Source organism: Nitrospira sp., assembly GCA_016788885.1.
GTDB lineage: Bacteria > Nitrospirota > Nitrospiria > Nitrospirales > Nitrospiraceae > Nitrospira_A.
The window spans coordinates 1-57,671 of sequence record JAEURX010000038.1 but is presented as its reverse complement, the minus strand read 5'-3'; the positions used below and the strand labels follow the sequence as shown (position 1 = coordinate 57,671).

The 57,671-nt window shown below is 57.3% G+C and carries 46 protein-coding genes and 1 tRNA gene; 40 read left to right on the top strand and 7 right to left on the bottom strand.

Annotated elements, in window-relative coordinates; translation table 11 throughout:
* Positions 1-167 precede the first annotated feature (167 nt).
* Positions 168-1,424, bottom strand: a complete 1,257-nt coding sequence (locus tag JNL86_10300; protein ID MBL8043293.1) for an adenosylhomocysteinase — start codon at positions 1,422-1,424, stop codon at positions 168-170.
* Between the two features lie 102 nt (positions 1,425-1,526).
* Positions 1,527-2,675, bottom strand: coding sequence for a methionine adenosyltransferase (locus tag JNL86_10295; protein MBL8043292.1), 1,149 nt, complete (start codon positions 2,673-2,675; stop codon positions 1,527-1,529).
* Between the two features lie 397 nt (positions 2,676-3,072).
* Between JNL86_10295 and JNL86_10290 the strand changes: the two genes are divergently transcribed.
* The 6 genes from JNL86_10290 to JNL86_10265 all read left to right on the top strand — a co-directional run bounded on the left by JNL86_10290 (position 3,073) and on the right by JNL86_10265 (position 8,773).
* Positions 3,073-4,509 (top strand): cytochrome c biogenesis protein ResB, encoded by a 1,437-nt coding sequence (locus JNL86_10290; protein ID MBL8043291.1) that lies wholly within the window; start codon positions 3,073-3,075, stop codon positions 4,507-4,509.
* Positions 4,510-4,588: 79 nt separating this feature from the next.
* Positions 4,589-5,503, top strand: a complete 915-nt coding sequence (ccsB, locus tag JNL86_10285) for a c-type cytochrome biogenesis protein CcsB (protein ID MBL8043290.1) — start codon at positions 4,589-4,591, stop codon at positions 5,501-5,503.
* A gap of 3 nt (positions 5,504-5,506) precedes the next feature.
* Positions 5,507-6,133 (top strand): TlpA family protein disulfide reductase, encoded by a 627-nt coding sequence (locus JNL86_10280; GenBank protein ID MBL8043289.1) that lies wholly within the window; start codon positions 5,507-5,509, stop codon positions 6,131-6,133.
* 32 nt (positions 6,134-6,165) lie between these two features.
* A complete protein-coding gene (locus JNL86_10275) occupies positions 6,166-6,711 on the top strand; it encodes a TlpA family protein disulfide reductase (protein MBL8043288.1) in 546 nt (181 codons plus the stop codon).
* Positions 6,704-7,450 carry a sulfite exporter TauE/SafE family protein gene (locus JNL86_10270; protein MBL8043287.1) on the top strand — a complete coding sequence of 249 codons (747 nt, stop codon included), beginning with the start codon at positions 6,704-6,706 and terminating at the stop codon, positions 7,448-7,450. Before JNL86_10275 ends, JNL86_10270 begins: the two co-directional genes overlap by 8 nt.
* 114 nt (positions 7,451-7,564) lie before the next feature.
* Complete coding sequence (locus JNL86_10265; GenBank protein MBL8043286.1) at positions 7,565-8,773, top strand: NAD(P)/FAD-dependent oxidoreductase; 1,209 nt, start codon at positions 7,565-7,567, stop codon at positions 8,771-8,773.
* Positions 8,774-8,796: 23 nt separating this feature from the next.
* Here the strand turns inward: JNL86_10265 and bamD are convergent, their stop codons facing one another.
* Positions 8,797-9,717: an outer membrane protein assembly factor BamD gene (gene bamD / locus JNL86_10260; GenBank protein ID MBL8043285.1), complete on the bottom strand. Its 921-nt coding sequence runs from the start codon at positions 9,715-9,717 to the stop codon at positions 8,797-8,799.
* A 216-nt stretch (positions 9,718-9,933) separates the two neighbouring features.
* Here bamD and JNL86_10255 point away from each other — a divergent pair, with 216 nt between their 5' ends.
* From JNL86_10255 to JNL86_10245, 3 genes are all read left to right on the top strand, one after another.
* Positions 9,934-10,926 (top strand): ketoacyl-ACP synthase III, encoded by a 993-nt coding sequence (locus JNL86_10255; protein MBL8043284.1) that lies wholly within the window; start codon positions 9,934-9,936, stop codon positions 10,924-10,926.
* A 225-nt stretch (positions 10,927-11,151) separates the two neighbouring features.
* Positions 11,152-11,769, top strand: coding sequence for a DUF47 domain-containing protein (locus JNL86_10250; protein ID MBL8043283.1), 618 nt, complete (start codon positions 11,152-11,154; stop codon positions 11,767-11,769).
* 61 nt (positions 11,770-11,830) lie between these two features.
* Positions 11,831-12,823: an inorganic phosphate transporter gene (locus JNL86_10245; protein MBL8043282.1), complete on the top strand. Its 993-nt coding sequence runs from the start codon at positions 11,831-11,833 to the stop codon at positions 12,821-12,823.
* Here JNL86_10245 and JNL86_10240 read toward each other — a convergent pair.
* The gene (locus tag JNL86_10240) at positions 12,789-14,645 is read right to left on the bottom strand and encodes a HAMP domain-containing protein (protein ID MBL8043281.1); all 1,857 of its coding nucleotides are present in this window, start codon (positions 14,643-14,645) and stop codon (positions 12,789-12,791) included. The two genes, JNL86_10245 and JNL86_10240, sit on opposite strands and share 35 nt — an antisense overlap.
* Entirely contained in the window at positions 14,642-15,358 is a 717-nt protein-coding gene (locus tag JNL86_10235) for a response regulator transcription factor (protein ID MBL8043280.1), read from the bottom strand. Before JNL86_10235 ends, JNL86_10240 begins: the two co-directional genes overlap by 4 nt.
* Positions 15,359-15,530: 172 nt before the next feature.
* On the opposite strand from JNL86_10235, the gene ispH reads away from it, so the two are divergent.
* The 14 genes from ispH (at position 15,531) to JNL86_10165 (ending at position 34,551) form a co-directional block, all read left to right on the top strand.
* Positions 15,531-16,493 (top strand): 4-hydroxy-3-methylbut-2-enyl diphosphate reductase, encoded by a 963-nt coding sequence (gene ispH / locus JNL86_10230; protein ID MBL8043279.1) that lies wholly within the window; start codon positions 15,531-15,533, stop codon positions 16,491-16,493.
* Between the two features lie 190 nt (positions 16,494-16,683).
* Complete coding sequence (gene smc / locus JNL86_10225; protein ID MBL8043278.1) at positions 16,684-20,364, top strand: chromosome segregation protein SMC; 3,681 nt, start codon at positions 16,684-16,686, stop codon at positions 20,362-20,364.
* A 222-nt stretch (positions 20,365-20,586) separates the two neighbouring features.
* On the top strand, positions 20,587-22,761 hold the full coding sequence (shc, locus tag JNL86_10220) for a squalene--hopene cyclase (protein ID MBL8043277.1): 2,175 nt from the start codon (positions 20,587-20,589) through the stop codon (positions 22,759-22,761).
* A 54-nt stretch (positions 22,762-22,815) separates the two neighbouring features.
* The gene (locus tag JNL86_10215) at positions 22,816-23,571 is read left to right on the top strand and encodes a hypothetical protein (protein MBL8043276.1); all 756 of its coding nucleotides are present in this window, start codon (positions 22,816-22,818) and stop codon (positions 23,569-23,571) included.
* A 48-nt stretch (positions 23,572-23,619) separates the two neighbouring features.
* Entirely contained in the window at positions 23,620-24,387 is a 768-nt protein-coding gene (locus tag JNL86_10210) for an ABC transporter permease (GenBank protein ID MBL8043275.1), read from the top strand.
* 36 nt (positions 24,388-24,423) lie between these two features.
* The gene (locus JNL86_10205) at positions 24,424-25,188 is read left to right on the top strand and encodes an ABC transporter ATP-binding protein (protein MBL8043274.1); all 765 of its coding nucleotides are present in this window, start codon (positions 24,424-24,426) and stop codon (positions 25,186-25,188) included.
* Between the two features lie 69 nt (positions 25,189-25,257).
* The gene (mlaD, locus tag JNL86_10200) at positions 25,258-25,701 is read left to right on the top strand and encodes an outer membrane lipid asymmetry maintenance protein MlaD (GenBank protein ID MBL8043273.1); all 444 of its coding nucleotides are present in this window, start codon (positions 25,258-25,260) and stop codon (positions 25,699-25,701) included.
* 86 nt (positions 25,702-25,787) lie between these two features.
* Positions 25,788-26,402 carry an ABC transporter substrate-binding protein gene (locus JNL86_10195; GenBank protein ID MBL8043272.1) on the top strand — a complete coding sequence of 205 codons (615 nt, stop codon included), beginning with the start codon at positions 25,788-25,790 and terminating at the stop codon, positions 26,400-26,402.
* 33 nt (positions 26,403-26,435) lie between these two features.
* Entirely contained in the window at positions 26,436-27,641 is a 1,206-nt protein-coding gene (locus tag JNL86_10190) for a BamA/TamA family outer membrane protein (GenBank protein ID MBL8043271.1), read from the top strand.
* Positions 27,642-27,655: 14 nt separating this feature from the next.
* Positions 27,656-28,678, top strand: a complete 1,023-nt coding sequence (locus tag JNL86_10185) for a DUF3187 family protein (protein ID MBL8043270.1) — start codon at positions 27,656-27,658, stop codon at positions 28,676-28,678.
* A gap of 182 nt (positions 28,679-28,860) precedes the next feature.
* Entirely contained in the window at positions 28,861-30,804 is a 1,944-nt protein-coding gene (locus JNL86_10180) for a 1-deoxy-D-xylulose-5-phosphate synthase (GenBank protein ID MBL8043269.1), read from the top strand.
* Between the two features lie 51 nt (positions 30,805-30,855).
* Positions 30,856-32,055, top strand: coding sequence for a flavodoxin-dependent (E)-4-hydroxy-3-methylbut-2-enyl-diphosphate synthase (gene ispG, locus JNL86_10175; protein ID MBL8043268.1), 1,200 nt, complete (start codon positions 30,856-30,858; stop codon positions 32,053-32,055).
* Between the two features lie 101 nt (positions 32,056-32,156).
* Positions 32,157-32,232, top strand: a tRNA-Cys gene (locus tag JNL86_10170).
* A gap of 573 nt (positions 32,233-32,805) precedes the next feature.
* Positions 32,806-34,551: a cation:proton antiporter gene (locus JNL86_10165; GenBank protein MBL8043267.1), complete on the top strand. Its 1,746-nt coding sequence runs from the start codon at positions 32,806-32,808 to the stop codon at positions 34,549-34,551.
* Between the two features lie 170 nt (positions 34,552-34,721).
* On the opposite strand, the gene JNL86_10160 is transcribed toward JNL86_10165, so the two are convergent.
* Positions 34,722-35,345 (bottom strand): outer membrane beta-barrel protein, encoded by a 624-nt coding sequence (locus JNL86_10160; protein MBL8043266.1) that lies wholly within the window; start codon positions 35,343-35,345, stop codon positions 34,722-34,724.
* A gap of 172 nt (positions 35,346-35,517) precedes the next feature.
* A complete protein-coding gene (locus tag JNL86_10155; GenBank protein ID MBL8043265.1) occupies positions 35,518-37,779 on the bottom strand; it encodes a hypothetical protein in 2,262 nt (753 codons plus the stop codon).
* 190 nt (positions 37,780-37,969) lie between these two features.
* On the opposite strand from JNL86_10155, the gene JNL86_10150 reads away from it, so the two are divergent.
* The 17 genes from JNL86_10150 to JNL86_10070 all read left to right on the top strand — a co-directional run.
* Positions 37,970-39,289 (top strand): hypothetical protein, encoded by a 1,320-nt coding sequence (locus JNL86_10150; GenBank protein ID MBL8043264.1) that lies wholly within the window; start codon positions 37,970-37,972, stop codon positions 39,287-39,289.
* Between the two features lie 327 nt (positions 39,290-39,616).
* Entirely contained in the window at positions 39,617-40,663 is a 1,047-nt protein-coding gene (locus JNL86_10145; protein MBL8043263.1) for a glycosyltransferase family 9 protein, read from the top strand.
* Between the two features lie 4 nt (positions 40,664-40,667).
* Entirely contained in the window at positions 40,668-41,981 is a 1,314-nt protein-coding gene (locus tag JNL86_10140; GenBank protein ID MBL8043262.1) for a hypothetical protein, read from the top strand.
* A 72-nt stretch (positions 41,982-42,053) separates the two neighbouring features.
* Entirely contained in the window at positions 42,054-43,094 is a 1,041-nt protein-coding gene (locus JNL86_10135; protein ID MBL8043261.1) for a glycosyltransferase family 2 protein, read from the top strand.
* Between the two features lie 146 nt (positions 43,095-43,240).
* On the top strand, positions 43,241-43,849 hold the full coding sequence (locus JNL86_10130) for a class I SAM-dependent methyltransferase (protein MBL8043260.1): 609 nt from the start codon (positions 43,241-43,243) through the stop codon (positions 43,847-43,849).
* Positions 43,842-45,002 (top strand): DegT/DnrJ/EryC1/StrS family aminotransferase, encoded by a 1,161-nt coding sequence (locus tag JNL86_10125; protein ID MBL8043259.1) that lies wholly within the window; start codon positions 43,842-43,844, stop codon positions 45,000-45,002. The genes JNL86_10130 and JNL86_10125 overlap by 8 nt, the downstream gene beginning before the upstream one ends.
* Positions 44,999-45,586, top strand: coding sequence for a sugar transferase (locus JNL86_10120; GenBank protein ID MBL8043258.1), 588 nt, complete (start codon positions 44,999-45,001; stop codon positions 45,584-45,586). Before JNL86_10125 ends, JNL86_10120 begins: the two co-directional genes overlap by 4 nt.
* Before the next feature lie 83 nt (positions 45,587-45,669).
* Positions 45,670-47,304, top strand: coding sequence for a hypothetical protein (locus JNL86_10115; protein MBL8043257.1), 1,635 nt, complete (start codon positions 45,670-45,672; stop codon positions 47,302-47,304).
* 161 nt (positions 47,305-47,465) lie between these two features.
* Entirely contained in the window at positions 47,466-50,012 is a 2,547-nt protein-coding gene (locus tag JNL86_10110) for an SLBB domain-containing protein (GenBank protein MBL8043256.1), read from the top strand.
* Between the two features lie 96 nt (positions 50,013-50,108).
* Complete coding sequence (locus JNL86_10105; GenBank protein MBL8043255.1) at positions 50,109-51,254, top strand: hypothetical protein; 1,146 nt, start codon at positions 50,109-50,111, stop codon at positions 51,252-51,254.
* A gap of 108 nt (positions 51,255-51,362) precedes the next feature.
* Positions 51,363-52,379 carry an adenosyl-hopene transferase HpnH gene (gene hpnH / locus JNL86_10100; GenBank protein ID MBL8043254.1) on the top strand — a complete coding sequence of 339 codons (1,017 nt, stop codon included), beginning with the start codon at positions 51,363-51,365 and terminating at the stop codon, positions 52,377-52,379.
* A gap of 107 nt (positions 52,380-52,486) precedes the next feature.
* Positions 52,487-52,876 (top strand): hypothetical protein, encoded by a 390-nt coding sequence (locus JNL86_10095; GenBank protein ID MBL8043253.1) that lies wholly within the window; start codon positions 52,487-52,489, stop codon positions 52,874-52,876.
* A 282-nt stretch (positions 52,877-53,158) separates the two neighbouring features.
* The gene (locus JNL86_10090) at positions 53,159-53,692 is read left to right on the top strand and encodes a hypothetical protein (protein MBL8043252.1); all 534 of its coding nucleotides are present in this window, start codon (positions 53,159-53,161) and stop codon (positions 53,690-53,692) included.
* Positions 53,693-53,903: 211 nt separating this feature from the next.
* On the top strand, positions 53,904-54,410 hold the full coding sequence (locus JNL86_10085; protein ID MBL8043251.1) for a c-type cytochrome: 507 nt from the start codon (positions 53,904-53,906) through the stop codon (positions 54,408-54,410).
* 67 nt (positions 54,411-54,477) lie between these two features.
* Positions 54,478-56,181 (top strand): cytochrome ubiquinol oxidase subunit I, encoded by a 1,704-nt coding sequence (locus tag JNL86_10080; protein ID MBL8043250.1) that lies wholly within the window; start codon positions 54,478-54,480, stop codon positions 56,179-56,181.
* Between the two features lie 40 nt (positions 56,182-56,221).
* Entirely contained in the window at positions 56,222-57,028 is an 807-nt protein-coding gene (locus JNL86_10075; GenBank protein ID MBL8043249.1) for a c-type cytochrome, read from the top strand.
* A gap of 2 nt (positions 57,029-57,030) precedes the next feature.
* On the top strand, positions 57,031-57,671 hold a 641-nt coding region (locus tag JNL86_10070), incomplete at its 3' end, for a hypothetical protein (protein ID MBL8043248.1).

The window sequence follows — 57,671 nt, the reverse complement described above, 5'->3', positions numbered from 1 at the left end:
TGTCTCCTCCTCAAAGTAATACTGCCCACAAAGGGATGGCTGCGGTTGATGCGCTGAAGCAGTGGCTGCGGGGAAACAGGCGATTGGTATTGCGGGTAATGAATGGAGCTGCGGGAAGAGGTCGGCCGGAGCCTCGCAGTTCGAGGCTCCGGCTTAGGTGTAGCGCGCTAGGTTCCCATTTCCCAAGAGGCCAGATATTTCACCTGCTCTTTGGTGAGTTTGTCGATCGACATGCCCATGCCCGCCAGTTTGAGACGAGCGATTTCCTTGTCGATATCGGCAGGGACAGGGTACACCTTCTTCTCGAGTTTTTTGTAATTCTTGACGATAAATTCCGCTCCCAGTGCTTGATTTGCAAAGCTCATGTCCATGACGCTGGAAGGATGGCCTTCCGCCGTCGCGAGATTGACCAGCCGACCTTCGCCGAGCAGGCTCACGCGCCGACCATTCTTCAGCGTGTACTGGTCTACACCGGTCCGCACCGCAAGCTTTTTCTTGCTGAGCTTTTCCAGTGCCGGTATGTCCAACTCAACATTGAAGTGACCGCTGTTGCAGACGATCGCGCCGTCTTTCATGGCTGCAAAGTGTTCGCCACGGATCACGTGAATGTTGCCGGTGACGGTGACGAAGAAGTCGCCGATTGCAGCAGCCTGTTCCATGGGCATGACGCGGTAGCCGTCCATGACGGCTTCCAGCCCCTTCATGGGATCCACTTCGGTGACGACGACATCGGCCCCCATGCCCTTTGCGCGCATGGCGATTCCACGGCCACACCATCCGTAGCCGACGACGACGACTGTGGAGCCGCAGACCAGGCGATTCGTGGCGCGTACGATACCGTCTAGGGTGCTTTGACCCGTGCCGTACCGATTGTCGAACATATGCTTGGTATCGGCGTCATTGACGGAGATGACCGGGAATTTGAGGACCTTCTTTTCGGCCATGCTGCGGAGTCGAATCACGCCGGTGGTGGTTTCCTCTGTGCCGCCGATCACGTTCTTGAGCAGATCTTTGCGCTTGGAATGGAGGTGCGAGACCACATCGGCCCCGTCATCCATGGATACTTGCGGCTTGTGGCCGATCGCGGATTCGATGTGGCGATAGTAGGTCTGGTTGTCTTCACCTTTGATCGCAAAGGTGGGAATGCCGTCATGGCGAACCAGCGCGGCGGCGACGTCATCCTGTGTGCTCAGGGGATTCGACGCGCAGAGTCGTACATCTGCGCCTCCGGCCTTCAGCGTCTTCATGAGATTGGCGGTTTCGGTGGTGACGTGGAGGCAGGCGGTGACGCGAATGCCTTTCAGTGGACGTTCACGCTCGAATCGTTTGCGAATCAGCCGCAGTACCGGCATCGTGGCTTCGGCCCATTCAATCTTGAGTTTGCCCTGATCAGCTAAGCCCATGTCTTTCACATCGTAATCCACTGGTTCCTCCTCCTGTGTCGTGTCTGATGGGTGTTTTCGATTGCAGAAAAAAGGGGCGGGCTTGTGCCCCGCCCCCTTGGCTGTGACAGGTGTGACAGGACTCTAGAGGCCTGCATCCTTCCGCAAGGCTTTTGCCTTGTCGGTCTTTTCCCACGTGAATTCCGGCTCGTTACGGCCGAAGTGTCCGTAGGCGGCCGTCTTTCTGAAGATTGGACGGCGAAGCTTGAGATGGTCGATGATCCCGCGCGGGGTCAGTGGGAAATGCTTTCGAACCAACTTGTCCAAATTTTCGGGAGCGACGTTTTCCGTGTCCTTGGTATCGACCAGCACGGAGACGGGGTCGGCAACTCCGATCGCATAGGCCAGCTGAACTTCGCACTTTGATGCTAGTCCTGCGGCAACGATGTTCTTGGCGATGTAGCGGGCCATATAGGAAGCCGAGCGGTCCACCTTTGATGGATCTTTCCCTGAGAACGCGCCACCGCCATGGCTGCCGTGGCCGCCGTAAGTGTCGACGATAATCTTGCGGCCGGTCAGCCCCGTATCGCCCATCGGACCGCCGACCACGAAGCGTCCGGTGGGATTGATGTGATGTTTCACGCTGGTTGGGTCATAGAGGCCTTTCGGCATGACCGGGCGAATCACATGCTCCATCAAATCCTTCTCAATCTGCTTATTGGTTACCTCAGGGCTATGCTGGGTGGACACCACAATGGTATCCACGCGGAACGGTTTGCCGTCCTTGTATTCAACCGTGACTTGGGATTTCCCGTCGGGGCGAACCCACTTCAGAATCTTCTTCTTCCGCACTTCCGCCAGGCGCTTGGTGAGCCGATGCGCCAGCACGATCGGCATCGGCATGAGCTCCGTCGTTTCGTTGGTCGCGTAACCGAACATAAGCCCCTGGTCTCCTGCGCCGCCGGAATCCACTCCCATGGCGATATCGCCGGATTGCTGGTGGATGGAGGTCAGGACAGAGCAAGTATTGGAGTCGAAGCCCCATGAGGCATCGGTATAGCCGACATCCTTGATCACATCACGGATGATATCGGGGATCTCGACGTAGGCTTTGGTGGAAATTTCGCCGGCCACGAAGGCGATACCAGTCGTCAGGATCGTCTCGCAGGCGACCCGGGAAAGCTTGTCTTGAGCAATAATGGCATCAAGGATTCCATCGGAAATTTGATCGGCGATCTTGTCCGGGTGTCCTTCCGTGACCGATTCAGACGTAAACAAATAGTTATGTCTCATTGTTCCCCCTGGAAGTGAAGTGATTCGAGGATGCGGCGGTTAGAATTCGGTGGCACGCCGAACGAAGGTGGAAGATTCGGCACCTACACTGATATGGCAACTCCGCAAAAAACTAAAGCAATAGTAGCTGACCGGATGATTTTTGTCTACCGTTCTTAATGGATTAGGTGCGGTGCTGCTCCGTCCGCGCGGCTTGCTTGACAGCCCTTCGAGACGACTTGTAAGATGGCTTACTTTTCGCGCATTTGGAACCTTTTCACTATAGACGCTCTGCCCCGGCACTTCCAACCTCGTGGTACCGGCCTGCATTGGCCGCAGAATCCCACACGCAGCTCGTCATTAGGTATGATGATGGTCTGCATGACGGCCAGGTCGAAGCAACGAGGCGTGTTGATTCATGAACGATAAATCTGATGCAGCATCCGATGTGAGCGCAACCCGTCCTTCCACTTCCGGCCTGGGATGGGAAGAGTTTTCACGCGAGGTCGTCGACTTTTTCGCCTCTATTAAGTTGGCGATGTTCTTATTCATTGTCCTCGCCATGACCGCCACCATCGGGACTGTGATTCAGCAGGGTGAGCGTCCGGAAACCTATGTGCAGGAGTATGGGGAAGAGGCCTACCGCTGGTTTCTTCGCCTCGGGTTCACCGATGTGTATCACACCTGGTGGTTCACCGGACTGCTCGGACTGCTCTGCGTCAATTCACTCACCTGTTTCTATAAACGGTTTCCCAGTGTGTGGCGCTCGATGCGTCAGGACAAGGTCAGTGTCTCATTGTCCTTTATCCAGGGGATGAAGCAACAGACGACCCTCGCGCTCAATCAGCCCAAAGAAACCGTTGCCGAAGGCCTTGTGAGGCTCTTTGCGGAAAAAGGCTACAGAGTGCTTGCGAAGAGTGAGCCTGGGGAAGTCACCGTCTATGCGACCAAAGGCATCATGGGCCGAGTCGGTGCGCACGTAGCCCATTTGAGCGCGACGGTGATCGTGTTGGGTGGCCTGCTCGGGAGCTACTATGGATTCCAAGAGTTCGGGGTGTGCTTAGAGGGGCAGACGTATCACATCCCGCGAGGCAACTTTGATCTCCGTGTCGATAAGTTCTGGATCGACTACCATGAAAACGGTTCGGTGAAGTCCTACAACAGTACCTTGACGGTCATCGATCAGGGGACGCCGACGATGACGAAGACCATTACCGTCAATGATCCGCTGGTGTACAAGGGCATCTGGTTTTACCAGTCCAGTTATGGGGATGCCTGGGATCAGATCGAGGCCGCTCGCATCAATATTAAGGACAAGGCGAACGATAAAATCCTAGCGACGGTCGACCTGGAGTGGAACAAAGAAAAAGCCGTCGATGGGCTGCCCCTCAAGATGAAGATGACGGATTTCGTGGCCGATTTTGCGTTCAACTCGACGGAGAAAAAAGTCTTCTCCAAGACGGCCGAACACGCCAATCCCGCGATCCGGTTGGCGGTGGATGAGCGCAGTGCCGTGCAATCCACACCGTGGGTGTTTTATCATTATCCGGATCTCTTTGAGATCAAAGACTCCGCGTATCAGTTTGAATTCATCGGGTATCAGCCCAAGAAGTTCACCGGGTTGCAGATTGCCAGGAATCCCGGCATCAACATGGTCTGGATTGGGTGTACGATGTTGGTGGTAGGTATGACGCTGTCGTCGCTGATCTACCATCGGCGGCTGTGGGCGAAGATTATTCCTGGCGAGTTCGGGGTGACGCTTCACCTGGGGGGCACGACGCATAAGAGCCAAATTGATTTTCAAAAAGAGTTCAAGAAACTGACGGACAAGATTCAAGCTAAGACCTCATCCTGATGACCGATGCGGCACCGCTCGAATGAGCCCTCCTTTGGAGGCGTGCTGCACACGACGATATGAGAGACGGAGGCCTGTTATGATGCGATCGTTGTTTCTCTTCGATATGACCTTCTGGCTGTACCTGGCCGCACTGGGCCTCTATGTGGCGTATCTCTTCGCGAAACGCCCCGCCATGCAGATGGCTCCGGCAGGACATCCCATCGACAATCTTGAAGACCGTGATGGTGCCTGGGCTACTCAATTAGGGCAGGTGGCCACGTTGGTCACGGTGTTCGGATGGGTGCTGAATACGCTGGCGTTGACCACCAGGGCGTTCGAGCGAATGGAGCATTCCGGCACATTTGCTCCGTGGTCGAATCAGTTCGAGGCGATGGCCTATGTCTCCTGGGCCATCATTCTGGGATATGTCCTCCTGGAGATTCGGTACAGGATCAAGGCGGTCGGGGCTTTCGTGGTGGGTATTGGGTTCATCGCCATGGGGGCGGCGTCGCTCTTGCCCTACCGGTACCAGACGGCAGAGCCGCTCGTCCCGGCGTTAAACAGCTATTGGATCTATATCCATGTCTCCGTCACCTTGACCAGCTATGCTGCGTTCGCCATGGCTGGTGGACTGGGTCTGATGTACCTGTTCAAGGAGCGAGCGGTGAATCGGGGACTGCAGTCCAGATTCTACGCGGCCTTTCCCGATCTCGAAACCATCGATGAGCTTGGATATAAGGCGATCATGCTCGGGTTTCCGCTGCTGGCGTTCGGGATCATCCTGGGAGCGATGTGGGCGAACTATGCCTGGGGTGGTTACTGGAGTTGGGATCCGAAGGAAACCTGGTCGCTGATCGTGTGGCTGATCTACGGGGCCTATATTCATGCCCGTATGACGCGAGGGTGGGAAGGGCACAAGGCCGCCATCTATGCGATCTTCGGATTCCTGATGGTGATTTTCTGTTTCTGGGGAGTGAATTTCTTGCTCTCCGGTCTCCATGCGTATGCGTAGACCATGACTGACCAAGCCAATCAGACGTCAGCCGGCACTGTGGGGCGAAGCGGCCCCGGTCGAATGCTCGTCGTGCTTGTTGCCGCGACCATCCTGGGCGTGATGTTTCTGGTCGTGTGGCTGCAGAGTTCGAAGTACGAACCACTCGTCGTCGGCAAGCAGGCGCCGGACTTTCAACTCCCCGACTTGAACGAGAAGCAGTTGCGGCTGTCCGACTACCGGGGCAAGGTGGTCTTCTTGAATTTCTGGGCGACCTGGTGCAAGCCCTGTCGCGAAGAAATGCCCTCCATGGAAGTGCTGTACAAGAACTTTGAAAAAGACGGATTGGTGATCCTTGCCGTCAGCATCGATCGAGTGACGACGAAGAAGGAGATCCCGCCCTTTGTCAAAGGTCTGAATCTCACGTTCCCCGTGCTGGTCGATTCTTGGGGGCAGACGGACAAACGCTACAAGTTAATGGGCGTTCCCGAGACGTACATTATCGATCAGCAAGGTGTGTTGCGTGAAAAAGTGATCGGGCCTCGGGATTGGACGCGTCTGGATAATCTCAAGGTGCTCACGCAACTGTTAAAGCCTGCCGAAAAGGCGGCAGCCGTGCCTGCTGCTCCTCAGCTGGCACCGGCGTCGTAAGTGTGATGATACATCGCTGGTCTGTATTCTCCATGATCGGTGTGGGGTTAGTGATCGGCGGAGCCATCCTTGCCGATGCTCGTGACGCGTCGGCTCCTGCAAGCTTGTCTCCCATTCCGGTGGCCAACCGTGCTCCTCAGGTTGATGAGGAGGCGCCGAATTTTCTGCTCAAGGATTCCCAGGGATTTAATGTCACCCTCGATCAGTTTCGCGGCAAAGTCGTCCTCCTGAACTTTTGGGCGACCTGGTGCGGCCCTTGTAAAATTGAGATGCCGGCGATGGAGCGATTGTATCGATCGTTCAGCCGCAAGGAATTCGAGATCCTGGCCGTGTCAACCGATGCCCAGGGGACGGTGGTCACTCGTCCGTTTCAGCAAGAGGTTGGGTTTACCTTTCCTGTGTTGCACGATGCCGATTTCAGGATCGGCCTGCAGTATGGTGCGCGCCAGTTGCCCATGACGTTTCTCATTGATCGCAAAGGTATCATCCGCAACCGGATACCCGGTGCCCGAGACTGGAGCGCGCCGGCAGGAAAGCGGTTGGTCGAAGCCCTGTTGCAGGAGCCTTCGCATGAGTGACTCGGTGCAGTCGATCTCACTCGTGGCTGCATTTTCTGCAGGCTTGTTGTCGTTCGTGTCCCCCTGCGTGTTGCCTCTCGTGCCATCGTACATTTCCTACATTACCGGGTTGTCCATTGAGCAGTTGACTGACGTGTCGGAACGAAGCCGATTTCGCAAGGCCATCGTCCTCAATTCTCTGCTCTTCATCGCGGGGTTTTCGGCTGTGTTTGTAGCCTTCGGGGCTTCGGCCAGCCTGTTGGGGCAGGCATTGATCACTTACCAGGAGCATCTACGACGATTCGGGGGAATCGTGGTGATCGTATTTGGTCTCTATCTGCTGGGAGTGTTGAATCTCAATTTCCTGAAAATGGAGCATCGGTATCAGTTTCGAAATCGGCCGGCCGGTTTCCTGGGGTCGTTCCTGATCGGGGTTGCATTTGCGGCGGGATGGACCCCTTGTGTGGGCCCTGTGTTGGGAACCATTCTCCTCTATGCCAGTACGACGGAATCGATGTTCAGCGGGATCATCCTGCTCACCTGTTATTCGCTGGGGTTGGCGCTGCCGTTGTTTCTCACTGCGTTGGGCGTCGATCGATTTCTCAGCTACTTTAAGGAAGTGCGCGCCTATCTCTGGGGCGTTTCAACCGTCAGCGGGGTGTTGCTGATCGTCGTGGGCGTGATGATCTATGCCAATTCGCTGACGATGATCACGAGCTTTCTCGAGCGATACGGGATCGGCTGGTATCTCGGGCAGTAGCGCGGATTGCTGGTTTTCCCCGTCTGTCTCTCTCCGAATATTCCCGCCGCATCATGGACGTCTCTTTGGTCAGGCAAGGCTGGCGGGGAAGCGCTCTCAATCGGTAGACCGTACATGGCTGCTGCGCAAGCTCGCACAACCTATGATGTGGTGATCGTCGGGATGGGGCCCGCCGGATCGACCGCCGCGGCGGCTCTGAGCCGTGGCGGGCTGGCCGTGCTCGGCTTGGACAAGGACTCCCACCCCCGTTACAAGGTCTGCGGTGGCGGCCTGTCGGCGCGAATCGAACCGCTGTTGGACCCTGGATTTCGGTCCGTCATCGAGCAGACCATCACGGGTGTGCAGTTCGTTCACCGAGGTCGGGATCCACTGGTCATTCACTCGTCCGAGCCCATCGCCTACATGGTGATGCGGGATCGGTTCGATCACTACCTGGTACAACAGGCGGTTCAAGCGGGAGCCGACATCCGCACCGGTGACGGTGTGGAGCGGCTCACGCAGGATGCGGATGGTGTGGACGTGACCACAGGGCGGGGTCGATTTCGCGCGCAGGTGATCATCGGTGCCGATGGTGCCAATAGCCTCGTGGCGCGGCAATTGTTTCCACACCGTTCTCATTATCGAGCGCCTGCGCTTGAAAGCGAGGTACAGATCGGCGCAGGACACCATTTCCCAGGAGCGACGACGATCCTCGTGGATGTGGGGGCGGCTCGACAGGGGTATGGGTGGATTTTCCCGAAACGGGATTGTCTTTCAATTGGAGTCGGAGAGTTTCGCCGGAAAGCGACCAGCCTGCGGGCGACCTTCGATCGGTTCGTGAAAGAGGAGCCGGGCCTCAGTGGATGGGATGTTCCGCGCCCGGTCGGACATCCGATTCCTGCGTACTTGGAGCTTGAGGGCCGACACCGAGCGGAAGGGGGCTTTCAGTTTGTCAGGGGGCGTGCCGCGCTCATCGGTGATGCCGGGCATTTAGTGGACCCATTGTTCGGGGAAGGCATCTACTACGCGGTCCTGTCCGGGCACATGGTGGCTCGGGCGATCTTGGCAGGCAACCAGCTTCGTGCGGAATCACTGGTTGCCTATGAGACAGCGCTGGAACGCGAGATTCTTCCCGACTTTCGTGCGACCGGCCGTATTGCGCGGGTCGTGTATGCATTTCCACGCCTCGCGTTCAAGCTTCTGCGTCGGTATCAAGAGGTGGTTCAGGCGTATTTCAGAGTGTTGCAGGGGCACACGACCGCCGCACAGTTTCTGCCCGAGGCGAAGCAGCGGTTGAAGGCGTCCGTGAACGACCTTCTGCTTGAAGCCTTACAGATGCGGTGAGTGCGTGGGAAGGGCTGCGCGCTTCAGCACCAGGCGCCGAGCCGGCAGGCCACGAACGGCTGGCGGAGAGAAATGCTCGGCGGAGTTTTCAGGTCAGGAATGGCCGGTGACGTCGGCGCGGCAAGGCCTGCCGCCGGTAACGAGGTGGCAAGTAGAGCCTTCGTTGGCTGATCCTGTGCAGGCTGAGGCTCTGTGCTCGCGGTGATCACCGGGGTCGGCGAGGAGCCCTTCTTCTCCAACTTCGCCAATAATCGCCGGCCACTGTCCGCCACTTCACTATTCGGATATTTTTCGGCGAGAAGCTGGAGTTTTTCTGTAGCCCAGTCATTTGCGCCGAGTTCTTGATACGTCATCGCGAGATAGTAAAGGGCTTCCGGGGCCACTTTCTTGTCTGGGTAGTCCTTCATGATCATGTCAAAGCGATGTGCCGCGGCGAGATAGGATGAACGGCGGTAGTAAAACTGGCCTACGAACAAGTGCGTTTGTGCGAGCCAATCGTGGCAATCCGCTAAGCGCTGGAGGGCCTGGGCTTCATACTTACTGCCGGGGAAATCCTTCCGCAACTTTTCGAAGGCGGTAATCGCTTTCTGTATAGGATCCGGGTCCCGGTCGATCGATTTGCCCATCCGGAGATGGCTCTCCGCCAGACGGTACTGCGCATAGACGGCGAGTGGGTGGGCGCGATGGAGTTCCAGGAAATGCTGGTATTCGACGATGGCCTCGGCAAATTCCTCCTTGTCGAAGAAGGCCTCGCCGCGTTTCATGATGACATTGGGGTCGTAGTTCTTCTCGATGGTATCGCCGAGGAAGATCTGCTCGTCGGTGCCGCTGACGGACTTGGCATCGGCCGTGGGCTTCGGTTTGCTGGAACAGCCGACTGCCAGGCAGAGCACGCCGATCATCACCATCACATGTGCAGACCAACCCCTTGAATGCCAGGGCATTCAGCGACTCCTTACGGCTGAGAACACAAAGGACGAATCAAACGTAACTACACAATTTTTCTAGCAGATCATGGGGGGAAAAGCAACGAATTCTCGGTACGGAGGTTGACCCTCCCCGAGCCGGGACCTATAATCGCGCCGCGCCTCGAGAGGGGCGGCAGGTTGTGGTCGATGAGCTTCGTCGACGATCCCCAAGGACACTTCGTTAGGAACTCCGTGAAGCGCAGCCGCATTGTCGGAACCGGTTCGTTCGTACCTCCTCGGGTTGTCGACAACGAGGAGGTGGGGAGGCCGCTCGGGTTGGACCCCGGGAAGATCCTCGCTCTGACCGGAATCCGGACGAGACATTGGGCGGAGCAAGGTCAGGCCTCCTCAGATTTGGCGGTGGCTGCGGGGCAACGTGCCTGCGAGGCAGCCGGGCTCGCGCCCAAGTCGTTGGATGCCATATTGGTGTCCACCACTTCCCCGGACAGCGCGTTTCCCTCGACGGCCTGTCATGTTCAGCGTGCCCTGGGGGCTGGCCCGCTCATGGCCGTTGATTTGTCGGCGTCCTGCTCGGGTTTTCTGTATGGGCTGTCGATGGCTGATGTGTTGATTCGCAGCGGGCAGATCCGTTCCTGCTTGGTGGTGGCTGCCGAGGTGAAGTCGAGTTCGCTGGATGTGACGGATCGAGAGACGGCCATGTTGTTCGGAGACGGGGCCGGGGCTGTTGTGGTGGTGGGGGAAGAATCAACCCAACCCGACGCGGCTGGAATCCTAGGCCTGCGGCTCTATGCCGAAGGTGCCGGGCACGGACTCATCACCATTCCGGCCGGGGGCTCACGGCATCCGGGGGGAATTGAATCCGTTCGTGCGAAGGAGCATTTTCTGCACATGCGGGGTAGTGCTGTGTTTCGCGCCGCGGTGCGTCACCTCGAACGGGCGGTGATGGATCTGTTCAAGGAATTCGGACTGACGGCCAGAGACGTCACCCGCGTCATTGCGCATCAGGCGAATGCCCGCATTTTGGAGCAGCTTCGCCGCCGCCTCGGGTTATCGCAGGACGTGATGTATTCGGTGATTGAACGGTACGGCAACACCTCCTCGGCTTCTCTCCCGATCGCCTTGGATCAGGCCGTGCGGACGCAGCAGGTGGCCTCGGGTGACCTGGTGCTATTCGGGGCCTTCGGCGGAGGGGTCACCTGGGCCACAGGGCTGGTCCGGTGGTGACCCTGGCGGCGGCTAGGTGGTTCGTACAGGCGGGCACAAGCGAGACACCGTTGCGATCGAGCGGGGCACGCCAGTAACCGCGATGCCTGCACGTGGGCTGAAGAAGCCTTCCGGTGCGCCCGTGTCCGCCGTATCATCGAGTCCTGTTGTGATGCCGAAAGTCTTGTACGTGCCGCGGGAGCAGGTCCGGAAGCCTTGTGCGACGGCCTGGTAGAAAGGGACCTTATGTTTGGGCTCATACCTCGGGAAGAAGCGTTTTTCGATTTGTTTAAGAATGCCGCCCACAACATGATCGAAGGCAGTCGCCTGCTGAAGGACATGACGGAAGACTTCCGGAATCCGGTGGAGAAGGCGAAGCGGATCAAGGATGTCGAACACGTTGGGGACGGCATCACGCACGAAATTGCCCGGAAACTCAACCAGACGTTCATCACCCCGATCGACCGCGAGGACATCCATGATTTAGCGAGCGCGCTGGACGATATTCTGGATGTGGTCGAAGCAATCGCCGATCGATTCGTCTTATACAAGGTGGTCGTGCCCACGGAGGCGGCGATTCGATTGGCCAATGTGCTGTATCAGGCGGCGGTCGAAGTCGGTGCCACGGTCGATTTGCTTGGCAAGTCGCATCAGGCAGTCACGGAATGTAGTGTGCGGGTCAACAGTTTGGAAAATGAAGCCGACCGAATCTCGCGCGATGCCATCTCCGCACTCTTCGAAAAAGAAACGGATCCGATTGCCGTCATTAAATGGAAAGAGATCTACGAAAACTTCGAAGCGGGAACCGATCGCTGTGAAGATGTCGCCAACATTCTGGAGCGCATCGCATTAAAGCACACGTGAGCGCCTTCCACGCCCTCTTCGGTACGTACCTGATCAATATGCAAGGTAGAAAGCGGCAGTCATGGCTGAACTGAGCGGACTCTTGTTGGTGGTTGTGGTCTTGGCCTTGCTCTTCGATTTTTCCAACGGATGGCACGACAGCGCCAATGCCATTGCGACCGTGGTCTCGACCCGTGTCGTGAGTCCCTCGACGGCCGTCCTCGTGGCCGGTGGGCTCAATGTGGCCGGTGCCTTCATGTCGACGGCCGTGGCCAAGATGGTCGGCACAGGTATCGTTGATCCACAGTCGGTGACGCAGACCGTGGTGGCATCGGCGCTGGCCGGCGCCATTGTGTGGAATTTTCTGACCTTGTTGCTAGGCTTGCCGACGAGCTCTTCGCATGCGCTCATCGGCGGATTGGTCGGGGCGGCGTTGACGCATGGCGGCATGGCCGCCGTCAAGTTTTCAGGATTGCGGTCGGTGCTGGAAGCGATGATCCTGTCGCCATTTTTCGGGTTTGCCATTGGGCTGCTGCTGATGGTCATCTTAAGCTGGGTCTTTTTTCGAGTCCAGCGGGCCGTCGCGCTTCGGTTGTTTTCGCGTATGCAGCTGATCTCCGCGAGCTTCATGGCGTTCAGCCATGGGGCGAACGATGCGCAGAAGGCCATGGGGATCATCACGCTGGCGTTGGTGTCGGCCGGAGCGATTCCGACTGCCGAGGTGCCGACCTGGGTCATCGGCTCCTGTGCCGTGGCGATGGGGCTTGGTACGGCAGTGGGGGGATGGCGGATCGTGCGGACCCTCGGCATGCGGATCGTCAAGTTGGAGCCCGTCCATGGGTTTGCAGCAGAGACAGGTGCGGCGATTGTCCTGATGGCAACGGCCCATATTGGCCTTCCGGTCAGTACGACGCACACCATTACGTCGACGGTGATGGGTGTCGGGGCAGTGAAGCGCCTCTCAGCAGTTCGATGGGGCGTGACGAGACGGATCTTATCCGCCTGGCTCTTTACGCTGCCGGGGGCGGCCCTGCTTTCAACTATTTGTTATCTGCTCCTGTCGAAGCTGGCATAGGCAGCTCCTCGGCCACGGGGAGGTGCACGACAAACCGGCTGCCTCTGGGGAGGTTGCCTTCTACCCACACCAGCCCGCTATGGGCCTCCACAATGTGTTTGACAATCGCCAGTCCCAAGCCGGTTCCCCCGAGTTCGCGAGAGCGGGCCTTGTCGACCCGGTAAAATCGCTCGAATACCCGTGGGCGATCCGCCTCGGGAATGCCAATTCCTGAATCGGCCACAACGACCTCGATCATGGCACGTGACGGGCTTGACCGGCCTTGGGCTCGGCGTAGGGTCATCGAAATCCGGCCGTGATCCGGGGTGTACTTCACGGCGTTTTCCAACAAATTGATGAACACCTGCACCAGGCGCTCCTCGTCGCCCTCCACCACCATATAGTCGTCGGGCAGTGTCAGTTCGATGGTGTGCTGCTTTTTGTCGGCCAGCGGTTTGATCACTGCCACTGTGCGTTCCAGCAGGGCGCGCAGTTCAACGGGCTCCCGGCGGAACAAGACCTGTCCTGACTCGATCTGTGACAACTGCAGCAGGTCATCCAGAATCAGATTGAGGCGATTGCTTTGCCGCATAATAATTTCGAGGAAGGCCGTCGCCGTGCCGGGGTCATCCTTGCCACCGTCCAGTAGCGCTTCCACATAGCCCTTGATCGAGGTCAGTGGCGTACGGAGCTCGTGCGACACGTTGGCGACGAAGTCTTTGCGGATTTTTTCCAGCCGACGCAATTCCGTGATGTCGTGAAACACGAAGACCGCACAGGCTTCCTGCTCGCGATTGCCGCCTGCGATCGAGGCCTCCACGCGCAGGCAGCGGCTGCTGGGGGACAGGGTAATTTCCCCTCCCTGCCCGGAGCGGGTTTCAAGCACGGCGGACACGAGTGCGGTCAGCCCCTCGTGACGAATCACTTCGGCATAGTGACGGCCGCGTGACTCCGTCAATTCCAGCGCGAACATGCGCTCCAGTGCTGGATTCACCTGGACGACGGTCCCCCGATAGTCCAGCACCATGACGCCTTCGACCATGGCGATGAGCATGGCCAGCAGTTGCGCGCGATCGTCGGAGACTTCCTTGATCTTTGTCTCCAACTGGTCGGTCATCTGGTTCAGGGTGTGGGCCAACAAGCCCACCTCATCGGTCGAGGCGACCACCAGGCGGATTCCGGGGGCTCCCTCCGCTAGTTGCCGGGCGGCCGCGGCCATTTCCGAGAGAGGTTTGGTGAGGTTTCGGGAGACCCAGAGGCTGAGCATCATGGCCAGAAGAAAGGCCGCGCCGAAGGCCGCCACCAAGTCCTGCTGGATATGTCGCACACGCTCGTCGATTGAGGTCAACGGCAGGCCGAGTCGGATCACCGGAGTGCCGGGCTGTCGTTGCGTGAGGTCGGTCAGCAGGCGGGCCACGTAATAGGTGCGCTCGCCGGTCGTCTGGCTGGCCCTGATATCCATGCCGCGCCCGGAGGCTAGTGCCTGCGCCACTTCAGGGCGGGAGAGGTGATTGTCGACGTGAGCCAGGCCCTCGGCGGGAACGGCGCTATCGGACAACACGGCGCCATCCTGTCGAATGATTGAAATGCGGAGATGGGCCTGTTGGCTCAATTCACGGATGGTGGCATGGAGCTGAGGGGACGGCACGGTTGGGCCGGACTGATCGAACAGCGGCCGGAGTGTCATCGCGGCCAAGCCGCTTCGCGTCTCCAGCATTTCGGCCATGCGCCCGAGTTCGGTCTGTTCGACGGAGCGGATGACCAGCCATCCCGCGACCACGAGGCCGACGAGAACGGCGGCGAGGGTGCCCAGGGCGACTTTCCACCGAATGCCAAGGTTCATGCAGGCTGGTTGGCCTCGCGTAATTTATAGCCGAGTGATTTGATCGACACGATGGCGTCGTCCAGGATCGGAAGTTTCTGTTTCAGCCGCCGTACGTGCACGTCCACCGTGCGGGTCGTTCCGTAATAGTCGTACCCCCAGACGGCGCTGAGCAGCACGTCGCGGGTCAATACCCGTCCCACATTCCGCAACAGGTGCTCCAGCAAGCCGAACTCTTTCGCCGTGAGGGCGACTTCTGCGCCCTTCAGTCGGACTTCGTGTCGGGAAAGATCCACCGTGAGCGGCCCGTATTGGTATTGCGTCTGAGGGCTATTCGCATGGCGGTCCAGGCGCCGGAGCAGGGCTTTCACCCGCGCCACCAATGCCTTGGGGCTGAACGGTTTGGTGACATAGTCGTCGGCCCCCAACTCCAGGCCGATCACCGTGTCGGACTCCTCCGCCTTGGCCGTCAGCATGAGGATGGGCAGGAGTGCCGTTTCCTGATTCAGGCGGATTCGTTTGCACACTTCCAGTCCGTCCAGCTCGGGGAGCATGAGATCTAGAATGACCAAGTCGGGATGTTCGGCTTTCACCTGGCGCAGCCCCTCCGTCCCGGTCATGGCGGAAACCGTCCGGAAACCGTCTTTCTCCAAGTACAGTTTAACGAGCTGGAGAATGTCTTTTTCGTCTTCGACGATCAGAATTTTTCTGTGCGTTGTGGTGGGGGAAGGCATGCGCGGGATTCTCCCACAATCCTGCGGTCGCCTCAACAGGATCTTCCGCGCGCTGGGAGGGCCTGTTGGTTGACGACAGGGGCGGGTCTGACGTAAGGTGACTTCAGTTGTGTGCCGCCCGTTGTGCTAGAGTGCCGAGCGCGCCATCGTGAGTGTGAAGGGGATGCAGCATATGAAGATATATTTGGCCAATCCTCGCGGATTTTGTGCGGGTGTCGACCGCGCGATCGACATTGTCGATCTGTCGCTGAAAAAGTACGGCGCGCCGATTTATGTGCGGCACGAGATCGTGCACAGCCGCCACGTGGTGAACTCGCTCCGGCAGAAGGGCGCCGTGTTTGTGGAGGAGTTGAACGAGGTCCCCGAAGGATCGGTCGTGATTTTCAGCGCCCACGGGGTGGCAAAGTCGGTGTGGGAAGAGGCGCAGAGCCGCCGCCTGCATGTCATTGATGCCACCTGCCCGTTGGTGATCAAGGTCCATAACGAAGTCAATCGCGACTACACGCAAGGGTATGAACTGATTCTGATCGGCCATGCCGGCCACCCGGAAGTCATTGGAACCCTAGGTCAGATTCCGGATAAATTCCACCTGGTTTCTTCAGTGCAGGATGTTGAAACGCTGCAGGTGGAAAAGACGCAGAACCTGTCCTACGTGACCCAGACCACCCTGAGTGTGGATGAATGCCGCGATATCGTCGAGGCGTTGCATCATCGGTTCCCCAACATCAAGGGGCCGCATCAGGAAGACATCTGTTACGCCACGCAAAATCGTCAGAATGCGGTCAAGTCCTTGTCGAAGCTGGTCGACGTGATTCTCGTCATCGGGTCGCCGAACAGTTCGAACTCCAACCGTCTGCGCGAGTTGGGCGAGCACTGCGGCATTCCCTCCTATCTCATCGACGCCGCGTCGGACATCAATCCCGAGTGGTTGAAAGATGCGAAGAGTGTCGGTTTGTCGGCCGGCGCTTCCGCTCCGGAAGTGCTGGTCACGGAAGTGGTGGCCTATCTGAAGCGCCTGGGGTCTTCCGAGGAGGTCGAGGAATTAACCGTCATCGAAGAGGATGTGGAATTCCTCCTGCCTAAGGAGTTGGTCACGATCGAGTCTGCCTCGCGCAAACCGGCGTCGGTGAACTAGTCGGCCGTTCGCCATCCGATTTTCCTACACGCGAAACCGGCCACTCTTCCATATGTTGGGGGAGTGGCTTCTTTATTCCCCCATATCAGGGGCTTTTTCTTTGCATTGATTCCATCGCTGTGATAGAAGGTTTTCGCGTTTATTCCTCACACTGTATCCCATCTCAACCTTCTTGCTCTGGAGGTCGCCGGTGTATCTGAAGACCTTGGAAATGCTCGGCTTCAAGTCATTCGCGGAGGCGAAAATCCAATTTCCGAAAGGCATCACGGCCATCGTGGGCCCGAACGGGAGCGGCAAGAGCAACGTCGTGGATTCCATCCTCTGGGTCTTGGGTGAACAAAGCACCAAAACGCTCCGGAGCGAGAAGATGGAAGACGTCATCTTCAACGGCACGGAACTGCGCAAGCCGTTGGGGTTGGTGGAGGTATCGTTGGTGATCGGCGGTCTCGGCGAGTTGCGCCTGGATGCGATATCCGGTCTGCCGAGTGAGTTGAGTGAATACCAGGAACTCATGATTACGCGACGTCTCTATCGAAACGGTGACAGTGAATATCTCATCAACAAAACGCCGTGCCGGTTGAAGGACATTCGCAATGTGTTGATCGAAACCAGGGCCGGGTCCAAGGGGCATACGGTCATCGAGCAAGGACGGATCGAACAGATTCTGCAGGCCTCGCCGCAGGACCGGCGGGAGTTGATCGAAGAAACAGCCGGCATCGTGCGATACAAAAAGCAAAAAGCCGAAGCGCTCCGTAAATTGGAATCGACGCAACAGAATCTTCTGCGAGTTCGCGATATTGTGGCGGAAGTGAAGAAGCAGCTGAACTCGTTGGAGCGTCAGGCTCGCCAGGCTCGGACCTATCAGACGTTACAGCAGGAAGCCAAGGGGCTGGAGATCGAACTGCTGTCCCGTGACTATCGCACCATGCACGCCGATTTGGAGGCCGTAGATCACGAAGCCCGCGAAGTGGAAACGCTGGAGGCGGAGCAGGTGGCGGAGCAGGCCCGTCTGGATTCGGAGCAGGAGGCCATCCGGCTTCGGATGAACGATGCGGCGGAAGCCATCGCACGCGTGCGGGATACTCTCGCCGGCACCGAACAGCGCCAGTCACAGGCCTTGACGGCCGCGGAGGTCGAGCGCAACCGGACGGAGCTCTTCGAGCGGCAACGGGTTCAGGCTGCGCAGGAAATGCAGCGTTTAGCGGCAGATCAGGAGCAGGCGCAGGCGGAAATTGAAGAACTGCGGGCGACGCTTCTGCAACTGGAAGGGGACATCGTCGCGCAGGAGGCGCAGTTCCAGCAGGCCGACGGCGAGGCCAAGGCCTTGGCCGGCCATCGTGCCGCAGCCGTGGCCGAAGAGGAGCGTGCGCGAAAAGATGTCCTGAACCTGGCCGTTCTTGTGGCCAACACCGAGCAGAGTCTCACGCAGGTGACGGCCCGTCAGCAGGAAACCGCCGCTCGAGCCGAACGTGTCTCGCGCGAACGGGAACAACTGGTGGCCCAGGTGGCCGGACTCGACGAACAACGCGAATTGCTCGCGGCGCAGCGGGAAGAGGCCGCGCAGCGAATCGAGGGCCTCATGGCGGAGCGCCAGGCGGCCATCGAACGCATCGAGGGGTTGGGAGGACAAATCTCCGGATTGGATCGCGATATCGTGCGGCTGTCCGAAGATGTGGCCGGAGTGGAGTCGCGTCTCGGCGCCCTCCAAGGCGTCGTGCGGGAAGAGATGGGATATGGCCGGCAAGGAGAAGAGGAAGGTACGGCGCTGAAGACCATCGACGGCGTGCGGGAGGCGTTGGCCGAGTGGTTGGTGATTCCGCCTGGTTTAGATCGCGCGGTCGAGACGATTCTCGGAGAGCGGGTTCGGGGCTGGTTGGTGGATGAGCCCGTCGCCGCGAGTCGTGCCGTGGAATTCCTGAAAGGCAAAGAACTTGGTCGCGGGGCCTTTATCCCGCAGCAGATTCGATGGGCGCATGAGCCGGCGGCCGGAGATCCCTCGGCAGCCTGGTGGCCGACGCTGAACGGGCAGCCGGGTGTGGTCGGCCGGGCCGTGGATCTGATTCGCGCGCAAGGCTCCGCCTCATCCACCCTGAGTTATCTGTTTGACGGCATCGTGATCGTGGAGTCCGTCGCGGTGGCGCTGGAGCTGTGGAATCTGCACCAGTGGCCGGCTCCTGCCGGGCCCACCTATGTTGCGCTGTCCGGCGAGACGCTCGATGCGGCGGGAGTGATGACCGGCGGCGGCAGCAGCGCGGGTGCCGGGTTGCTCCAGCGACGACGCGAGGTCATGGGGCTTGAGGCGAGACGAACCGAAGCGGCGCAGGCGCTGGAGCTCGCCCGGGTTGCCCGTGAAGAGGCTGCCGCAGCATTGGGCCTGGGGCGCGAAGATGAGCAGCGCTTGGGGCGGGCCATTCGGGAAGCGGAAATGTTGGAGTTGTCGCTCCAGAAAGACGACGCGGGTGTGGAGCGTCAGCGCGGCGAACTGGATCGGCGCATGGAAGTATTGGCCGACGAGCTGCAACGGGGGGTAGCCGAGCAGGCGCGGCTTCAAGAGGAATTCCTGTCGAACCAGTCGCAATTGGGCCAGTGGGCTGCCGAAAAGGCCGGCCAGGAAACCGGTTTGCTGCAGGTGCGGGAAAGGTTGGTGGTGATCGAAGGTCAAAGCCTGGCGATCCAGCAGCGATTGACGGAGGTTCGGCTCTCAGTGGAAAGCATGCGCGGGCAACGAGAGCGCGCCACCAACGATGTCGCACGGTTCACGCAACGACTCGATGCCGCACAGCGCCGCGTGACCGATCTGGAAGAGCAATTGGCCGGGCTGGCGGAGGCGACGGAGAACAGTCGTGAAGAGCAGACCAGGCAGGAAGCGCTCTGTCGCGAGTTGGGCGCCGAAGTGGACGGGATCAAAGCAGAACTGGTTGCTGCGCAGGAGCAGCAGGCTCAGGAGATGAGTGGCTTGCATGCGGTGGAGGAAGCGCTGACCTCGGTCCGACAAGAGTTGTCGGCCTTGCACGAACGCCGTATGACTGCGGAAATACGCAAGGCAGAGGTGAAGGCGCACCTGTCGACGATTGAAAGCACGTTGGCCGGTACGTATCAAATCGACCCAGCCACCCTGCTGATACCGGTGGAAGGGCAGGCGGCATCTGAAGGGGAAGTGCCGGCCGCGCCGGTTTCTCTGCTGGAAACCCCTCAGTTACGGGAACAGATTCAGAAGATTCGGGAACGCTTGGATCGGATGGGCGCGATCAATCTGGCGGCGATCGACGAGCATCGTGAATTGGAAGAGCGGTACCAATTCCTCACGACCCAAGAACAGGATTTGTCGACCTCCATTGCTTCGTTGAAGGAAATCATTCAGCGCATCAATCGGACGACCAAGGACATGTTCGTCGAGACCTTCAACGAGCTGCAGCAAAAATTCCGAGACGTCTTTGCGCAGTTCTTCCCGGGCGGGCGCGCGGAGTTGCAATTAGTCGAAGAGCCGCTGGAAGAAGGGGTGGAGGACAACGGGGCTCGTGAGCCGGGTGTAGAAATTGTGGCGCAACCGCCGGGGAAACGGTTGAAGAGCATCACCATGTTGTCCGGCGGAGAAAAAACGCTGACGGCGATGGCGCTGCTGATTGCCAGCTTCCTCATCCGTCCGACTCCGTTTTGCATCCTGGACGAAATCGACGCGCCCTTGGACGAAGAGAACATCGGACGATTTACGGCCGTGCTGCGCAGCCTGTCGGCGACCGCGCAGTTTCTGGTCATCACACACAACAAGCGAACGATGGCGATGGCGGATTCGCTGTTCGGTGTGACGATGGAAGAGCCCGGTGTCTCAACCTTGATCTCGGTCAAGCTTGGTGATCTTCAGCCGGCGTAGCCGCGCAGTCGAGTGGATCGGTGGGGCTGCCAACATCGGCGTCTGACCCCATAGGTGCCCGTTTTCGTAGGCACTTCCCTTGACTGGCTGAAAACAGTTTGTTATACAGTCCTGCTAATGGTTACAGCTGGTATTATGCGGTTTCATGTGATCTCAGCCTGATCGATGGAACCGTCTCGACTATCGATCCCGCCGTCCTTTTCTGATTCACGGCATCACGCTATGCAACTTCTGAAAAACTTGTTCAATCGTCTGTCTGATAGCCTGCTGGTGTCGGTTCCAAGCCGTATCAGGGCGGCGCGTGATTTCGCTTCTGCCCCGGTATTGCGACTGGTTTCCAATAAGCCCGATATGACGGTCGGCGACAGCGCTGCCAAGCGGGCTCCGTCACATTCGACTGGTCAATTGGAAGCGCTGGAAGAAGCGCTCCGGAAAAGTCAGGCCTGGTTTCTCTCAAGGCAACATGCGGGCGAAGGCTACTGGGTTGCTGAGCTGGAAGCGGATACGACGCTCACTTCCGAATACGTGATGCTGCGTCGCTTCATGGACTGTGTGGATCCTGATCGCGAGCGCAAAGCCGTTCGCTACTTGAAGTCTGCACAGCTGCCGTGCGGCGGGTGGCCCATCTATCATGGCGGACCGGCTGAGATCAGTGCATCGGTGAAGGCCTATTTCGCCTTGAAGCTCGCAGGCGTCTCGGCGGATGAGCCCTTCATGATGCAAGCCAGAACGTGCATTCTGGACAAGGGTGGCGTAGTTGCGGCCAATGTCTTCACCAAAATTGCTCTTGCCCTGTTCGGTCAGTACGATTGGCGCGGCGTGCCGAGCATGCCGCCGGAAATCATGCTCTTGCCGAAGCGGTTTTACTTCAGCATCTACGCGATTTCCTATTGGTCGCGCGCGGTGCTCATCCCGCTCTTGATCATCTTCGCGAAACGGCCGCAGTGCCATGTGCCGCCCGAGCAGGGCATCGACGAACTGTACACACAGCCTCCGGCAGAGATCGACTACAGCACGGTGCCGCCCTTCAAGAAGGACCGGACCTGGTTTACCGCCAGAAACTTTTTCATCAACCTCGACGCGCTCCTCAAGGTCTACGACCGGTCGCCGGTCGAGTGGGTCCGCCAGAAGTCGCTGAAGTTCGCCGCAGACTGGATGCTGGATCACATGAAGGGGAGCGGCGGCCTGGGTGCCATTTATCCCGCCATGGCCAATTCCGTGATGGCCTTGCATTGTCTCGGGTACAAGCATGACGACCCGCTGGTGGTGAAGGCGATGCGGGAGATCGAAGAACTCGAAATTCACGATACCGTGATGGACAACGGGCAATGTGTGGATGCCATGCACCTGCAGCCCTGCCATTCTCCGATCTGGGATACCGCGTTGCTCATCAATGCATTGATCGAAGCGGGAATGCCGCAAGACCATCCGGCGTTGCAAAAAGCCTCGACCTGGCTGTTGTCGAAACAAACGACCACCGTGGGTGACTGGATCATCTCCGCCCCTGGTGCAGAACCGGGCGGCTGGTATTTCCAATTCGAGAACGAGCTGTTTCCGGACGTCGACGACTCGGCGGTCGTCCTGATGGCCCTGTCCAAGGTGCGCTTGCCCGATGAAGAGCCGCAGCGGTTGGCGATTCGCCGTGGATGCCGCTGGGTGACTGCGATGCAGGGGTCTGATGGGGGATGGGGCGCGTACGACGTCGATAACAACCGGATCGTCTTCAACTACATTCCCTTCGCCGACCATCGTGCGCTGCTGGATCCCAGCACCGCCGACCTGGCCGGTCGCTGTCTCGAAATGCTTGCGACCTTGGGCTACGACTGGACCCATCCCTCGGTGGCGTCGGCGCTCACATTCGTGAAAAACGATCAGGAGCAGGACGGTAGTTGGTATGGCCGCTGGGGAGTGAACTATATTTATGGAACTTGGTCCGTGTTGTCCGGCCTGCGCGCCATCGGCGAAGATCTGTCCTCGCCATATATTCGGCGGGCGGTCAATTGGGTCGAGTCGAAGCAGAACCCTGACGGCGGATGGGGCGAATCGTGCCTGTCGTATGCGGATGTCGAGGAAAGCGGGCGTGGCGAGAGTACTCCATCACAAACCGCCTGGGCGTTGCTGGCTCTCATGGCAGGTGGCGTCACCGACTCCTTCAGTTTGGCCAGGGGGATCCATTACCTCATTCGGAATCAGCGGAAGGACGGGTCATGGGAGGAGGTACGCCATACCGGCACCGGTTTCCCGCGCGTGTTCTATCTTCGTTACCATTGGTATTGCCAATACTTCCCCCTCTGGGCACTGGCTATGTACCGCAACCTCAAGACTCGTGGCACAACGAGGGCCGATGAGTTGCGTCAACTGGCCTATCAATCAGGACAATTCCGGTCGCCCCGCTGACCGTGGGTGTTCATCGAATCCACTTCTTCTTGTCATCGTCCCTCGGGAGCAGTTGTGACCGCAATCGGAGTCTTCGTGGCGACCCGATGGGAGTTGAGCGCGGTGCGCCGGGCGTTCACGACGACCGAGGCACAGGTCCTCGGCGGCCTTCGGTGCGAGGTCGCGCGACAGGCGCAGACCGAGTGGTGGATGATACCGATGGGGGTCGGGCCGGAACGAGCCACGGCCACGGCCGGCACGGTGCTCGCGGCGAAGCGGTTGGATGCGATCTGGTCAACGGGGTTTGCCTGCGCCTTGCAGCCGGCCGGCGTCGGGGATGTCTTGATCGGAACCGGAGTGATCAGGGACGATGGTGTGGCCACAGGTCAACCGATCGTCTGTGAGCCATCGATGCTGGAGTGGGTGTGTCGGGCCGTGCAGGCCAAGGGGCTGGAGGCGCAACGCGGCGGATTTGTCACCGTTCCACGGGTCCTCTGCTGCGCCGAAGAGAAGCGGAAGATTGTCGACCGGCTGGGAGGGATCGGGCTCGACATGGAGAGTGCGGCGCTCGGGCAGGTGGCGGCTGAGCGGGGCCTCTCGTTCACCATCGTGCGCACCGTGTCGGATTTGGTTGATGAAAGTCTTCCGCTTGACTTCAATCTGTTTCTCAGGCCATCTGGGTGGGCGAAGGGTGTCGCCGCTTGTCTGGCACATCCCTCAAGTCTGATCGGCCTCAATCGTCTGCGGGTGCAGAGTCGGATCGCAGGGCAGCAACTGACCGCTCTGTTTCGAGCCTGTGCCGCCCAGGCATCGCGGGAAGGGGTCGCCTGACTGCGGAGGGGCCGAAGTTCCGGGCCAGGGATGAGAGGAGGGCGTGACGTGGAAGGCATTGCGCGTATCGGACGATTCACCATCGATCTGACGGAGCACATGGGACGGATGATGCTGTTCGTCCTGTCGTCCTTTGCCTGGTTGACCCGCCCGCCGTTCCGGTTCTACCAAGTCGTCAAACAACTGAATTTTATCGGGTACAAGTCCACCTTCGTGGTCGTGCTCACCGCTGTCTTCACCGGCATGGTCCTCGCGCTTCAGGGGTATTACACCTTGCGAAAATTCGGGTCGGAGGCCGTGCTTGGCTCGGCCGTGGCGCTCAGCATCATTCGGGAGCTGGGTCCTGTGCTCGCGGCGCTGATGGTGACCGCTCGCGCCGGGTCCGCTATGACGGCCGAGATCGGGATCATGCGAATCACCGAACAGATCGACGCCTTGGATACGATGGCCGTGAATCCGTTGCAATATCTGATCGCCCCAAAACTCGTGGCAAGTCTGATCGCCGTGCCGTTGTTGGTCGCGCTGTTCGATGTGGTGGGCATTTACGGCGGGTACGTCGTCGGGGTGCAATTGCTGAACGGCAATGAGGGCGCGTATTGGAGTTCGATCGAATCGGCGGTGGAATGGAAGGATGTCTACGGCGGGATCCTCAAATCCATCAGCTTCGGGCTGTTGATCAGTTGGGTCTGCTGCTATAAGGGGTTTCATACCAAGCATAGTGCCGAAGGGCTGGGCACAGCGACCACGGAAGCCGTGGTGCTGTCGGCCGTCCTGGTTCTGGTGTGGGATTACTTCCTCACCTCGGTGTTGTTGTAAGGCGGTCGCGCGTGAATCGTCGCACTGAGAACAGGCATGATTAAACTGGTCGGCGTCGAAAAAACGTTAGGGCAGCAACCAGTGTTGCGTGGAGTGGATCTGACCATTCCTTCAGGCAAGCTGACGACGATTATCGGACGGAGCGGCGAAGGCAAGAGTGTGTTGCTGAAACACATCATCGGCCTGATGCAGCCTGATCGCGGCGAGGTCTGGATCGACGGAACGGACATTGCTCACATGAAGGGGCAAGCGCTCAATGAGGTCCGGAAGAAATTTGCTATGCTGTTCCAAGGCGCGGCACTCTTCGATTCCCTATCGGTCTTCGAAAACGTTGCCTTCCCGCTGCGAGAAAAGCTGAGATTGAAAGGCGACACCGTCACCAGGCGAGTGGAGGAAAAGCTTGAGCAGGTGGGGCTGAAAGGCATGGGGCACAAATTTCCCGCGGAGCTGAGCGGAGGGATGCGCAAACGGGCCGGGTTGGCCCGCGCCCTGGTCATGGAACCGGAAATCATTTTGTTCGATGAGCCGACGACAGGGCTCGATCCGCTGATGGCGAAGGCCATCCATGACCTGATCGTGGCCATGCAGCAGCAGTTCGGCTTCACGGCGGTCATGGTCAGCCATGAAATTCCGGAGATCTTCGGCATTTCCGATTACGTCGCCATGTTGAAGAACGGGCGCATTGCCGAGATGGCGCCCTCGAGCGAATTTGTGAAGACGACGGACGAAGAGATTCGCGAGTTTATTTTTGTCGGAGGCACTGTCACGGCGAAAGAGTTGCCAACGGCATCCCGTTCCTGAACCGGTTGTCGAGGGTGCCCCACACGCAGCTGTCGGCCTGAAGCCGGGCAAGGGTTGATAGGAGACGATATGGAACGTGCAAAGCTCGAATTGATGGTCGGCGTCTTCGTGCTCGTGGGGATTGCCTGCCTGGGGTATTTGTCGATCAAGTTGGGGAAGCTGGAAGTGATCGGCGGGCACAATTATCCGGTCGAGGCCGAGTTTACGTCTGCGTCGGGACTCAAGCCCGGTGCGTCGGTGGAAATTGCCGGCGTCGAAGTCGGGCGTGTGCGGCACATCGGCCTCAACAGCGACCGCGCGCTGGTGGCGCTGGCGATTCAAGACGGCGTAAAGCTGTATTCGGACACGATCGCTTCGATTAAGACGCGCGGGATCATCGGCGACAAATATCTCTCGCTCTCGGTCGGCGGGGGTGGCGATGTCTTGAAGCCAGGCGACAAGATTCGCGATACCGAGGCCGGGCTTGATCTCGAGGAATTGGTTAGCCAGTATGTACACGGCAAGGTCAACTAGTCTGACCGGCTCACGAGTGACGCGCGGTGATGCGCGAACCGGGCCGGTGAGGCGAAGGGATCACCACTCACAGGAGAGGTGTTGGAATGCAGGGACGGCGATGGATGATCATGGCGGGTGTGTTGACATGGTTGCTCTGCCTGGGCGGGGTGTCGCCTGCCATGGCCGGTCAGGCGACCGAGTCGGTCCGGGTGACGATCGATGAAGTGCTGAAGATTCTGAACGATAAGGAACTCAAGACGCCTGCCAAGCAGGAAGATCGTCGGCAGCGGCTGGAGAAGGTCGTCGCGGCGCGCTTTGACTACTCCGAAATGTCCCGACGTTCGTTGGGCGCGCAGTGGAATCAGTTATCCGATAAGGAAAAGCAGGAGTTTGTGGATCTGTTCCGTACGCTGTTGACCAACACCTATGCCGATCGGGTGGAAACCTATTCCGGCGAGGGTGTGCAATACCTCAACGAGCGGACGGAAAAGGAATATGCCGAGGTGCGCACCAAGGTCTTGTCCGGGAAGACGGAAATTCCCATGGACTACCGGTTGATGAACAAGAGCAACGATTGGCACGTGTATGACGTCGTGGTCGATGGTGTCAGTCTGGTGAATAATTACCGCGGACAATTTTCGAAGATCCTTCACACGTCCTCGTATTCCGACCTCGTCGACCAACTCCGCAAGAAATCCGAAAAGATCAAAGCTCCGTAGTTCCCGTAGGGGACGATCGTTCCGGCGAGCGCCATGCAGCGTCATTATTTTTCGTCGATCGGTGTGTTGCTGGCGCTGGCCGGACTCCTCACCTTCAGCCCGCCGGATTCTGTGCGGGCCGATACGCAAATTTTCCCCGTTCCGTCGGTCTCCACCAGCAAGAACGATGGGAACGATGCCGGCTTGATCGCGCCGATTCTGATTTCCGATCCCGACGGCGAGTTGAAGTACCTCATGGCGCCGATGCTGATTCAGAATTCGATCGTCGGCAGCCGGGCGGTGTTCAATCTCTTCAAGTACGATCCAGGCGGACGCCAGATGAGGCTGATCGCGTCGCTGACCGAGAAAATCGAACGGAAGGTGCTGTTCGACTATGTCGATCCGGCGTTCGGGAACGGGCAGTACTTTCTGAACTTCGGCGGCACCTTCTTCAAGAACGCCACTTCACGATTCTTCGGGTTGGGCCAGTCGACGGTGCAGGCGGATGAATCCAATTACACGGCCAGAGAGGCGCGTGCCTATTGGCGGCTCGGCCTCTATGCGAATGAAGTGACGCAGGTTTCCATTGGGCAGCGGGTGCGGCAGGTGCAGCTTCAGCGTGGAGCTACCGAGCTGCCCTTTTCCGTCGAGCAATTTCCCACGGTGGACGGCATTCAGGGCGAGTCCATCATTGTCGGGCATCGCGCGTCATTTTATTACGACACCCGCGACAGTCTGGTCACGCCGACGGATGGGATGTCGGTGATGGCCTATGCGGAACTGAATCAAAATGTGAAGAACGGAGATCATCCCGTCTATTCACGGTACGAATTAGAAATTAAGAAGCTGTTTCCCAGCGAATCCAAGCGTGCCATTTTGGTCGTGAGAGCTGATCTTCAGGCCACGATCGGGTCCCAAGTGCCGTTTTTCGAGCAGTCGTCGCTCGGCGGACAGAACAATCTGCGCGGATTCGGGATGGATCGGTATATCGACAAACATTTGATTGCGTTCAGTATTGAGGAGCGGATTCACGTCCTGCGGACAAAACTGGCGGGAGTGACCGCGGATTTCGAACTGGCGCCTTTTCTGGACACGGGGCAGGTGTTTAATTCATTTAAGGACGTCAGCTTCCAGGATTACCGGATGACGCCGGGCGTCGGCTTTCGAGCGATTGTGCGGCCAAATGTGGTCGGTCGGTTGGATTACGGGTATAGCCGCGAAGGCGGGGCAATTTTTGCGGGTTTGGACTTCCCCTATTAGACGCATTCAACGCAGTGAGTGAACGGCCGGGGTTGCTCATGCGGCACATCAGCTATCTGGTTTGGTTGCTCACCGTGTGTGTTGGTCTGCCGCTGACCGTCGGTGCGGAGGGGTTTGGTCCATTTCCGGTCAGAAATTTTCAGGCGCTGGATCAACTGGTCCTGGCAATGCCCGGTGACCGGGCGGCGGTATTGAAAAAAGGGGATCTCGACGTCCGGCTTGAAGTCGCCAATACCGCGTCGATTGCCCGCGACCAAGAAGAACAAGCCGACGTGACGATGAAGTTTGAGACGGTGAGAACCGGTCTCTTCCTGCGGTATGGTCTGACCGATCGGCTGGAGATCGGTGCGGAGGTCCCGGGGTATCACCGGTATCGCGGGTTTATGGAAGAGCCGATCATCGGGGTGGAGCGGGGGACGACTGGGATCTCACCGGCACGGAAGGCCCTGCGGGAAACGGCCTATGCGTTCAATATTGCCAACGGTGGTCGCACGCTGTTTCACGGCACGAAGGGTGCGACAGGACTGGGCGATATTTCGTTCTACGGAAAATATCAACTGCTGAAAGAAACCTCGACGCTTCCGGCCCTGTCGTTTCGCGTGGGCGTCAAAGCCCCGACCGGCGATACCGACCAAGTCTTCGGCAGTGGGCATCCGGATGCCGGCATCGGCCTGGCCTTGGATAAGACCTTCGCCACCGGGTGGATACTGTACGCCAACTTGAACGGGGTGTTTCCCACGGGGCAGATCGCCGGACTCGACCTCCAGCCGGTGATGAGCGGGTTGGTGGCTGTGGAATATCTCTGGACGGACAATTTCTCCATCACTGCGCAGTTCGACTACTACTCGCCACCGTTTCATGGCACCGGGACCCGGGTCTTGGACAAGGGTGTCACCGAATCGGCCATCGGCATCAGCTATCGCGTCCTGCCGGGCTTGCTCTGGCAGCTCTATGGGGTCGAGAACCTGGACTTCATCACCGGGAGCGCCGCCGACTTCACGCTGTCGACCCTCCTCACCTACCGGATGCGTTCCTGATCGTGAGCCAAAGGTGTGAACGGAGCACGGCGGAATCTTGACATGTGTACTGCCATATGTGAGGATGAGGCGATTTGTACACAACTTCTTTCGCTGCTTCGCCAGACCTTCTCAACACGACTATTCTCCATCGATATGAATACTTGCGTCCAATTGTCATGCTTTGACAAGGAGATTGTGCAATGTCTCTGCTAAAAAATATCCACAGTCCCGCTGATTTGAAGCGCCTGTCCCCTGAACAGTTTCCGGAACTATGCCAGGAGATTCGTGAGCAAATCCTCGCGGTGGTTTCGAACGTCGGGGGGCACTTGGCCTCCAATCTCGGTGTCGTGGAGTTGACGGTGGCCTTGCAGTATCTCCTGAATACGCCGGAAGACAAAATCGTCTGGGATACCAGCAATCAGGCCTATACCCACAAGCTGCTCACCGGGCGCCGGGAACAGTTCCACACCCTGCGCCAGTACGGCGGATTGAGCGGGTTCTGCAAGCGCGAAGAAAGCGCCTACGACACGTTCAATGCCGGACATGCCGGCACCGGCGTCTCTGCCGCCTTCGGCATGGTGGAAGCACGGGAGCAGCGGGGTGAGAAGCATAAGGTTGTGTGTGTGGTGGGCGATGGTGCGATGACGGCGGGTATGACCCTGGAAGGCCTACACCATGCCGGTGGCACAAACAAGGATTTCCTCGTTGTGCTGAACGACAACCAGATGTCCATCTCCCGCAACGTCGGCGCCATTTCCGCCTACCTGAACCGGACCTTTACCGGTGAGTTCTACGCGCGGATGCGTGAAGAAACCGGACAACTGTTGCGAAAGATTCCGCACATCGGTGCCGAAATGCAAAAAATCGCTCGCCGGGCCGAAGAGTTGGCCAAAGGCGCGATCCTGCCCGGTCTCCTGTTCGAGGAGCTGGGCTTTCAATATGCCGGGCCGATCGACGGCCACAACTTTGAGCACCTGCTGCCGACCCTGGAAAATGCCCTGAAGATGAAGGGCCCGGTGCTGCTGCACGTCATCACGAAAAAAGGCTTGGGGTACCAAGCCGCGATGGATAATCCCGTCTGGTTCCATGCCTGCCCGCCCTTTGTGCGCGAAACGGGCGTGCCGGCGAAAAAAGCCGTCCGCCCCAGCTACACCAGCATGGCGGTGGATGCCTTGATCAAGGTCGCGCATCAAGACAAGCGCGTCGTCGCGATCACCGCCGCGATGTGCGAGGGGACCGGGTTGAATGCGTTTGAAAAAGAATTCCCGGATCGGATCTATGACGTCGGCATCGCCGAGCAACATGCCGTGACCTTTGCTGCCGGTATGGCGGCACAGGGCATGAAGCCGGTGGTGGCGCTCTACTCCACCTTCTTGCAGCGGGCCTACGACCAGGTGGTGCATGATGTGGCGACCCAGAACTTGCCGGTGACCTTCTGCATCGACCGCGGTGGACTCGTCGCTGAGGACGGGACGACGCACCACGGTGCCTTCGATTTCGCGTTCCTGCGGCATGTGCCGAACATGGTTGTCGCCGCGCCCAAGGACGAGAACGAATTGCAGCATATGATCAAGACCTGTGTGGGTTTTGATGGTCCAGCCTCCGTGCGGTACGCGCGCGGCGTCAGCCTCGGTGTGCCGATGGATCCTGAGCCCACCGCATTGCCGATCGGCAAGGGTGAGTTGCTGCGGGAAGGGACGGATGTGGCGATCGTGGCGATCGGCGTGACGGTCTGGCCGGCCATGAAGGCGGCCGAACGGTTGGCTCAAGACGGCATTTCAGCCGCTGTGGTCAATGCTCGTTTTGCCAAGCCGCTGGATACAGAGCTCATCCTGAAGACTGCGAAGAACGTCCGTTGTCTGGTCACGGTGGAAGAAGGTTGCAAGATGGGCGGATTCGGTTCCGCCGTCTTGGAAACCCTGTCTGACGCCGGACTCATGTTGCGCACCAAGGTGCTCGGGTTGCCTGATTGGTACATCGAGCAGGGGCCGCAGGATCTGTTGCGCGAACGGTATGGCCTGACAGCCGACGGTATCTACAACAGCGTCAAGGCGTTGTTCGGCGCCGGTGTGGTGGCGGACGACGCCGCTCGTTTGGCGTCGCTCGTCGGCAGCTTGCCGCACGGTGATGAACAGGGCAGCTAGGGTCGAGTACTTGAGATAGATCGAAGGTCAACGCGACAGGCTGAGACGCTGATGCATATCACCAGGAAAAAAACGCGACAAATTCAGGCAGGGTCGGTCAAGATCGGCGGTGATGCGCCGATTTCGGTCCAGTCGATGTGTTCCACCGATACGCGAGACGTGAAGGCGACGGTGGAGCAGATTCAGCAGTTGGAAACCGCCGGCTGCGAGATCATTCGTGTCGCTGTTCCGGACGAAGCCGCAGCCGCTGCGCTGCCGAAGATCAAGGCGGCGATGACGGTGCCGCTGATCGCCGACATTCACTTCGATCATCGCCTCGCCCTCAAAGCGGCCGAAGTCGTCGATTGCGTCCGTATCAATCCCGGGAACATCGGGGCCTGGTGGAAAGTGCAGGAAGTGATCAAGGCCGTCAACGAGCGGGGCATCCCCCTGCGCGTGGGGGTGAACGGCGGCTCGCTCGAACGGCCGCTGCTCGATAAGTATGGCTGGCCTTCCCCCGAAGCCCTGTCCGAATCGGCCTTAAACGCCGTGCATGCGCTCGAAGACGAAGGCTTCACCAACATGAAGGTGTCGCTCAAGGCGTCCGATGTCCATCACGCGATTGACGCCTACTATCTGTTCTCGACCCAGTCCAATTATCCCCTGCATATCGGCATTACCGAAGCCGGCACCGCCATGACGGGTGCGGTTAAATCCGCGATCGGCCTCGGGTGGCTGCTCTCGCACGGCATCGGCGACACGCTGCGTGTCTCACTCGCCGCCGATCCGGTGGAGGAAGTCAAAGTCGGCTTTGAAATCTTGAAGTCACTGGAGTTGCGGCATCGCGGCATCAACGTCATTGCCTGTCCGACCTGCGGGCGGGTCGAAATCGACGTGGTGCGCATGGCGAATGAATTGGAGAAGAAACTGGGCCATATCAAGACCCCGTTGAATGTCTCCGTCCTGGGCTGCGTCGTCAACGGCATCGGAGAAGGCAAAGAAGCCGATATCGGCATTGCCGGCGGCGAAGGCAAAGGTATTCTCTTCAAGAAGGGAAAGCTCATGCGCAAGGTGCCCATGGAGGAGCTCATGGACACGCTTATTCAGGAAGTCGAGTTGCTGGCCAAGGAAAAAGAAGCCGAAGCTGCCGGCGCCCCGCACAACGGGTCGTCGAACGAGCAGGCAGAGGCGGGCTGGGAATTGATGGGCCACACGCCGGATGAGCAGTCCACCATCGTCCGTGACATTCCCGTGCTCCCAAGCAAGTCGTAATCTACGGCAGTAGACCATCAGCTGTATTGTTGAAGATTCCTCTGTTTCTCCGCTCTTCGCGGTTGAGTTCCTGACGCTCCCCCTTCTATAATCCGACCCGTGGCGCCGTACCCAAGTGGCTAAGGGAGCAGTCTGCAAAACTGCGATGCGGCGGTTCGAACCCGCCCGGCGCCTCCAAACCGCACTTCGTGCATGCCGCCGGCTGTTCAGTCGAGGGCTCTCCTCATTGTCGCCGCCGAAGACAACCCGCCAGTGATTTATTCTTCATACGCTTGAGCCGCTGGCGAGTCAGTACCCTTTGCTTTTGCCCGAATCGATCGGCACATTCCATCACGCCCGATTCGCGTCCATGGTATCCAACTCGGATTGACCTCACTGAAGTATCCTATGACGTTGAATCCCACTCCTGTGCTGCACCCCGCTTGACTCCACATTCCGTTTGGACTGGCCGACGTAACCTCCCCACGTTGCTCGAGGCGGTATGGTTTGCAGGAAAAACTTTGCCTTGATGCGCCAATACCAATCGACCACTGTCCAGGTTAAGGGTTATACAGACTGGTAGCTGTCCTATCTTGCGATAGCTGAAGCCATCCAATACCATCGGTAAAGAATTCCACGTCCTCAGTTGCCAAATGGGTAGAATATGGAAGGCCTGGTTCCATAGTCGGCCAGCCGACTGGGCGACTGGCGTAGCTGTATTTCGTCGGAACCTGCTAGGCTGCAAGGACGATACTTTATCTGAGAGGACTCATGGCCCCAGATCCCATTTTCTTCCGAGATCTCGCCTATGTGTTCATCGCCGCGGTCCTCGGCGGAACCTCCGCCTATCTGCTTCGTCAGCCGTTGATTTTGGGGTATGTCTTCGGCGGCATTTTAATCAGCCCCTTGACGCCGGGTCCTTCTATCTCGGACGTCCATAGTTTCGAATTGTTCGCCGAGATCGGTGTCATCCTCCTGATGTTTTGCATCGGGATTGAATTTTCTTTGAATGATTTATTACGGGTGCGCTGGGTCGCCCTCCTCGGAGGGCCCATCGGCATCGTCCTCTCCATCCTGCTCGGCGTCGGAGTCGGGCATGTGGTGGGATGGAACTTTATTCAAAGCGTGGTCATTGGCGCGGTCGTGTCTGTGGCCAGCACGATGGTCCTGGCTCGCTTGCTGCTGGACAGCGGAGATTTGCGTGCCAAACACGGCCGGGTGATGATCGGGATCACGCTGGTCGAGGACCTTGCGGTGGTCGTGCTAACCGTGCTGCTGCCGGCGCTCGGGGCTCTGGAGCCGGGCCGGTTCGCCACGATTGGAAAAGCCTTATGGTTGGCGGTCCTGATTCTGGTTCCCTTCTCGTATCTCGCTGCGAAAGCAATTCCTCCGCTGTTGACGCGTATTGCGAAGACACAAAATGCCGAACTCTTTCTGCTGGTCTCGTTGTCCTTGGGCATCGGAACGGCGGCCGTGACGCAAATGGCGGGATTGTCCCTCGCCCTTGGCGCATTTCTGGCCGGGCTGATCATCAGCGGTTCGGAATATGGGCACGAAATGCTCGCCCGGTTGCTGTCACTACGTGATGCGTTCGTCGCCCTCTTTTTTGTGACGATCGGCATTCTGATCGATCCGCGTGTCGTCTGGGCCAATCTGCCATTGCTGGGCCTCATGCTGGGATTGATTGTCGTCGGGAAATTTGTCATTTGGACGCTGGTGGTCCGGTTCTTCCGCTATGCATGGGGAACGGCACTGCTCGTCGGTGTGGGGCTCACGCAGATCGGCGAATTTTCTTTCGTGTTGGTGCATGTCGCCAAAACGGCAGGCCATGTGGGCGAAGATGTGTACAATGCCACCCTTGCCGCCTCGCTACTCAGCATTCTGCTCAACGCCCCCCTGGTTCGATATGCACCGAGATGGGTCGCAGCATTGCATTTGCGAATGGGGCGGGCTTCGGTGCCGGTCCAGGGGGCAATCCAAGACGAACAAGCAGGGCACGTGGTGGTCTGCGGGTTCGGTCGCATGGGAAGCACCGTAGGTCTGGCTCTCGACCATTTCGAGATTCCCTACACGGTGATCGAGCGGGACCCGGACCTCGTGCGACAGCTACGTCGTCGAGGCATTTCATGCGTGTATGGAGATGCCTCGCAAACCGAGCTGTTGAACGCAGCCGGTGCTCAACGAGCGGCGTTAGCGATTGTTGCGCTTCCGGTCATCAGCGAGGCATCACTCACCCTTCGTCGACTGCGCGGACTGAATGAGAAAATCCCCGTGCTGGTCCGGGCGCATGGATTTCGGGAGGCGGAAGACCTGAAAGACGTTGGCGCCACGGAAATCATCCTGCCCGAAGTTGAGGGGGCACATACCTTGATCCGGCATGCGTTCCAGGCCTTAACGATTCCGAAGTCGAGCATTCTCGCGTACCTGAAATCCTGCCAGGATTTTCGCTCGTCTGGTGAAGAAACAGACGCAGAGAATGTCAAAGCCGGGGAGGTCGGGGCGGAGAGAAGTATCTGAGGTGTAAGGTCTGCTCTGCGACTAGCTATGACCGCATGATTCCTAATGGCATGAGAAGACCGGCGCAGGTGAAGTGATCAAGGCTCCGGATGGACCCGACCACGATGTGTCCAAAAGGAGGGACGTTGATTGCAGCTGTCGTAAAGTGGTTGGGATACGAGTGAATCGTCCTATCGACCGAAATGATAAGCGATGCCGAACATGAACAGATTGGCGCGGTAGTCGGCCGTGACATTGCTGCGGTCGAATTTGAATTGGGCGAAGTTATACTTGTACTCAATGAAGGGAGCAATCGACTCGGTCATGTAGTACCGAATGCCAGCCAACACGTTAAAGCTTGGGGCAAATGATGCTTCTGGTCTGAAATTGCCGCTTGAAATATTCCCGACATTCAGGCCGATGCCAAGTCCTGCATAGGGTTCCACCTTGTATTGATAGCCGGTGACGCGGACCAATGCATTAAAAGCTAGGGAATGCACCATCAAATCCGCACCAGGAATCGGCCCCGATAGTCGAGGGTTGCTGGATGTCGGCAATGTTTGTTGTTTGATGCCTGGCGTAGAACGGTACGCGTCCACTTCAATCCCAAACCAGTTGTAGCCGCGATCGTTAAAATAATGGCCGATCTTGCCTCCGTAAAAGAGGTCTTTCTGGAGTGCCACCTTTCCGGCATCGGTGGTGTCAAAGGAGGGGGCGTTCATACCGATGCCTGCGGCGACATAGGTTTCTGCCAGTGCGCGTGTAGGTAAGCCCAACAGGACTAGGAACAGTAGTGCGACGAACCAGCGACCCATTATTTCTCCTCTCACCGACAGGGATTTCCCCGAAATTGTCTCAGAGTGCTACTCTAGCGAGCTTCATGCGAGGTGGCAAGCGAGAAGTGTATCCGGGCAGGTGCACGGTCCGTCAGGTGGCAATCCTCCTTGCTTGAAAAACAGATGAAACGTTCACCACGGCTGAGGCTGATCAGCACTGGGTTTCTTCTCGATGCAACAAGGTGGGGCGTAGGCAGAATCCTCGCCATCTCGATTGATCCCATGACCAGTTGAGCAGCGCATATTCGGTATGGGTGAGATGCCGTTCGATGGTGCGTCCAAATCCGCCGAAGCGGAGAGAAAAACCTGCCGGTAATACCACGTCTTTCACGAGACCGAATTCCGTAAAATCTCCTGCATAATACGCGGGGTCGCCACGTTCACTCACGAACTGCTCCCCTCGCCAAATCGTGACATAAGGGCGCCAGCCATCGAGGTTCAATCCGGCAGTGAATTGATATCCGCGACCGCGGACAATCGGGGAACCACTTTGCGTGGGCTCATTCTGGCTAGTGAGATAGAGAGCCATGATGTCGATTTCCCGGAACCAGGGCACGGCGGACCAGTACTGTCGGGGTTGAAACGTGAATTGCGGCCCGAAGGCAGTCAGAAAATTGTTCCCGGCAGGACGATCGCGGGGCAGGCCAGGTCCGAAAAATGTGCGCGCCTCGGAATATTGTGCGCCACCGGAATGGGTCCAATACACCTGGCCGTTTAACGCGAAAGGCCCCGCCGCTACCCGGCCGGCATAGCCCACATCGAACCGCTCGGCTTTTTGGAACGTTTCAATTTGGTTCCAGTTGATAAAGAGATCTTGCTGATAGTGTTCCTGATCGACCAGCAGTTGGAAACCCTGTTCGATTGGGCGAGAGAATAACTTCGCATCGTCAAACAATGCATCCACGAAGGGATGGTTGCGTCGCAATGTACCAGCCACCAGGTGCACATCCGGAAACATCGCATATTCGGCGGAAAGAATCGGCTGCACCGTGTGAAACCGTTGGGTATCCGCTACCGGCAGACCGGCGAAGACACCGGCATCAAGCGTCAGCTGTGGAGTGACCTTGTACTGAAGCACTGGGGCAAGGTATTGGCCCGCGAATATATGGTTTGAGACCGGCAGTCCATGAATCTGTCGAACGCCGGAATAGGCCACACTATACACGTAGGTCAAGGTGTCGAGCTTCACCCGGAACCGACGTGCTGAAGACGTGTCCAGGTCCTTCTCGGCAGGTTGAGAAACTGAAGCCCAGACATCGCCAATGAGGTCGGCGTGATTCGTGTCCCAGTTCCAGTTGAAGACCAGATATTCCTGATTCACCCATTTGAACGTGTCGCGGGTGAAATAGTTGATCGAGTCTTCGGTATAGAAGGCGCGGATTCGGCGGGCCTGGGCCCCAAACTCAATTGATGCCCGGTCTCCAAGCCGTACCGTTTTGGAGAGTCCGAATTCCGGGAAATTACTCGCCCTAAATTCAGGATCGCCCTGCTGGCTGAGAAAGTTCCGGCCTTTCCAGAAGGACACATAGGGACGCCATCCGGCCAGGTCGAGCCAGCCCCGAAGCTCGTAGCCGCGCCCACGAGAGGTCGGAGAGCCGTCATCAGCCTGGTTGAAACTTGCCAAATAGGTGTAACTGATGCCGATTTCATTCCACCAGTCGGCGGAGCGGAAGAATCGGGGCGGCGTCAGGACCAGTTCTGGGCCGGCGGCGACCACCAGGTTGTCGCGCGTATTAAAGGAGCGGTCCAGCTTGAACAGGGCTTGCCCATTGCGTACCCAATGGGCTTGGCCGTTGAATCGAAGCGGACCGAACTTCAGCTGTCCGGCATATCCCACGTCGAAGCGGTTCGGCGACAAGCCCTGAAATGCCTGCTGCCAGTTGATGAACAGGTCTTGCCGATAGTGTTGGGAATCCACTAGCATTTGAGCCCCCTGCTCGATGGGACGCAGGAACCGGTTGCCGTTGTCGAAGACGGCGTCGTGGAAATCCCGGTGCGGAGTGCGGATCGTCCCGGCGACGGCGGTGAGCTGATCGATCGGCTGATAGGTCAGGCGGACGATGGGCCGGACTTGAGATACTTCAGTATCGTGTCCGAAGGGTATATTGGCAAAGACCCCGAGCTCCGCTTCGAGATTGGGGAGCAACCGCCGATAGACGGTCGCGTTGACCAAATTGCCGATGAGTGTCGTGTCGCGTCCCAGGCCGTTCGTGAAGGTATTGTCCTCCAGGCCTTGTTTCTCGAGGTTGAGCATGAAGGTGCTGACGGAGAAGCGGGCGTCGAGGAGGCGGGCAACTGACGGCTGAACGGCTTCTTCTGCAAAGAGGTCACTGATTGGGAATAGATAGGCGAGCGTGAGTAAGCTTGCCCAGAACAGGCCGCAACCAATTCGATGAATGAGCGGTGGTTTCACGTGTGGGGGGCGATGATAAGAACTACGCAGGTGCGGCGTCAATTAAATACATTGTTTCAAGATACGGCATGGACAAGGATCGACCAAAGGGAATATGAGTCGACAGGAATGCCGCCTAGCGGGAATTGGTTTTCTATTCACTGGGAAGATTTGAGACGGTTCGCGGTGTAGCGATGGTTTCCCCGTTGATATGATGAAGGACATCCTCAGGCATTGGTCGTTCACGACACAAGTCGCGCTCAACGCGTTTGTTGGATATTTGTTTATGAAGTTTTTGGCGTCGAATTGGGGAACGTCGTCGCACAAGGATGCATTTGATGTCGCCTATTCGGTCCCGTTTATGTTGATGAGTATGAGCGGCTTCGTATTTTTTGAGGCCCTCATCGCCGCAAAATTTTCAGGGGTTCACAGCAAAGACTTCAATTACGCCAATGATCTGTTCTCCGGGATTTTGAGCTACCTGTTGCTATGCTTCACGAGTTTGGTCGTCCTGGCCGCCATGTTTTCGATCCCGCTCACCGAATTGTTAGCCCCAGGACTTCAGGGCGCGGCGAAACATGAAGCGGTCAGCCTTATTGTCCTGTTGATGCCGTTGGTCCTTGTATTGGGGGTCGGGTCTTTTCTTAGTTCCATACTCACTGCGTATGGAGTGCCTGTGGGGGCGGAAGTCTGTCAGGCGGTAAGTCGAATGGGAATTGTCGGAAGTTGGTGGATTTTTGGTTATGCTCCGACGCTGAACGAAACCGCCCTATCTTTGTGTGTCTTTGGTGCGGTGGGTCTCGCCTTCCTATGGATGATGTTCACACGGGTCACGGGATTTCATTACAAGCCAAGGCTTGACGTTGGAAAGGGCAAAATGTGCTCTCTTATGAGCCAAGGATTCGGGCTCCTTCTAACGGCCGTATTGGCTCAGGTAGCGATGGGATTGTTGAGAGCGTTGGCCTCGATGGATGGGGTAGGAAGCATCGCGATGATGACCTATGCGCTCGCGCTCATTTATCCGCTCTCTATACTTGCGGGCAAACCATTGGCTCTGGTGATGGGCCCTCGGTACATTCGCTATCTGAAATCTGGAGATGTGCATTCGGCCAAATGGATCCTCTTGTCCTGTTGCGTCGGCCTGTTCCTTGTAACCATGTCGATGGCGTCTGCGATTTATTGGAACGCGCGCGAGGTGGTTGGGTTGGCGTTTGGCGGTGGTCTGTTCGATGCGTCGGCCGCTGAAAAGACAGGGCGTTTATTGGAGTTGGCCGTATGGGCTCTTCCCGCTGAGGCCATTTCAAGGGTGCTCTTGATGCCCCTCCTCAGCGATGGACGGATGCATGCAGTCTCAATCATTTATTCGGCACGGTACATTCTGCAAATGGTCATTAGCTATCCGTTATTCGTGCATCATGGTCGAAATGGTCTCATGGTCAGCTATGTCATAGCAGTTGGGTTTCAGGTCTTATTCGAAGGTCTCTATCTATTTCGTTTCATGGTGAGGCGGATGCCCGCGGCTGTTGCGTAGATCATTCTCTCTCACAAGATGTCGTGTAATTCAGCCAAGGTTTATATGACGAGCCGGAAGTGATCTTTTAATGGCTGTGATGGACAAAAAGCTTGGTGGGGTGTTTGCCTGTGAATCGACTCCATGCCTTCTTGGGCCACTTTTCTGTGTAGGGGTACGTTTACCCCGGCTGTTTCTGTGGCCCGCGGAAAATAGGGCGCATGTGTGTGCATCGACGGTTGTTTATGTCGTTGCATGTGGAGCCCTCGCCAGGTATTCGTCTCAGGACGGAGTGGAGGCTTTGGTGTTACTTTGGAAGCAGCAAGGGCGACCATCCTTTGAGGTCGCATGAAAAAAGTCCTCGTTATTCAGACCTGGGGTATCGGGGACATGATTATGACCACGCCGATGCTGCATGTGCTTCGCACGGCGTTGCCGAACGCCCACGTCACAGTTGTGGCAGGATCGTTGGCAGCTGGGGATGTGATAAGAGGCTCCGATCTCTGCGACGAAGTAAGAAGCATGTCATTTCGCAAAAGGTCTGTGCTCGACATACTGTTGTTTTTTTCCAAGGTTCGACTTGAGCGGTTTGATGCTGCGATCGTAGCGACAGGGCTATCGCCAAAAGTAGGTCTCCTGTTGAGGTTGTTGTCGGGTTTGAAACTGGTTGCCGGAGGCGGCATTGCCAGTCGCGGCTGGGGATACACGCATTGGCGGCAGACAAACCTTATGAATCATCGGAGTCTGGAGAATATCCAAATCCTTAAATTGTTGCTTCCCGATGCTGAAACCAATGGAAATTTATCTGCAAAATTTCATTTAAACCAGGCGCAGGAGACAGATGCGGCGTTGGTATGGCGTGAGCACGAACTCGAGGGGCATGTTGTCATGGGTTTGCATCCAGGCTGTGGCGTATTTGAACAAGATAAGAAACTCCCAGAGCCATGGTGCTGGGATGTCATCTCGCGGTTTTTGACCGAATTCCCAAATGGAAAAGTAGCTCTGTTTTTCGGCCCAGAGGATCGGCTGTTTGAGGCCGGATCGAAGGATATGGCTAAGAGGGTTGTGCGATTTCAGGACATGCCTCTTAGTGTCGTGGCTGCATGCATAGCGAGGACAAATGTTTTTCTATGTGGCGATACCGGATTAGGGCATGTTGCTGCAGCGGTTGGCGTGCCTGTTGTGACCGTTGCCGGCCCAACAAGAATTAATCAGACGCAGCCATTGGGAAAGAGGAATCTCATCGTGAAGACGGATTACTCCTTGCCATGTATGCCGTGTTTCGAGACACCCCTTTTTTCGAAATGTCCGATTTCACAAAAATGCATTACTACGGTTTCAGTGCAGAAGGCATTTGATGCAATAGCACAAATTTTGGAAGAGGTTGGGACTTAAGCTAATGGAAGCACTTGCAGTAGTGCTGGTTCTGTTATTTCTCCTCCTCAATGTCTATGTGCTCTGTAGGGCCAAATCTTTCGGTGTCTTCCTGTTATTAGGATTGTCTTACAATTATCTATTGCACGGATATGTCGTGGTCTTCTTCCACGAGGCTCTGGGGTGGACCCTCGGAGAGTATTGGTATGATGGGTTTCCCTACTTCATCTCATACAACCAACATTTTTGGGCGGCGGTCTTAGTAAGCCTAGTGTTCGCTGACACCTATTTGATGGCCTGGGCAGTCCTATTGTTGCGTCCGAATGTTTTGCCAAAGCTTGAGTGCGGTGATGTGTTCTTGAGTGGATGGCCGGTGCTCCTTCTGGGTACTGTGAGCTTTATTGTTGGGATCATGCCCTGGGTTGAGATCGTACTCACTTATTTGAATGAGGGGGAATCCGCATACCTAGTCTTTAAATCAGCTGAGCAGTTGGGTGCCTACGGTGGGCTTTTAAAGCTGATGCTGAGTATCGCCTCGATGTGCCTTTGTATTCTCCTCTTTGCAGGTGTCGGCATGGGCGAGACCTTAAAAGTCCGACCGGGGCGACTGACGTACATATTCTGGGTGCTGATACTCATTGGGGGGGCACTCTTTGTTACGTCCATGATGGCGCTGGGAGATAGGGTCATTTTCCTTGAAGGCGGACTTGCGGCAGTGGCACTAGCAAGCTTCCATAGAATCCGGGCCGGGCGTGGGATATGCCTCGCGCTAGCACTTCTCATCCCTCTTAGTGCCATTGGTGTGTTTCGTGAAATGAAGGGGCCGATGGGGCTATCCGAGGTTATGAGTGAAGCGGCTGCACAGGTGATAGTCAATGCCGAGTCTAGGACCGTATTTTCCCAGTATATTGCAATGGCAAATCGAGTGGAGCCGTATCCCGGCGGCTCCTTTAGCTATCTTGGGAGCATTCTTGTGCCGAGGTTCGTCGCAGAAGATCGACCCGATGAAGGACCGTATGAGCATTTTGCTGCTTCTGCTGGTTTGCCCGCACGCACTGGATGGGGCATGAATCTGATGACGGACTTTTATATAAATTATGGGTTGTTGGCGTCGGTAGTTGGAGCGCTACTTCTAGGGGGACTTCACTGGGCAGTGTTCAAGTTTGCGTGTGTGAGCGTGGCGGGTCAATTCATTTTTGCGGGGCTTGTTTCAGCCTACCCCTTATGTATTCGTAGCGGAATCCCTGGCTTGAAAGGGATGGCCATGAGTATGGGGCTTGGGTATGCGCTGTACTTAGTGTCGAGCCGGGGTAATGCTCCACAGGTGGCAAAGGTCTAAGCGAATCTTTCTGAGTGCCTGCTTGTGCGTTCGCGCGTTGCACAATGTGATGAAGCCATCAAGGGGCAGGTTGTGAAGATGCCTCCGATCGTATCTGTCATTGTGCCTTGCCTCAATGAAGCGCCTTTCATTGCAGCCAGCCTAGAATCCATTCTAGAGAGCACGTATCCCAGGGATCGCCTCGAAATTCTGGTCGTCGACGGCCTGAGCCAGGACGGGACGAGGTCAATTGTTTCCCGGTATCTTGCGGAGCATTCCATGATACGCCTGCTGGACAATGTGGAGAGAACCACTCCGTGCGGGTTGAATATCGGCATCGCGGAGGCAACCGGCGACATCATCATGCGCATGGATGCACATAGTCTCTATCCGAGGGACTATATTTCCGGCCTGGTGGAATGGTTGGGGCGGAGCGGGGCGGACAATGTCGGCGGGGTGTGTATGACCGTGCCTGCCAATGACAGCCCCGTGGCGCACGCGATTGCTTACGGCCTCTCGCACCCCTTCGGTGTGGGAACGTCATATTTCCGAATCGGAACCTCCACGCCGAGATTGGTCGATACGGTATTCGGGGGCTGTTACAGGAAAGACGTGTTCGCCCGAATCGGGTTGTTCGATGAACAACTCATCAGAAATCAGGATGATGAATTCAACCATCGATTAATTTCTCGAGGGGGTCGAGTCCTGTTGGTCCCTGACGTGGTCTCCTACTACTATGCCCGTTCATCCCTGCAGCAACTCTGGAGAATGTATTACCAGTATGGATACTTTAAACCACTGGTTGCGTGGAAAGTGGGCAGAGTCTGCACCCTGCGGCAACTGGTACCCCTTCTATGTTTAGCATTGCTCATTAGTCTTTCCACTGCATCGACGGTATTCCAACCTTCCCGATTCATTCTGGCGCTGTTGGTGGGCTGCTATGCGCTGGCAGATTTTGTCTTCGCGTTTGCGGTAGGATTGTCGAGTGGCCTTCGCTGTGCCGGATGGATGTTGCTGGTTTTTCCGATTCTTCATGTCAGTTACGGCCTGGGGTATGTTCGCGGGATATTCGATTTCTGGATTCGTCGCAAGGTGCCTGATACCGACGCGAATTCCATTCCGCTGTCCAGATGATGAGCGTGGAATTTTCAGATAAATCCTCCGCGACCGGTCCGGTGAGATCGGACCTAGAAGAAACTCGAATTCGTGAGGCCTATGCACGCCGTGAGCGTGGTTCTTGCCTTGGACAGTTCTCCCTCTTCAATCAGGGCAATTTGTTCATGCTGCAGGAACGAGAACGTCGGACGCTATCGATCCTCGCGCAGGCAGGCTGGTCGTCACTTAGCGGGGTTCAAATTCTTGATGTCGGATGCGGCGACGGATTTTGGATTCGAGACCTCATCCGATGGGGCGCCAACCCCGGCTCGATCACCGGAGTGGATTTGCTAGCGTCGCGAGTCGCGAACGCTCGATGTCTGAGTCCTGTAGGGGTGACTGTTCAGTGCCGAAATGCCACTGTGCTCCAGATTCCCGATGAAAGTTTCGACCTTATCATTCAATCCACTGTGTTTACGTCCATCCTGAGCGAGGAGGTTCGGAAGCGACTTGCTCAGGAAATGCTGAGAGTCCTGAAGCCCACCGGCTTAATTCTGTGGTACGACTTTTTTGTCAATAATCCGTGGAATGTCGATGTACGCGGCGTTTCTCGGCGTGAAATTCAAGAGCTGTTCGAAGGATGTACCGTCGAACTGCATCGCCTCACGCTCGCCCCTCCGATCGCTCGGTTTGTTGCCCCGATCTCCTGGTGGGCCTGTCAACTTCTCAGTGTGATCCCGTTCCTATGTACCCATTATCTCGGCACTATTCGAAAGCCACTACATCATGAGTGACCATCAAGTTCCATTTCATGTTCCTGACATCGGAGCAGAAGAAATGTCCGCTGTGATGAAGGTGCTTGAGTCGGGTTGGTTGACGACAGGGCCAAAGGTACAGCAGTTTGAAGAGAGTTTTGCGGCGCAGGTCGGGGCCGAGCATGCTGTGGCAACGAATTCATGCACTGCGGCGTTGCATGTGGCGTTAGAAGCCCTGGGGATTGAGGAGGGCGATGAGGTTCTCATTCCGACCATGACCTTTGCCGCCACGGCGGAGGTCGTCGCGTACTTTAAGGCCACGCCTGTTCTGCTTGATTGCGACCCATTCACCTTGAACCTTGACGTCGCGGCTCTTTCTGGAAAAATCACCCGGCGAACGAAGGCCGTGATCCCAGTGCATATCGCGGGGCTGCCCTGCGATATGCAAGGCATTCTCGCGGCTGCGAGCAGTCACGGATTGGCAGTCGTGGAAGATGCGGCACACGCATTTCCATCATCGTATCGCGGCCAGCCGATCGGATCTGTGGGAGACATCACCTGCTTCTCATTTTACGCGACAAAAACGCTGACGACCGGTGAGGGGGGGATGGCAACCACCAATAATCAGGCCTGGGCTGAGCGGATGCGCCGGATGACGTTGCATGGCATTACCAAAGACGCGTGGAAACGATATTCCGATTCGGGGTCGTGGTACTACGAAATCGGAGCACCGGGGTACAAGTACAATTTGACCGATATTGCGGCTGCGATCGGAATCGAACAGCTACGTAAGTGTCAGCGATTGCTCGAAGCAAGGCGCAGGATCGCGGCCGCGTATGAGTGTGGATTTGCCGATCTGCCAGAACTCCGCCTTCCGAGCGCAGGGGCGGAGGCAGAGCATTCATGGCATTTGTATGTCATACAATTGGAGCTGAATCGACTCCGAATCACCCGTAATGATTTTATTCAGGCGCTGAAAAAGTATGGAGTTGGGGCGTCGGTACATTTTATCCCGTTACATCTTCATCCCTACTACCGCACCAGATATGGTTTCACACCCGATGACTTCCCCATTGCCAGCAGCGTTTTCGAGCGAATCATGTCCCTCCCCATCTATCCGCGCATGACCGAAACCGATATAGAGCATGTGATCGAGTCAGTCCGCACGATTGTCGCCGAGTATCGTCGGTGATCAAGCGTTGTGTGGATGTGACACTTGCTCTAGCGGGAATCGTCCTTCTGTTGCCGCTGTTCGCACTTACCGCACTATTGATTAAGCTGGAATCGGCAGGGCCGGTGATGTTTGTCCACGAGCGGATTGGCCGAAGCTTTCGCCCATTTCGAATGTACAAGTTTCGCACCATGCGCCCTGGTGTGGGGCTGGATGGCAGCGAAATCACCGTGAGCGGAGACGCGCGGGTGACCGTCGTGGGGCGATGGCTGAGACGGACAAAACTCGATGAGCTGCCGCAATTGCTGAACGTTTTGCGTGGGGAAATGAGTCTGGTCGGGCCACGGCCTGAAGTGCGCCGCTATGTTGAGCAATTCCGCCAAGACTATGAGGAGTTATTGAAGGTCCGTCCGGGAATCACGGACCCTGCCTCACTCAAATATCGAAACGAAGAGGCAATCCTCGCGGAGGCAACACGTCCGGAAGAGTATTACATCCAACACATACTGCCCGATAAGATTCGAGTAGCCAGGGAATATGTGCAAAATGCCTCTTTTCTTGGTGATCTCCTCATTCTCCTTCGCACGATCAGTCGGCTTCCATAGTGACATGTTAGTGCCTGTCTGCGATTGACTTGTTCCCCTCCGCGTTCCCACAATCACGCCTTTGTCCTGTGGGAGGAATCGGGTTGGTCCGTCGGCTCTTGGTTCGCGTTGTGCCGGTCATGTTCCTCTTCGTGCTCGCGTACGAGGGGATTGGTCACGCGACATCGAACGTGCCGCTCCATCATTGGTCGTATGACGCGATCGAACGCCTGAGTGCTCTGGGCGTGATTGATCGTGCATTGATTGGGGCTAAGCCATTCAGCCGTCTGCAGGCGGCGCAGTATGTCGCGCGGGCCATCGAACGGGTTCGTGCCGATGAGATCGACATCGACGGTCGCGAGGCCATTGCCGAGCCGCTGTTGGAACGATTGCTCGCGGAGTTCCGTCCGGAACTCATTCGCCTCGGCACCATTCGGGCGCGTCCTGATGATAAAACCGGGCCGCTGCGCGTCGGCGCCCGTGTCACATCGGAGGTTGATGCGTCGTCCATCGGCGGTGGACAAACCGTACGGTTCCGTGAAAACCGGGGCGGGGAATATTCTGTCAATGGTGTGCAGAATCAAACCGATGTGCGCGCTTGGGCGGAGCTCAACGAATGGGCAGCCCTGATGATCCAGCCGAAATTTATCAGCAATCGCCACCTGCTGGGCATTGGGGCCACGAACAATGCCGACAACTTCTATCTGCGCGAATTCAGCCTCAAGTTAAGTTACGCGAACATTGCGCTGGAGGTCGGACGAGGAACGCAATGGTGGGGGCAGGGCTATCATGGGTCATTGTTGCTGACCGACCATGCGTTTCCAATGGACATGATCAAGTTGGGCACGGAACGGCCGTTTCAATTGCCGGGACCGCTCAGTGGGCTGGGGGACTGGAAGGTCAATGCGTTTCTCGCGCAGTTGGAGCGTAACCGAGATTTTTCACGCGCCCGAGTGTTCGGATTGCGCATCAGTTATCAGCCCACCACTTGGTTGGAATTCGGCTTGACGCGCTTGACCCAGTTCGGCGGTCGCGGACGGGATCAATCCTTCCCGGAGACGGTGGTGGATACCTATATCCATCCGGCCAATCAGGGAGCCGACAAGGACGTCAACGAGCAGGGCATGGCCGATTTCCGGCTCAGGCTTCCCTCGGTGCCCTACGTGATTCCCTTCCCTGCGGGGCTTCAACTGTATGGAGAGATCGGCACGGAAGACAAGTGGTCGCAGCTACCGATTCCGAGCCGGGCGGCGTTTTTGGGCGGTCTCTATATTCCGCAGGTCTTTCAGGGCGACACCATGGACCTGCGCATCGAATATGCCGATACGGATTACGGCCGGCGCCGCCATCCGGAATTGGGCCAGGTCTGGTACAACAACGGGACCTATACCAGCGGCATGCGCTACCGGGGATTTCCGTTGGGACATCACATGGGTACCGACGGGACCGACTTTTTTGTGCGCAGCACCCGGTATCTGACCGATACCCTGCAATTGGGCGCAAACTTCAATCTGCAGGAGCGGGAGCGGGGACAGCCGGTTCATGAGAAAAAGCGTGAAGTTGCCGTCGATCTGACCTGGTGGTGTTCCAAAGACGTTCAGGTCATGGGGGGGTACACCTATCAGCGCCTGACTAACCCCGGTCAGGTGTCGGCCCTCACACCCTTTGCTGAAACCTTTGCCGCCGGTGTGACGGCGAAAAATCATCTCCTCTGGACAGCCGTGGCGGTGCAATTCTGACTGGTCTGATTCCGAGCTCGATTGACTGAGCCGATGAATTTGGATTAGAACCTACAGTCGTTATCCACAGGCGGGATTCTGAGAACGGTATGCCTCTTTCAATGCAATGGCGTGTGCCCCGTGTTCGTAGCGGGCAACTCACAGGCCGGTGGATGAGGGCGGTGATCTGGTTGCTGGTTGGGGGTATGATCCTGCCACCGTCATTGCTCGCGCAGACGCTCACGAATCCCGTGATTCCGTCCGCTCCCTCCGGTACGTCTGTTAGCCCGTCAATCAGCAGCCAAATGTCCCCCTTCCTTCCGTTTGGAAATTATGGATTATCGACGACCCCTCCGGGTCAAGCCATTCTCACGAATCCCACGGCGACCCAGCCCATTGTCCCTCAACATGCCCCGTGCCCGATCCCGACGGCTCCCGACTTGTCGCCAGAAAACACGGTGCCAAACCTGAACGATTACTGGCCCATGGCGGCGAATAGTCTCCTTCCGACCTCGGTTGAACAACGCATGCGACAGGAAGAGGAAGAGCGTGATCGGCAACTAGAACGGCTGCAGGCCGAAAAAGAAAAACGTGGTTTGGAGTTACAGAGTCAGGTCGAGCGGGAAAAAAAGGGCGTCTCCCAGCTACAGGGGCTGCAATCGGCAGTGCAGGGGGCTGTGGGTGGCATGCAGGGGCAAGCCCAGAATCAGCTTAGCCAAGCGAAACAGCAGGTGGAGCAAAAGCCCTTTACTGCCGAGTTGCTACGGCATCAGGACTTTTCTGTGGAAGAAGCCTTTGCACAATTTTCGGTGTTGCAGGGGGTGAAGAGCCGCTTAAAACAGTTCGGCTATGATTTTTTCGACGCCCATGCGGGCGGGTTCACGTCGCTTCAAGATGTGCCGGTTGGGCCTGACTATGTGATCGGCCCCCAGGATTCGCTGGCCATCCACATCTGGAATGTCCCGGATCAAAATTTCAATCGTAGCTACATTGCACCGGTCGAACGAGACGGAATGGTGATAATTCCGCAGGTGGGTGCCATTCCGGTTGGCGGCCAGACGTTTTCGCAGGCCGAGCGTACCATTCACGCTCGCCTGAGCATGCTCTTGAAGCGTTTTGAATTGCATGTGTCGATGGCCCGCATCAGGACCATGAAGGTGTATGTGGTCGGCGAAGTGGCACGACCAGGAGCCTATGAGCTGAGCGCGTTGGCCACCGCATCGAACGCGATTTATGCGGCCTGCGGACCGTCTCGGTCTGGTTCTCTCCGACAGGTCAGGATTATGCGGGATGGGAAAACGATTGGACAGTTGGACTTATATGAATTCTTGCTTCAAGGAGACCGGCGGCAGGACAACCGGCTTCAAGCTGGCGATGTCGTGCTGGTTCCGCCGCTTGGGCCGGTCGTTGCCATTAGCGGGTCGGTTAAGCGGCCGGCGATTTATGAACTCAAACCCGGGACTCGGTTGACGGAATTGTTGACATTGGCCGGGGGGCTCACGCCCTTGTCAGATCGCCAACGCTGTCACCTGTTCCGCCAGGATCCGGCGTTGCAGGAACGGAATATGATCGATGTGGATCTTGTGCGGGCCTTCGCCTCGCAGGGGCAGGAGAAAAGTCGTGTAGGTGTGGAGGGCGGAGATCCGATCCTACTGGACGGCGATTATATCCGAATCGCGACTTTGCCTACTCAAGTGGTGAACGTAGTGAGTCTTGTCGGTGCGGTGAAAAGTCCTGGGCCCTATGAGTTTCGATCCGGAATGCGTGTGAAAGATATCCTGACTCCCGAACAGCTCACAGTCGACGCGTATGCCGATCGCGCCGAGATCGTTCGGACCGATCCGGCCACGTATCTGACGAAGGTGATTCCATTCAGTCCCAAAGCGGTTTTTGATGGCCGCGATTCAGACAATGTTGCGTTGAGTCGGCTGGACCAGGTTGTGATATCGAGTCAAATGCGAGCCCCGGCTCTAGTGTTGGTGGAAGGGGAGGTTCGGCGAGCGGGATACTTCACCATTGAGATCGGCGAGCGGTTGAGCTCGGTGTTGAAACGATCAGGCGGCTTCACGCCTAATGCGTTTCCAAGCGGTATCGTCCTCGTGCGGGAGTCCGTCAAAGTGAAGCAGCAGGCCGAGCTGGATCGGTTTATCGCCGCGGAACGCCAGCGATTAACGGCGCAATCAGCCGGAATCGCTGCCGGCACGGCTGGGTTGAACGTCATGGCAGGTGCAAGTGGGGCTATGGCGGAGCAGCAGGTGCTGGCCTTACGTCTCCAGCAACTGGAGGCGACCGCATCACGCATCGAGTTGGGTCGTGTCATTGTGAGTTTGGATTCGATCGAACGTCTGGAAGGCACCGAGGACGATATCATTTTAGAGTCGCGAGACCGAATTTCGATTCCGACGCCGCCCCAAACGGTCGGGATCATTGGCTCCGTCAAGAACCCAACGTCTGTGGTCTATCGGCCAGGCTTGGATCTGAACGACTATTTACGCCAGGCCGGTGGTGTCACCGAAGATGCCAATAAGCGTGAGATGTACGTCATGCGGGCAAATGGGACGACGGACTCCTCCTATCTCTCGGCAAAGGAAATGCGCCCGGGAGATACCATTGTGGTCCCGCAAAAAATCGAGGCGCGCCCCCCTCAGCTCGCGTTGTGGCAGACGGTGGCCAGTATTATCGGCAGTCTTGCTCTGACGGCGGCAGGCATTGCGGTGGTTGGCCGATAGTCGATCGGATTGCCTATGGATTGGCCTTCGGATAGTCCCCACGCCCTCCTGGATCCTCCTCGCCCTCGGGCTGAGAACCTCCCTGCAGATCATCCCGTGACATTGTTTGACTATTGGGACGTTCTAGTTGCGCGTCGAACGATGATAGCCGCGTTCTTTCTTGTGGGGACTAGTCTCGCGTTAGCCATCAGCCTTCTTCTCCCGAAAATCTACGAATCAACGTCATCTGTCTTGCCACAGCTGGAGTCTAAAGAAGGCGGTGCGTTAGCGGCATTATTGACTTCACCGGGTGCCGCCGGTATGGCGCAAAACCTTGGTCTTGGCCTACCAGGGCTTCCCACCACCCCAACTGATGTGTTTGTTTCAATTTTGAAATCCCGTTTGATGGCCGACGAAGTGATCAAGAAATTCGATCTGATGAATCGATATCGTGAGTCGACTATGGTCGATACGAGAAAGGAATTGGAGGACCATCTGCGGATCACCGTGACGAAGGAGAAGGTCATCAAGGTGTCGGTGGAAGATGAAGACCCTCAAGTTGCGGCGGACATGGCGAATTTCTATGTGGCGAACCTCGATCGCCTGAACCGCATAGTTACAGTCAGCAAGGCAGGGCAAAATCGAGCCTTTCTCGAGCGGCGCCTGGGTGAAACGGTGGAAAGTATGGCGAAGGCTGAGGAGGCGCTGCGGGATTTTCAGGCCAAAAACAAGACGGTTGCGGTCGAGGCGCAAGCGAAGGTGATGATCGAAGCTGCCGCGATGATTCAAGGGCAGATCACGGCACAGGAAGTCCAAATGCAAGTCATGGGGGGATATCTGTCGCCGGATAATCCTGACCTCGCCAGAATTCGCTCCAATGTTGATGAACTCAAGAAACAGCTGGCTATGATGGGTTCCGGGAAGGATGCGAAGGGCCTCTTGTCGACTGATCGACTCCATCCGGCTATGGTCGCGGTGCCGGATTTGGCCCTGCAATTCGGGCGATTGTTCCGCCAGGTGAAGGTTCAAGAAACGTTGTTCACTCTCCTGACGTCGCAGCATGAACAGGCCAAGATTGCCGAAGCCAGAGATACCCCGACGGTACAAGTATTGGATTCGGCAATCCCTGCCGATAAACGGACTCGCCCGCGCGTCTTGCTCAATGTGGCGGTGGCTGGGGTGCTGGCGCTCGTTATTGGCGTCTTCATGGCGTTTTTCCTCGACTACCGGACGCGGATTCGCCAGGTTGTCTCGACAACCTAAATTGACGATTTTTCAATCGCGGTGGTAGAATCCGCGCGATTCCTCTGCTAGAAGGCCGGAAGTCTCAGTCGTTACTCACATTCACATTTATCAGAATAGGAGAACGGGATGGCTGTTCCAGTCTCCCAGATGTATACAGTGACCAAGTACGTGTTGACCCAGAAGCTGCGGGGGGTCAAACGGTATCCGCTCGTGTTGATGCTCGAGCCCTTGTTTCGCTGCAATCTCGCCTGTGCGGGGTGCGGAAAGATTCAATATCCGGATCATGTGCTGGATAAGCGGTTGACGCCGGCGCAATGCTGGGCTGCAGCTGATGAATGTGACGCCCCCATCATCAGTATTCCCGGCGGTGAACCGCTGATCCATCCGGAAATGCCCGAGATCGTGCGCGGTCTCGTGGAGCGTAAGAAGTACGTGTATCTCTGCACGAATGCGATCTTGATGGAGCGGAAGCTCGACGAGTATCCGGCGTCGAAGTTTCTGACCTTCAGCGTACATATGGACGGTTTACGCGACGAGCATGATTTAGCGGTGTGCCGTGACGGTGTCTACGATGTGGCGGTAAAGGCCATCAAGGCGGCGCTCAAGCGCGGGCATCGCGTTACGACCAATACCACGTTGTTCGACGACGCCAACCCGGAGCGCGTCCGGAAGTTCTTTGATGAAATGATGGGACTGGGCGTCGAAGGCATGATGATCTCGCCGGGCTACAGCTACCAGAAGGCCCCGGATCAGCAGCATTTCCTGAAGCGGAGCCGGACGACCGAGCTGTTCTCGAAGATTCTGAGCAATCGAAAGCGCGACTGGCAGTTCAATCAGTCCCCGCTCTTCCTGGAGTTCCTCATGGGACGGCGCCAATACCAATGCACGCCCTGGGGGAATCCCACCTACAACGTCTTCGGTTGGCAGCGGCCCTGTTATTTGCTGCAGGAGGGGTATGCCTCAAGCTTTCGGGAGCTGATGGAAAAAACCGATTGGGATGCTTATGGCACCGGCCGAAATGAAAAATGCGCGGACTGCATGGTGCATTGCGGATATGAAGCCTCAGCGGTGGAGGACACCTTCGGTTCCTTGTCCGGCTTCACGAAAACCGTCAAGATAACGTTGTTGCCCAACGCGCGATAACCGAGCGGTGGCCCCAATCACAGTCACGGAGAAGTGTTTCGGCCGCTCGGCCGGCCGAACGCTTCCCCCATCATCACATAACATGGCTTGCAGTGAGTGAAACCACGATGACTGACGCAAAATACCACGCGCCGGAAGGCGGAAGTTTGGAAGGGCGAGTCTTCCGGCCTGCGACTCAGGCCGAATTGGGCGAAGCAATCGAGCTGGCCTTCGACTACCGGGGGGATATCACCGTTGAGTTGAGGTCAGGCGATCACGTGACGGGGTATCTGTTCAATCGCACAGCGACGGGCGCCCAGCCGACGATCGAGCTGTTCCCCGCGACCAGTAGCGGGACGATGACCATTCCGTATTCCGAGATCGCTGCCCTGGCGTTCACCGGTGAAGACACGGCGACCGGAAAGTCTTGGGAGGCGTGGATGGCGAAGAAAGATTCAGAGCGACGCCAGGAAGTGGATCGCGCCGCTGCTGATGCCAAGGCACGGGGTCATTTGTAGCCGTCGACCGAGTGGCGCAGAAGAAAATTTCTTCACGCGCCGCCGTTGATTTTTGCTCCGCTCGATTCACGATTTTTCCAGCCTGCCGTGATCGGATTTGTTCGCTTCTTCCATCGTTTCTCCATCCGTTTGACTCCATCCATTTGTTGACAAAGAGGGGGGGCTATGCTAGAAGAGTCGGCCTCAAAATTGGCGCGAGTTCGTGTCGAGGAGGCCTCTCGGAGCATAGCGTGTTTCGAGGTGTGGGTGAGGCCAATCACGAGTCCGACACGGGTTCTTCAGATGCAAGGACGGAAGCGAATTGGCAGTCATTCCGTCCGGCAGGCCTGTTGGGTGTTGATCGGCGCGCTGCTCGTACCGTCTGTATTGTTTGCGAGCCACGCGGCCGACCATCGGTTTACGGTCGAGGGGTTTGTCTGCGGGAAAGACGGTCGCCCCAGCACTAAAAGCGAAGTGCTGGTGAAGGACACCCGAATCACGGTGGGTCAGACCGTGGAGACCGATGGTGATGGGTACTATAAAGTCACCCTGCACCTTCATAACGACAATGTCGGCGACCCGCTGCTCGTAGAGGCCGGCGGGGAGCAGAGAAATCTCAAGATCCAGTTCGATCCGAACGATCTGGAGACCGAACGAAAGCTTCGGGTTGATTTCGGGAGTGGGTGCGAACGCGATCTCGGTCCTCCGCAGTGGTTGTTGTATGGGCTCGGGGTTGCGGCTGTTGCTATTGTGGGATGGATTGGGCTAAAGATCTCCCGCAAGCGGATGCGTGACGAGCAACGGCGAAGGAAGGGACAGGGCAAGCGGCAGAAATAGGGCACGGTCCGTGGGGCATTGTTCCTCGCCGGATCGAATAGCAGGAAGTAGGCGGGGAAGTCCAAACGTGACCTCGTTGTATTGTGAGTCTTGACGCTTTTGCTGAGGCTGCGACGTGCGCCTCAGGGAAGCGTCTTTTTTTTCTGTCGATGGTAATGGGTGTCCGCGCTTGAATGAGTGCAGGCATGAAGAAAGGAGCGGGAGTTCTTTTATGAAACAGGCAGGCATGAAGAGATTGGCGCTGATGGTCGGCATTCTCGGATTCGGGTTCGGTGTGGTTGGTTGCGGCGGTGGCGGTGAAGGCGGCGGCGAGGGCCCGGTTGTTCCGCCACCCCCTGCTCCCGCGGAATATGCCGACAAGCACATGCCTGCCGGTTGGTGGACGGATCCGAAGGTGTTGGAAGAGGGGAAGGAGTTATACATCGGCGGGAAGAATCCTGATGTCAACTGCGCCAGCTGCCATGGCAAGGATGGTAAGCCGGTCAAGGCCGGTGCGCGAGACTTCCGCAATGGCGATCGCATGAAGATGTATTCGGACTCTGTCTGGTTCTGGCGCATTTCCGAAGGTGTGCCAAACACGAAGATGAAGCCGTGGAAGAGCAAGTTGTCCGAAGAAGATCGATGGAAGATCCTGGCGTTCGAGCGGTCCTTCGGCTTGGCCGGCAAGGGCTGGGATGCCAACAAGAAGGATTGGGTGCCTGCGGATCAGGTGAAGTAACGATCGCCTGCTTTGTAGTTCGAGTCACGGGTCAATCGGTTGGAATGAGGAGGAGCGGCGAGACATCATGAAAATCTGGCAGCGCTGTTTATTGGTTATGTTCGCGCTAGTGGCGGTATTGGGAGGAGTGGCCTATGCCCAGGCTCCCAGTGCGCCCCCTGTGGAATTCCCCTATACGGGGAATCGCACGGCGGTATGGATCGTCGCTCAGCTCCACATTCTCTTTGCAGGATTCATTCTGGGGGCCCCGATTTTCGTGGTGATTTCGGAATGGCTGGGTTATCGCAAGCAGGATCCTCGCTACGATCGACTGGCGAAGGAAGTCACGAAGGTGACGGTCATCCTCTATAGTATGACCGCGTTGACCGGTGGCCTGTTCATTTTCGTGCTGCTTGCGACCTATCCGCAGTTTACGACCTGGCTCATCAATCACTTCTTCCTCATCTTTGCGGTGGTGTATCCGCTGTTGTTCATCGGTGAAACGATCGTTCTCTACATGTATTTTTATACGTGGGACGCCTGGAAGGGTGAGAAAAAGGCGCGTCACATCGCCTTGGGTGTGCTGCTCAATCTCATCGGCTCGATCACCCTATTTGTGATCGACGCTCCAACCTCCTTTATGAACACTCCTGTGCGGGCTGAGGGTATCTCTCCGGCGGAGTTTCTGGCGACCGCGTCCCTCTGGGACAAGGTCTTCAATTACAGCTGGATGCCTCTCAACCTACACCGTCTCGTTGGTAACGTGACGTTCGGTGGTTTCGTCGCCGGTCTCATTGCCGCGTACATGTTCATGGGGTCAAAGAAGGAAGAGGATCGGGCCTATTACGATTGGATGGGTTTTGTCGGCAACATGATCGGTGTCGGCGCCTTGTTGTTCCTGCCGTTCATGGGCTACTTGCTGGCGTATGAATTGTGTGACTACGACGCGTCCATCTGTCCCTACATGATGGCTGACCAGCTGTCGATGTTCTTTGAAATGCAGGGGGCGATGATCGGTCTGATCTTCCTGGCCAGTAATTATTACATCTGGCTGAGTATGAAGCGCATCGAAGGCGTGGAGCGGGTCCGTATGACCGTGGTTGCGCCCATCGTCATGGTGTTGTTGCCGATTGTCATGACCAAGGTGTTGACCGACTATCCAGTGCCGGACGCGACGTCGTTAGCCTTCCTGTTGCCGCTGTTACTTGCACCGGCTGTCCTTGGCCGATTTATTCCGTTGACGGTCTCCTCCAGCACGGTGATCAAGATCGGATTCTTGATGGTGGTCGTGGGCAACGCGATCTGGATGACGCCGCATGGATTTGTGCCGACGGGGGCCAAGTTGGTGGCTGAGTTGGAGTTGCCATCGGACTGGAACTTCCTCGCCTTGATGCCGGCGAAGAATTCAGCCGCGTTCACGTTGGTCTTTGTGACGGTTGTCAACTACGTGATCTACAATCGAGCCGTCTCGCAGGGGACGATCGTCTGGGGCAAGATCGACTTCGCCTCTCAATTTGTCTTGGTCTTCCTGGCGTTTAGCGCCATCTGGACCATGGGCCTCATGGGCGCGGTGCGGTCGCTTCTGCGGAAGTACTTCCACACCTACAACCTGTTGCCGGACTTCACGGCCGAATCCTTCACGCCGACTCTCTCGTATTCGGCCTGGTGGATCACCGGCATTACGATTGTTTTTTATGCAGTGGTTAGTTTCGCGATTATCGTGACCTTGCGTCCGTCCGATTCGAAGGGCCATGCGCACGAGGGGAGCCCGGTTCCGGCTGGGGCCAAGTAGGGCGGTCACCATACTGGAAGGGCGCTAAACGAGGGCATTCATGGGAAATATTATTAAAAAGTTGGTAGTGGGAGTCGTCGTCGGCGGAATCCTGTTCGGCGCCACCAATGCGCTGGGGTTTCCGTTCGTCTTTCAGGCGCTGTTTTTCGGGTATGCCATGCTCGGCGCCGCTGTCTTTATGATTCTTGATTTCCCGACGCTGAAGCCATTTGGTGGAGTAAAGGCAGTCGGGGCGTTGCTCGTGTTTTACGCCATTCTCTCTGTCGTCTATATCGCCGGCGCCTCCATGTGGCCGCAGTATGATCCTGAAGACGAGAAGGGCAAGATTGAAAAGATCCTCAAGCCGAAGCGTGAGCACTACGAGGCCGGCAAGGTCGAAGTGCTGATGCAGCGTGCCAAGGCTCTCGACGAGAAAGCGAAAGAGCTCACCGCACGCCTGCAGGCGTTGGGTGCCGCTCAGGCGCCGGCCGATCAGAAGGCCGGTGGCGAGGCTGCACCGACGGCTACCACTGGAGCTGCGAGTGGGGACGTTGCCAAGCTGGGTGAAGAGCAGTGGCAGCTTCAGGAGTGCTACAACTGCCACAAGCTCAACGGTGAAGGCGGGAAAAAGCGTGGTCCGGAGCTCGATAATATCGGCAATTTGCTCTCCGCTGCCGAGATTGCCAAAAAGATTCTCGATCCCAAGAGCTACAAGGCGGAAGGTTTCGAGCAGGAGTACGAGAAGGGCAAGATGCCGGACAAGTATAAGGATCTGATGGAGCCGAAAGACGTCGATGCCTTGGCGGCGTGGTTGGCTGGATACAAGAACGCTTCGGTCAACACTCCGAAGCCGATCAAGATGAAGTGAGTATGATGCAGCCGAAACTCAAATCAAAAGTTCGATGTACGGACGGTGAAGTCGGAGAAGTCCGCCGGGTCATCATGGACCCGCTCTCCCACGAAATCAGCCATATCGTCGTTGGGGGCGGGACTGGAGATGCTCAGGAGCGCCAGGTGCCCATGGGGCAGGTTCAGGCCGTGACCGAAGACGCTGTCGCGCTTCGGCTGGGGGTGGCTGAGTATGGGGCGTTGCCTGCCTTTAAGCGCGACGAGTATGTGACGACCCATGAGGTGGAAATCGCGCACCTTGAAGAGCGTATCCATGTTACGCCCGGCGAAGTGTTGGTCCCGTTTCCTGAGTTGGAACGCAGCGTCAAACGCCGGACCTTCTTTGCGAACTTTACTCATGCCATCGGGTTTTTGATTGGATTCCCGCTCGCATTTCCAGTGCTGCGCTATCTCATGAAGCCGATGTATTCTCCATTCGACAACGAGTGGCTCAAGATCGGTAACTCAGGGAAGATCAAGCAGGACGATGTCGGCATCCAGTTCAAGTATAAGCGCAAAATTAAAGAAGCGTATATGCCGGAACAGGAGATCGACAAGAACGTCTGGGTCTTGAAGGCGACTCCCAAGGTGCTGGAGACGATCTATCAAGGAAAAGACATGGA

Excerpts from the sequence above, each read along its gene's own strand:
- JNL86_10250 (MBL8043283.1), top strand. The coding sequence starts at position 11,152 with ATGTTTGGGCTCATACCTCGGGAAGAAGCGTTTTTCGATTTGTTTAAG.
- JNL86_10150 (MBL8043264.1), top strand. The coding sequence starts at position 37,970 with ATGATGAAGGACATCCTCAGGCATTGGTCGTTCACGACACAAGTCGCG.
- JNL86_10090 (MBL8043252.1), top strand. The coding sequence starts at position 53,159 with ATGCAAGGACGGAAGCGAATTGGCAGTCATTCCGTCCGGCAGGCCTGT.
- JNL86_10165 (MBL8043267.1), top strand. The coding sequence starts at position 32,806 with ATGGCCCCAGATCCCATTTTCTTCCGAGATCTCGCCTATGTGTTCATC.
- JNL86_10130 (MBL8043260.1), top strand. The coding sequence starts at position 43,241 with ATGCTGCAGGAACGAGAACGTCGGACGCTATCGATCCTCGCGCAGGCA.
- JNL86_10235 (MBL8043280.1), bottom strand. The coding sequence starts at position 15,358 with ATGCCTTCCCCCACCACAACGCACAGAAAAATTCTGATCGTCGAAGAC.
- JNL86_10085 (MBL8043251.1), top strand. The coding sequence starts at position 53,904 with ATGAAACAGGCAGGCATGAAGAGATTGGCGCTGATGGTCGGCATTCTC.
- JNL86_10265 (MBL8043286.1), top strand. The coding sequence starts at position 7,565 with ATGGCTGCTGCGCAAGCTCGCACAACCTATGATGTGGTGATCGTCGGG.
- JNL86_10145 (MBL8043263.1), top strand. The coding sequence starts at position 39,617 with ATGAAAAAAGTCCTCGTTATTCAGACCTGGGGTATCGGGGACATGATT.
- ispG (MBL8043268.1), top strand. The coding sequence starts at position 30,856 with ATGCATATCACCAGGAAAAAAACGCGACAAATTCAGGCAGGGTCGGTC.
- JNL86_10095 (MBL8043253.1), top strand. The coding sequence starts at position 52,487 with ATGACTGACGCAAAATACCACGCGCCGGAAGGCGGAAGTTTGGAAGGG.
- JNL86_10195 (MBL8043272.1), top strand. The coding sequence starts at position 25,788 with ATGCAGGGACGGCGATGGATGATCATGGCGGGTGTGTTGACATGGTTG.
- JNL86_10140 (MBL8043262.1), top strand. The coding sequence starts at position 40,668 with ATGGAAGCACTTGCAGTAGTGCTGGTTCTGTTATTTCTCCTCCTCAAT.
- JNL86_10270 (MBL8043287.1), top strand. The coding sequence starts at position 6,704 with ATGAGTGACTCGGTGCAGTCGATCTCACTCGTGGCTGCATTTTCTGCA.
- ccsB (MBL8043290.1), top strand. The coding sequence starts at position 4,589 with ATGATGCGATCGTTGTTTCTCTTCGATATGACCTTCTGGCTGTACCTG.
- JNL86_10290 (MBL8043291.1), top strand. The coding sequence starts at position 3,073 with ATGAACGATAAATCTGATGCAGCATCCGATGTGAGCGCAACCCGTCCT.
- JNL86_10160 (MBL8043266.1), bottom strand. The coding sequence starts at position 35,345 with ATGGGTCGCTGGTTCGTCGCACTACTGTTCCTAGTCCTGTTGGGCTTA.
- shc (MBL8043277.1), top strand. The coding sequence starts at position 20,587 with ATGCAACTTCTGAAAAACTTGTTCAATCGTCTGTCTGATAGCCTGCTG.
- JNL86_10075 (MBL8043249.1), top strand. The coding sequence starts at position 56,222 with ATGGGAAATATTATTAAAAAGTTGGTAGTGGGAGTCGTCGTCGGCGGA.
- JNL86_10180 (MBL8043269.1), top strand. The coding sequence starts at position 28,861 with ATGTCTCTGCTAAAAAATATCCACAGTCCCGCTGATTTGAAGCGCCTG.
- JNL86_10280 (MBL8043289.1), top strand. The coding sequence starts at position 5,507 with ATGACTGACCAAGCCAATCAGACGTCAGCCGGCACTGTGGGGCGAAGC.
- hpnH (MBL8043254.1), top strand. The coding sequence starts at position 51,363 with ATGGCTGTTCCAGTCTCCCAGATGTATACAGTGACCAAGTACGTGTTG.
- mlaD (MBL8043273.1), top strand. The coding sequence starts at position 25,258 with ATGGAACGTGCAAAGCTCGAATTGATGGTCGGCGTCTTCGTGCTCGTG.
- JNL86_10245 (MBL8043282.1), top strand. The coding sequence starts at position 11,831 with ATGGCTGAACTGAGCGGACTCTTGTTGGTGGTTGTGGTCTTGGCCTTG.
- ispH (MBL8043279.1), top strand. The coding sequence starts at position 15,531 with ATGAAGATATATTTGGCCAATCCTCGCGGATTTTGTGCGGGTGTCGAC.
- JNL86_10205 (MBL8043274.1), top strand. The coding sequence starts at position 24,424 with ATGATTAAACTGGTCGGCGTCGAAAAAACGTTAGGGCAGCAACCAGTG.
- JNL86_10125 (MBL8043259.1), top strand. The coding sequence starts at position 43,842 with ATGAGTGACCATCAAGTTCCATTTCATGTTCCTGACATCGGAGCAGAA.
- JNL86_10240 (MBL8043281.1), bottom strand. The coding sequence starts at position 14,645 with ATGAACCTTGGCATTCGGTGGAAAGTCGCCCTGGGCACCCTCGCCGCC.
- JNL86_10295 (MBL8043292.1), bottom strand. The coding sequence starts at position 2,675 with ATGAGACATAACTATTTGTTTACGTCTGAATCGGTCACGGAAGGACAC.
- JNL86_10190 (MBL8043271.1), top strand. The coding sequence starts at position 26,436 with ATGCAGCGTCATTATTTTTCGTCGATCGGTGTGTTGCTGGCGCTGGCC.
- JNL86_10275 (MBL8043288.1), top strand. The coding sequence starts at position 6,166 with ATGATCGGTGTGGGGTTAGTGATCGGCGGAGCCATCCTTGCCGATGCT.
- bamD (MBL8043285.1), bottom strand. The coding sequence starts at position 9,717 with ATGCCCTGGCATTCAAGGGGTTGGTCTGCACATGTGATGGTGATGATC.
- JNL86_10080 (MBL8043250.1), top strand. The coding sequence starts at position 54,478 with ATGAAAATCTGGCAGCGCTGTTTATTGGTTATGTTCGCGCTAGTGGCG.